The organism is Amnibacterium sp. (assembly GCF_051956055.1).
Classification (GTDB): Bacteria; Actinomycetota; Actinomycetes; order Actinomycetales; family Microbacteriaceae; genus Amnibacterium.
Genome location: NZ_JBQCGC010000117.1, coordinates 1 through 52,831, shown reverse-complemented (window position 1 = coordinate 52,831; position 52,831 = coordinate 1). Strand labels below are relative to the sequence as shown.

Below are 52,831 nucleotides of genomic sequence, written 5' to 3'. Positions count from 1 at the left end.
GCGTGCGCCCGGACCGCGCCGAAGCCGCGGGGGACGTCGCTCGCGAGGTCGCGGATCTCGTCCGTGACCTCGGCCGGCAGGGACACGAAGGTCCAGAACTCGCGTCGTGCCTCCCAGCGCCAGAGCGGCGCCGAGAACTCGAGCGTCAGGTCGTCGTGCAGGACCGTCACGTCGTCCCAGGGTAGTGACCGCGTCCGATCGCGCTTCCGAGCGGGAGGGCGCATGCTGGCGTCCATGCGAACCGAGGTGTCGATCGGGGTCCCGGGTGCGATCGGGCCGGAGGCGGTGCGCGTGCTCGCGCCCAGGGTGGAGGCGGCCGGGTTCACCGGCCTGTGGCTGAACGACACCCCGCAGGGCGACGCCGTGACCGGGCTCGCCGCGGCGTCGGCGGTCACGACCCACCTCCGCCTCGCGACGGGCGTCGTGCCGATCGACCGTCGACCGGCGCCCGCGCTGCTCGAGGACCTCCGCCGCAGCGGCGTGCCGGAGGAGCGGCTGACCCTCGGGATCGGCTCGGGGCAGCTGCGACGAGGGGCCGTGGAGGCGGTGGGCGAGGCGATCCGCGCGCTGCGGGACGGCACGGCGGCGGCACTCGTGGTGGGAGCGCTCGGCCCGCGGATGCGGCGGCTCGCGGCGGAGCATGCGGACGGTGCGCTCCTCAGCTGGCTGCCGCCCGAGGCCGCGTTCACGCAGGCGGCCGAGCTCCGGCGGATGGGCAGCGACACGCAGGGGGAGCTGCCGCGCGTCGCGCTGTACGCGCGGACCATCGTCGACGAGCGCGCCCGCCCCGTCCTCGAGCGCGAGGCGGCGCAGTACGCGTCCTACCCGGCCTACGCGGCGAACTTCGCCCGGCTCGGGATCGACGCGATGGACACCGTGCTGCCGCAGGACGGGGACCTGGCCGCCGGGATCGCCGCGTACGCGAGCGCCGTCGACGAGGTCGTGCTGCGGGCGATCACGCCCACCGGTTCCCTCGACGACCTGCTGGCCTTCGTCGACGCGGCGGCGGCCCAGCGCGCCTGAACACCTTCACGGATGAGGGCCGGGGCCCTCATCCGTGAAGGGGGTCAGGGGAGTGGTCAGGCGGCGACCGGGACCTGGGATCCCTCGAGCGACGCGGTCAGCGCGCCGGCCTCGGCTGCCACACGGACGGTGTCGCCCGCGGCCGGCTCGGCCGTCACGAGCAGGTCGGCGATGCGGTCCTCGACCTCGCGCTGGATCAGCCGGCGCAGCGGGCGTGCGCCGTACTCCGGCTCGTACCCGTGCTCGGCGATCCAGGCGACCGCCTCCTCCGTCACGTCCAGCACCACGCCGCGGGAGGCGAGCCGCGCCGCGGTGGCCGTCAGCAGCAGGCGGACGATCGCGTGGATCTGAACCGCCTCCAGCTTCCGGAACAGCACGATCTCGTCGATGCGGTTCAGGAACTCGGGACGCATCGCCTCGCGCAGCTTGCCCATCACCCTGGCGCGGAGCGCCTCGTCCGAGCCGAAGCCCGAGCCCTGCTCGGACTGCTGGATGAAGCCCAGCGCACCGCTCCGGGAGGCGAGGAACTCGCTGCCGATGTTCGACGTCATGATCAGCACCGTGTTGCGGAAGTCGACCGTGCGGCCCTGGCCGTCGGTCAGCCGTCCGTCGTCGAGTACCTGCAGCAGCAGGTTGAACACGTCCGGGTGGGCCTTCTCGATCTCGTCGAGCAGGATCACCGAGTACGGGTTCCTGCGCACGCGCTCGGTGAGCTGCCCGGCCTCGTCGTACCCGACGTAGCCCGGAGGGGCGCCGATCAGGCGCGACACGGTGTGCCGCTCGCCGAACTCGCTCATGTCGAAGCGCTGCATCGCCGTGTCGTCGCCGAAGAGGCTGGACGCGAGCGCCTTCGCCAGCTCGGTCTTGCCGACGCCGGTCGGGCCGAGGAACAGGAAGCTGCCGACGGGCCGGTTCGGGTCGCCCATCCCGGTGCGGCTGCGCCTGACCGCCTTCGCGATCGCGGCGACCGCCGACTCCTGGCCGACGACGCGCTCGTGCAGCTCGGACTCGAGCTTCGCGAGCCGGGACCGGTCCGCCTCCGTCAGCCGGGTGACCGGGATGCCGGTGAGCCGCGACACGACCCCGGCGATCTCGGTCTCGTCGACCACGGCGCGCTCGTCGGACGCGGTCGGGGAGTCCGCGGCGGCCGCGATGCGGGCGCCGATCGCCCCGATCTCGTCCCGGAGGCGGGAGGCCTCCTCGTAGTGCTCGGCGGCGACCGCGCGGGTCTTGTCCGCCTCCAGCTCGCCGATGCGCGCCTGCAGCGCTGCCACGTCGACCTGCACGCCGAGCGCCAGCCGACGCCGGGCGCCCGCCTGGTCGACGAGGTCGATCGCCTTGTCGGGCAGGAACCGGTCGGTCACGTAGCGGCGCGACAGCTCGACCGCGGCGCGGACCGCGTCCTCGGTGAAGCGCACCCCGTGGTGCTCCTCGTACCGGGACTTCAGTCCGTCGAGGATCCGGACGGCGTCCTCGACCGAGGGCTCGCCGACCGTGACGGGCTGGAACCGGCGCTCGAGCGCCGCGTCCTTCTCGATCCGGCGGTACTCCTTCAGCGTCGTCGCCCCGATCAGGTGCAGGTCACCGCGCGCGAGGCGCGGCTTCAGCACGTTGCCCGCGTCCATGCCGCCCTCACCGCCGGATCCGGCGCCGACGACGGTGTGCAGCTCGTCGAGGAAGACGAGCAGCTCGTCCTTGTGATCCGCGATCTCCTGCACGACCTTCGTGATGCGCTCCTCGAAGTCGCCGCGGAAGCGCGTGCCCGCGACCATGCCGGGCAGGTCCAGGGCGACGACGCGCTTGCCGTGCAGCGCCTCCGGCACCTCGCCGTCCACGATGCGCTGGGCGAGACCCTCGACGATCGCGGTCTTGCCGACGCCGGGCTCGCCGATCAGCACCGGGTTGTTCTTCGTGCGGCGCAGGAGGATCTCCACGGTCTGCTCGATCTCGAGCGCCCGCCCGATCACCGGGTCGAGCTCGCCCGCCTCGGCCTTCGCGGTCAGGTCGACGCCGTACTTGTCGAGCGTCGGGGTGCCCGTCTCGGACTCCTCCACCTCGCGCGCCTCGGCGGCGTGCTGGGCGATGGACTGCAGCGAGTCCGGCGTCACGCCGAACGCCGCCAGCAGCTGACCCGGCGTGCTCTGCTGGTTCGCGACGAAGGCGAAGAACAGGTGCTCCGGGTCGACGTAGGTGGAGCCGGAGGCGCGGGCGACCTGCGCCGCCTCGAGCAGCGACCGCTGTCCGGCGCCCGTGAGCGTCGGGGTGCCGTTCCCGGCCGTGCTCGCACCGGCGGGCAGGCGCTCCTCGATCGCGCGCACGAGCCCGTCCACGTCGATGCCGGCGGCGCGGAGCGTCCGCTCGCCCTCGGTGGTCGTGACGAGCTCGCGCAGGAGGTGCAGCGAGTCGACCTCCGTGTGGCCGTGCTCGACGGCGGAGCGCACCGCGCCCGCCATCAACTCGTGGGTCCGCTTGCTGAGCAGGCGGGAGATGTCGATGGGCCGGCCCTGCGCGCGCTGGCCGGCGAGCATGCGGCTCAGGAACTCGTCGAACGAGTCGCTGTCGCCGGAACCGAAGTACTGAGGCAAGGGATCCTCCCTGGTGGAACTTGAGTGCCTTCGGCTCAAGTCAACGCAGGAGCGCCCGTGGCATTCCCGGATCCTCCGGATCCCTCGCCCGGTCGGTTCAGTCGGCGAGCAGCTCCGCAGCCCGCGCGGCGCTCGGGCTCATGTGCGGCTCGAGCCTGCGCAGCAGCTCCGACCAGGCCGGATCGGCGGCGACCGCCTCGCGCAGCAGCGGGAGGCCGCGGGCGTCGTCGCCGGCGTCCATCAGGGTGAGGCCCGCCCAGAAGCGCATCTCGACGACCTCGGGAGCCGCCTCCATCGCCCGCACGTAGGCCCGGGCCGCTCCCGCGACGTCCCCGACGGTCAGGGCGGCGTCGGCCTCGTTGCCGAAGGCGTACGCGTCGTTCAGATCGAGCAGCCGGCGCAGCTCGACGAGCGGTTCGGGGGAGTCCTCGACCCGCAGATCCACGAGACGGTCCACCTCGGTGCCCTCGGCGGGCACCACGAGGATGGCGGCCGACTGCCTGCCGCGCAGGTCGCCGCCCGCCGCCTCCGCCGCGTCGAGTGCGGCCAGGAGGCGCCGCGCCAGGTCCTCGCCCCGCGTCGCCTCGAACGCCGCCGCCATCGCGGGCCACACGGCGTCGCTCCGCATGATGTTCGCCTGCACGCTGAACCCGTCGCCCACGAGCTGGCCGGCCTCCGCCATGCAGTGCTCGCCCGTGTGGGCCGCGGCGCGTCCCTGCGCGTCGACGACGGCGAACTGGCGATAGCCCGACTCGGGGTCGTCCGCCACGAGGCGGTGCACGACCTCCTCCGGGTGGACGCCCTCGGCGAGCATGGCGAGCGCCCGCGGCTTGACCTGCAGGTTCGGCATCGACTGGGTCGCGACGGCACCGACGCCCGGCAGTGCGGCGGGGACCATCGCGCCGACGTTGAAGAAGTGGGACTGCACGGCGACGCCGAGCCGGCCGGTCGCCTGATCGAGGGCGACGATCGAGTAGGTCATGCCGCCAGTCTCGTCGGCCCTGCATGAGTGACCAATGGCCTTCACAACATTCACGAATCGGTGAATACTGATGCCGTGAACACGGTGATCCAGGCGGCGGGCCTGGTCAAGACGTTCGGGCGGGTCCGCGCGCTCGACGGGCTGGACCTCGAGGTCCGCGCAGGCGAGGTGCACGGCTTCCTCGGCCCGAACGGCGCGGGGAAGTCGACGACCATCCGCGTCCTCCTCGGCATGCTCCGCGCGAAGGGCTCGGCCACCGTGCTCGGGAGGGATCCCTGGCGGGACGCGGTCGCGATCCACCGCGACGTGGCCACCGTCCCCGGCGACGTCGTGCTCTGGCCGAACCTGTCCGGCGGGGAGACGATCGACCTGCTCACCCGGCTCCGCGGCGGTGCGGATCCGGAGCTGCGGCGCCGGCTCCTCGACGACTTCCGGCTCGACCCGCGCGTCCGGGCGAGGGCCTACTCGAAGGGCAACCGGCAGAAGGTCGCACTGGTCGCGGCGTTCGCGCGCCGCGCCGACCTCTACGTGCTCGACGAGCCGACCAGCGGGCTCGACCCGGTCATGGAGGAGGTGTTCCAGCACGAGGTGCGCCGCGTGCGCGACGAGGGCGCCGCGGTCCTGCTCTCCAGCCACGTGCTGTCGGAGGTCGAGGAGCTCTGCGACCGGGTCACCATCATCCGGGCCGGGAGGTCGGTCGAGACCGGCAGCCTCGCCGATCTCCGCCGGCTCACGCGGACGCGCTTCCGCGTCACCGCCGATCCCGTGCCCTCGGGGCTCGAGCGCCAGCAGGGGGTGCACGACGTCACGCCCGACGGCGACCACCTCGTGTTCGACGTCGACGGCGAAGCGCTCCCCGCGGTGCTGCAGGCGCTCGCGGGGACGCGGGTGACGGCCCTCACCGCCGAGCCGCCCTCGCTCGAGCAGCTCTTCCTCCGCCAGTACGGGGCGGAGCGATGATCCGCCTGCTCGCGCTGCAGGCGCGCCGGGACCGCATCACGCTGACGGCGTGGGTGGTCGGCCTCGCCGTGCTGCTGCTCGTGACCGTGCAGGCCTCGCACGCGGAGTACGGGAACGCCGCGGACCGCCGGCAGGTGCTCGTGCTCGCGCTGGCGACCCCGGTGCTGCTCGCGTTCCGCGGGATCGTGGACGGCGACTCGTTCGGGTCCGCGGTGCACTTCCAGTCCTACACGTGGGTCGCGGCGGCGGTCGGGATGATGAACACGTTCCTCGCGGTCCGGCACGGGCGAGCGGACGAGGCCGCCGGACGGCGGGAGCTGATCGACGGGACACCGGTCCGCCGGCTCGCGGCGCCGTCGGCGACGCTCGTGCTGGCGCTGGTCGCGAACCTCCTGTTCGGCGCGCTCGCGGCCGTCTTCGAGATCGCCGGCGGTCTCGACGCGACCGGTGCCGTCCTGACCGGCGCCGGGCTCGCGCTCACCGGGCTCGCGTTCCTCGGGCTGGGGATGCTCGTCGGCGAGGCGATGCCGACCCCGCGCGGCGCGAACGGGGTCGCGGTCGTCCTCGTCCTGCTCGCCTACGCGCTGCGCGCGGCAGGCGACGCACTCGGCCGGCCGGACGTGCGCGCGCTCACCCTGCGGCCCGCCGTGGTCAGCGCCTTCTCGCCGATCGGCTGGGGTGAGCAGCTCAAGCCGTTCACCAACCCCACGACCTGGCCGCTCGCGGCGCTCGCCGGTCTCGCCGCGGTGCTCATCGGAGCGGCGTTCCTCGTCCACCTCCGGCGCGAGCCCGGGGCGAGCATCGTCCGCCAGCGTCCGGGGCCGGCGAGCGGCCGGATCCCGGGCCCGATCGGCCTGGCGCTCCGGCTCCAGCTGCCGGCCGCGGTCGGCTGGGCGATCGGCGCCGGCGCGCTGGCCGCGGTGACGCCGAATCTCGTCGATGCGGCCTCCCGCATCCCGGTGAACGACGTGGCCGTCACGAGGATCGTCCAGAGCCTGGGGCACGGTCGTGCCGACCTCGCGACCCAGTTCACCGCCGCGATCCTCCTGCTGGTCGGCGTGCTCGCCTCCGCGGCGGGTGTGCAGACGATGCTGCGGGCCAGGGAGGAGGAGGTCGCCGGCCGGGCGGAGGCGGTGCTCGCGGGCTCGGTGTCGCGCGTGCGGTGGCTGGCCTCGTGGACCATCGCCGCGATCGGCACGGTCGCGTTCGTGCTCGCCGCTGCGGCCGCGGCCATCGCGCTGGGCTCCCTCGCGCAGGGGCAGCCGGACCGGATCGGACGCGAGATCGCGCAGACGGTCGTCCAGGCGCCGTCGGCGCTCGCGCTGACGGGCGTCGCCGCACTGCTCGTGGCGGTGCTGCCGCGGGCCGCGATCCCCGCCGCCTGGGCGGTGTTCTCCGCCGCGGCGCTGGTCGGGCTGTTCGGCGGTGCGCTGGACCTGCCTGACGGCGTGGTCCGGTACAGCCCTGTCGGCGCCGTGCCCGCGCTGCCCACCCACGACTGGGCGTCGACCTGGGCGATGGCGGGCGCCGCGGTGCTGCTGATCGCGCTCGCCTCGGCCGCGATCCGACGGCGGGCCGCGGCGTGACGGCCGAGTCGCTGGCGCGGCTCGTCGCGACCGAGCTCGCCGCGGAGGGGTTCCCGCGCGTACCCGCCCAGCTCCTCATGCGGCTCATGGTCGAGCCGACGGGCAGCATGACCGCGGCCGAGCTGGCGGCCGCATCGGAGCTCAGCCCCGCGGCGGTGTCCGGCGGCATCCGCTACCTCGGCACGCTCGGCTTCGTCCGCACCGACGTCGTGCCCGGGAGCCGACGTCACGTCTACTCGCTGCCGCCCGTGCCGTGGTACGCGTCCACCCTGACGCAGGACCGGTACCGCGCGATCCGCGCGCTGATCGAAGGGGGGCTTGAGGGCGTCGAGGCGGGACCGCCGCGGGACCGGCTGACCGAGATGGCCGAGTTCTTCCGCTTCCTGCAGGCCGAGATGCCCGCGCTCTGGGAGCGTTGGCAGGCCTCCCGCGCCTGACCTCGCGCGCTGCGGATCACCACCGGATCGGAGGGTCGCGCGACCGATGTCCCCCGTCCGGGGCAGGATGGAGGTGGTCACGATCCGGATCGGAGCGTGGCGCGCCGAGCCGGTCGATGAGAGCGTGGGGACGTGGACAGCAGCCGATCGCACGACCCGCGCGGCCAGCGCGGCGCCCAGTGGGCCGCGTCGTACCCGTACGCGACGGACCAGCCGCCTCGTGAGCGCGGTCCGCGGCAGGTCGGCGTGCCGACGCCGACACCGGTGGGTCAGCGCGCGACGTACCCCTACGAGCAGCGCGCCCAGCAGCCCCGGCCCGTGCCGCCGCCGGCGCCCCGCGCGCCGGAGAAGTGCCGGACCGGCCGACGCCTGCTCGGCGTGCTCACCTTCGTGGTGCTCACCGGGCTGAGCCTGCCGCTGCACATCGCGGCGATCTTCTTCATCTACGTCGAGTTCGAGAGCCCCGGGGACGCGGGAACCGCGGCGCTCCTGGTCAGCGGCGCGTTCGTCGGGTCCTTCGCGGCGCTGCTCGTGACGGGCATCGTGTCGCAGATCGTGGGCGCGTTCCCCGGGCGCTGGCGCGCCCGGGTCTCCCTCGCGGCGCTGTCGGGGGTCATCGCCCTCGTCATCGCCTACGTCGCGGCGTCACACGTCTTCTAGCGCTCCGCGAGCAGGGCGGCGGGCACGGCTGCGCCGGCGGCGACCGCCGCGACGGACTGCCACGCGCCGAGGCGCTTCGCGAGCGGGTGCGAGCCGCCGAAGGCGCCCAGGTAGCTGAGCACGACGAGCGTGGCTCGAACCGGACCGCCGCGTCGCGCGACGAGCCCGAACACCCCAGCTCCCACGGCGCCGAGCACCGCGCCTCCTGCCCAGCGGACGCCCGTGGCGCGGGCGACGCCGTAGCCGCCGAACAGGCCGGCGGAGGTGAGCAGAGGGACGAGCACGCGGTTCACGTGCCCGATTGTCCCCGACCTCAGCCGGCGGACGTGCCCGAGATGTTGACCAGCCAGGAGATTCCGAACCGATCCTTCAGCATCCCGAAGCTGTCGCCCCACGGGGCCTTCTCGAGCGGCTGCGACACGGTCCCGCCCTCCGCCAGCGCGGCGAACCAGCCGGAGAGCGTGGACTCGTCATCGCCCGACAGCGATACCGAGAAGGCGTTCTCCCCGGTCGCGTAGCCCATGTGGCTCGGCACGTCCGAACCCATCAACCAGGGCGAGCCGTCGATGTCGAGCTGGGCGTGCATGACGAGGTCCTCCTCGCCGTCGCCGACGGGCATGCCGAACTCGCGGAACGAGCCGACGCGCAGCTCGCCGCCGAACACGGTCTGGTAGAAGGTCATCGCCGCGCGGGCGTCGCCGCGGAAGTTGAGGTACGGGTTGAGGTTCGCGGTCATGGTGGGCTCCTTCGTCTCCTCGGGGTGAGCACACCTTGGCACCGGCGGCGCCGCGCGTCGAGAGGTCTGGAGGACCGGGATGGGGGCTCGTCTCGAGCCTCAGCCGCCATCGGCCTTCGCTGAGGTCCGTCGTGCGACGCTGGCATCGTGCACCGCCGCACCGGATGCCCGGGATGCGGCCTCGTGCTGCCCGAACCGCGGCTCGCCGAGCCCCCTCGGCTGCACGCCTCCGCGGCGTGCGAGGCCGTGCTGCACGAGGTGCTCGGCTTCGAGTTCCAGCACCCCGTCATGCTCCGGTTCCACCAGCTGACCGTCGACGCCTACGGGGCCCAGCACGCGGCCGGCCCCGGCCCCGGCGTCGGGGTCGCGTACGGCCTCGCGGGGCTCTGGCTGGCGCTCGAGCACGGGTTCTCCGCCGAGGAGGTCCGCGCCGTCCACCGGCGGATGGGGCATCCGACGCCCGCCTGGCCCGTGTTCGCGCCTCCTGCCCCGCCGCAGCGCTGGCTCACCGTGCTCGACGTCGCGGAGGCGGGTGTGCGCCAGCACTCCGACGGCGGCCACGCCCGCGCGGCCGCGCAGTGGGCCGAGAGCGTCTGGAGCGTCTGGCTGGAGACGTCACCCGGGGTCGACGACGCCGTCGAAGCGCTGCTGCGCGGCATCTTCCTCGAGACCGGTCGTCACGAGGGCCTGCACGGCACCATCGGCCCGGCGGGCGCGGTCCACCGCCTCCTGGGCCTGCTGGAGGCGTGATGGCTCACAGCCGGTGCTGCACCGCCTTGTCGATGAACGCGATGTCGCTGATGTCCTCGAGCGACTGCCGCTCCGCGCGGACGCCGAAGACGAGGGCGACGATCCCGCCGACGAGCATCATGCCCGCGCCGAAGTAGTAGCCGCCCGCGAGCGGCCCACGGGAGTGGCCGGAGCCGATCAGCAGGCCGAACACGGACGGGGCGATCGCGCCCACGACCTGCCCGATCGAGAAGAAGTACGAGATCGCCTGGCCGCGCAGCTGGAGGGGGAAGGTCTCGCTGACCGTCAGGTACGCCGACGACGCGCCCGCCGAGGCGAAGAAGAAGCAGACGCACCAGAAGATCGTCTGCGTCACCGCCGTGAGCGAACCCGCGGCGAACAGCCAGCCAGAGATGGCGAGCACGACCGCCGCGATCCCGTAGGTGGCGAAGATCATCTGCCTGCGGCCGATGCTGTCGAACAGCGGACCGAGGACGAGCGGGCCGAGCAGGTTGCCGATCGCGAAGGGGATGAAGAACAGCGGGATCTGTCCCTCCGGCACCTTGTAGAAGGTCGTCAGCACGATCGCGTAGGTGAAGAAGATCGCGTTGTAGAGGAACGACTGGGTGACCATCATCGAGAACGCGACGAGGGTGCGCTTGGGGTAGCGCCGGAACAGCGTGTGGAGGATGACGCGGGCGGGCACGCGGTCGTGCACCGGGATCTCGATGGCCCGCTCCTCCGGGACCGGGGCCAGCTCCTCGCCGGCCTCCTCCGCGACCTCCCGCTCGATGCGGCTCACGTTCGCCTCGGCGTCCTGCTCGTGCCCGTGGGTGATCTGCCAGCGCGGGCTCTCCGGCACGTGGCGACGCAGGAAGATGATGATCAGGCCGAGCACCGGTCCGATGAAGAAGCCGATCCGCCAGCCCCAGCCGGAGTCGACGAGCGCGGGCTGGTTCAGCAGGAACAGGTACGCGAGCGAGCCGATCAGCGCACCGCCCCAGTAGGTGCCGTTGATCGCGATGTCGATCCGGCCCCGGTAGCGCGACGGGATGATCTCGTCGATCGCGGAGTTGATCGCGGTGTACTCCCCGCCGATGCCCATGCCGGCGATGAAGCGGAAGATCCAGAGGAACCAGGGGGCGAACGAGAACCCCGCGACTCCGGAGCCCACCAGGTAGATCGCGAGCGTGAGGATGAAGAACCGCTTGCGGCCGAGCCGGTCCGACAGTCGGCCGAAGACGAGCGCGCCCACCACCTGCCCGAAGAGGTAGATCGTGCCGGTGAGGGTCACCTCGAACGGCGACATGTGCAGCTGCTTCGCGAACGCGTTCGCGGAGACGATCTGGATCTCGAGCCCGTCGAGGATCCACGCCGTGCCGAGCCCGACGACGACCGTCCAGTGGAACCGGGTCCACGGCAGGCGATCCATGCGGGCGGGGATGAGGCTGCGGATGCTCCGTCGCTCCGCAGCAGCAGTCGTCGACATGGCGCGACCGTACGCCGCGGATCCTGAAGGATTCTTCAGACCGCACCCAGGGAACGGTCAGGTTCGACTACGCGGCGATGCGGGCCGTCATGCTGATCGGCAGGTGGTCCGACTTGCCCTGGGGGAGCACCTGCAGGTCGGTGATCTCGAAGCCGCTCGACGTCGCGAAGTCGAAGTAGCCGCTGAACCGCACGCCCACGTACGTCGGGGACGGCATCCGGGTGAGCTGGTACCCGGTCGCGGCGAGCCGACGCTCGAGGCCGCGGACGAACCACGGGTAGTTGAAGTCGCCGACCATCACCGAGGGCGCTCCCGGCCGCATCGCCCGCATCCCCTCGTGGGCGGCGGCGATCTGCTTGCGGCGCAGCGAGTTGGTCGCGCTCAGGGGAGCGGCGTGGAAGTCGCCGACGAGCACGTCCATGCCCGTCTCCCGATCGAGCAGGTAGGCCGCGAGCAGCCGCTCGTTCGCGGGCTTCAGCACGCGGTCGTGCATCGACTTCCGCAGCGCGAAGACGCGCCGGTCCTTCACCTCGAAGCGGTCGGCGCGGGCGTACATCGCGAGGCCGAGCCGGTTCGTCCGCGTCTGCTCGATCAGCTCGAGGTGCCCGATCGTCTGCGGCATGTCGGTGTGGTCGCACTCCTGGAGCGCCAGCACGTCGACGTCGTGGTCATCCGCCATCGCCTCCAGCTCGCCGCGAGCGGTGTGCTCCCGGAGGTTGTAGCTGATGATCCGCATCGCATCCGACCCTTCCCGCGGGCCCCCGCGGCCCCCGCTCAACCTAGCGCCGCGAGGTCGACGGGAGTTCGGAGCCCCTCCGTTTCCGGAGGGTCACGCGAGCACGTCCCGCGTCGTGAAGCGGCCGTAGGCGAGCGCGCCGAACACGACCACGTAGCCGAGCTGCAGCAGCGCGTTCGTACCGAAGGTCGACCAGACGGGCGGCTGCCGCAGCAGGTCGACGAGACCGAGCCAGGAGTCGGAGAGCAGGAAGGGATGCAGCGCGTCGAGCTGCGGCAGCTGATCGAGCACCTCGCTCGCGATCGCGAGGACCACGGTCGCCGCCATGGCGCCGACCGGCACGTCGGTCAGGGTGGAGACGAACAGGCCGACGGCGGTCAGTCCGAGCATCGCCACCCCGACGTAGGCGGCCATCGCCGCCAGCCGCAGCAGCCCCTCCGCGTAGGGCACCTGGTCGCCCGACAGGAGGGTGACGGGTCCGACTGGGAACAGCACCAGGCCGGTGAGCACGCCCGCGACCGCGACCGTGAACGGCGCCGCGAAGGCGAAGACGCCCGCGCCGATGAACTTCACGACGAGCAGCCGTGTCCGGCCGGCCGGGGCGACCAGGAGGTACCGCAGCGTGCCCTGCGACGCCTCGCCCGCGATCGTGTCGCCGGCGACCACGCCGATCGCGAGCGGGAGGAAGAGGGGGAGCGTGAGGACCAGCGCGGCGACGCCGAGGAAGAGCCCGTTCCCCGCGATCTGGCCGATGAACACCGGGCCTCCGCCTCCGCCGCGCGACGAGATGCGGATCGCGACGCCGACGAGCACCGGCACCGCGGCGAGGGCGGCGAGCATCGCCCACGTCCGGCGGCGCCGGAACAGCACGCCGATCTCGGTGCCGAGGAGCGACAGGCCCAAGCGCCCCCTGCTCGGCTCAGGACTCGACATCGAAGCCCTCTCCGGTCAGCGCGACGAAGCGGTCCTCGAGGCTCGCCTCGGTGGTGCGGACCCCGCGCACCCGGACGTCCGCCGCCACGAGCGCGGCGACCACCTGCTCGATCGGCCGGCCGTCGAGCGGCGCGACGACCTCCGGACCCGAGCGCACGCCGGTCAGCCCGGCCGCGGCGAGCGCCGTGAGCGCCTCCTCCTGGTCCGGCGTCAGCAGATGCAGGCGGTCATCGCCTGCCGAGCCGCGGAGCTCGGCGAGGGTGCCCTGCGCGACGAGGCGACCGCTGCGCATGACGGCCGCGTGGGTGCACATCTGCTCGATCTCCGCGAGCAGATGGCTCGACACGAACACGGTCGTCCCGCTGCTCGCGAGGCTCGCGACCAGGGCCCGCACCTCCCGTGTGCCCTGCGGGTCGAGGCCGTTCGTCGGCTCGTCGAGCACGAGGAGCTCCCGAGGGCGCAGCAGCGCGTTCGCGATCCCCAGCCGCTGCTTCATGCCGAGGGAGTAGGCCTTCACCCGCTTGCCGGACGCCGCGGCCAGCCCGACGCGGTCGAGGGCCTCGCCGATGCGGCGGCGCCGCGAGCGCGGATCGGCGTGCGGGTCGGCCGAATCGAGTCGCGCGAGGTTCGCCGCGCCGCTCAGGTAGCCGGCGAAACCGGGACCCTCCACGAGCGCACCGACGCGGGGGAGCACGCCGGCAGCGCCACGGGGCATCGGGGCGCCGAGAAGGCTCGCACTGCCGGCCGTCGGGTTCACGAGCCCCAGCAGCATCCGGATGGTGGTCGTCTTGCCCGAGCCGTTCGGGCCGAGGAACCCGAACACGCTCCCCGTCGGCACCGCGAGCGCGACGCCCTGTACGGCGTCGCGCCCCCGGAACCGCTTGCCCAGACCCTCGGTCTCGATCGCGAGCGGTGCGCTCACCCGGCTGCGGCCTCGAGGGCCGAAGCCGGCACGGCGCCCGCGAGCACCCGCCCGTCGTTCGTGATCAGCACGTTCACCAGGTCGGTGCTCAGGAGGTGCCCGGCGGCCACCTTCGTCGTGAGCCGCTTCACGGTCGCGTTCGACGTGAGGTTCGACGGCACGTCCGTCGCGGGCACCTGCACGATCGAGGCCCAGCCGGAGCCCGTCGTGGTCGGGCGCTTCGACTGCGGGACCGAGCCGCTGTGGTGGTCGGCGCCCGTGACGGTCTTCGTGGTGACCTTGGCGCCCGTCGGGGGCGTGAAGTCGAACCGGGACGCGGCCGGGGTGCTGAAGTCGATGCTCGTGAACCCGGTCTCGAAGGCGGGCGAGGAGGCGTTCCGCGCGAGCACCTGCACGTCGAGCGGCAGCCCCGTCTTCGCGTCGACCGCGATCCGGACGGAGCCGATGGTGGTGGCGCTCGTCTTCGGCGTGAGCACGAGCGTGTACGCGTCGCGGCCGGCGACCCGCTGCGTGCGGTCGACGGCGACCGACGTCGTGCCGCCGACCTTCGCGAGCAGCTCCGGCGCGAGCGCCGACGGTGTCGTGGTCGGGGCCTGCGTCTCCGGTGCGGTGGTGCCGGAGGCGACGACGTGGGTCGCCGTGTCCGCCTTCGAGTCCCACAGCCAGGTGCTGGTCCCGTTGCGGACGACGTCGCGCTCCGCGGACTGGTCGAGCAGCGCGATGCGCGCCCGGGTGGCACCCGCGACCTCGACCCGAGCCGTGTGATCGCCCGCGAGGAGGTTCAACGTCGTCGCGGTGCTCGATCCGCTGCCCGCACCCATCGACGGCACGGCGGGCAGCCCGAGGTTCGAGTGCTCGCTGACGGTGCCGGTGAAGCCGCTGATGTCCTTCGACTTCGCGACCAGCTCGAGCACCTGCTGCGCCGACTTCGTCGGCAGGGTCGGGGGCGCGGCGGCGGCGACGAGCGGGGCGGCGACCACCCCTGCGACCACCACGGGGGCGACGATGGCCGGGATCCAGCGGACGAGACGGTGCTGCATGCGCTGAGGGTACGTCCGCCCGGTGTCCCACGGCGTGCGTCGAGGGCGATCTCATCCCATCGGATGAGGTCACGTTCAGACGAGCGGTCGATCGGCCTGTCAGGCCGCGCGGTCCCTGGCGGACAGCCGCTTCGCGCGCTCCCGCACCGCGGGCCGGAACAGCTCGAGATCCGGGGACGGCATCGGGTCGACCAGCACCTCGAGCACCAGCCCGAGCGCCGCGTCCGGTCGGCCCTGCTCGTGGAGCGCCAGGGCGAGGAAGGTGCGGAGGGACCGGGACCCCGGGAACTCGTCGAGGCCCGCCTCGAGCACCTCGATCGCCTCCCCGATCCGCCCAGCGCGGCGCAGGACGTCGCCGAGCCGGAGGTAGCAGCGGCGCAGCGCCGTCCCCTGCAGGCCGTCGAGGGCGCCGCGGTAGCAGTCGATCGCGCGATCGACGTCGTCGACCTCGTCGTAGGCCTCGCCCGCGGCCTCCAACGCGCCGGGGTGGTCCGGCCAGCGGTCGAGCAGCGCGGCGAATCCGGCCTCGTCGGGGGAGCGGCCCTCGTCACGATCGGCCTGGCACGCCTCGAGCGCCGACATGAGCGCGGGTTCCGTGATCATGCATCCAGTCTGACGCGACCGAGGGCGTGCTCCGTGCGCCCGCGCGGTGCTGCGCGGGTTCCGGCGCATGCCTCCGGGGGATCGTCACGCCGCGTCGTCACTCGGGAACGCCGCTCTAGGCTTGCGCGCGGTCCCGATCTGTTCCCTGCACGGAAGGCAGTCATGGCTGGCACCTACTCATCGATCACCGAGGCGTTCGGGCGCACGCCCCTCGTCCGCCTCAACCGCGTCACCGCTGGCATCGACGCCACCGTCTACGCGAAGCTCGAGTTCTACAACCCGTCGTCCTCGGTCAAGGACCGCCTCGCCATCGCGATCGTCGAGGCGGCGGAGCGCTCAGGCGCCCTCCAGCCCGGCGGCACGATCGTCGAGGGCACGAGTGGCAACACCGGCATCGGGCTGGCCATGGTGGGCGCCGCCCGCGGCTACAAGGTCGTGCTGACGATGCCGGAGTCGATGTCGGTCGAGCGCCGCAAGCTCCTCCGGGCCTACGGCGCCGAGCTGATCCTCACGCCGCCGGCCGAGGGCATGAAGGGCGCCGTCGCCCGCGCCGAGCAGATCGCGGCGGAGCGCCCGGGCGCGATCCTCGCCAAGCAGTTCGAGAACGAGGCCAACCCGGCCATCCATTACGCGACCACTGGCCCGGAGGTGTGGGAGGACACCGACGGCGCGGTCGACGTGTTCGTCGCAGGGGTCGGCACGGGTGGCACCATCACCGGCACCGGCCGCTACCTCAAGGAGCGCAAGCCGGGCGTGCGGATCGTGGCGGTGGAGCCGAAGGAGTCGCCGATCCTGAACGGCGGTGCGCCCGGCCCGCACAAGATCCAGGGGCTCGGCGCGAACTTCGTGCCGCCGGTCCTGGACCGCACCGTCTACGACGAGGTCGTCGACGTCGACATCACCGAGTCCGTCGCGATGGCCCGCCGGCTCGCGACGGAGGAGGGCATCCTCGCGGGCATCTCCTCCGGCACGACGGTGCACGCGGCGCTCGAGGTCGCGAAGCGGCCCGAGAACGCCGGCAAGACCTTCGTCGTGGTCGTCGCGAGCTCGGGCGAGCGCTACCTGTCGACCGTGCTCTTCGAGAACCTGGACGTGTGAGCGCGCTCTCCAGGCTGCTCGAGGACGTCCGCGCCGCACGGCAGCGGGATCCCGCCGCGAAGTCGTCGTTGGAGGTGGTGCTCACCTACCCGGGGCTGCACGCGGTGTGGGCCTACCGGTTCCACCACCGGCTGTGGCTCGCGGGGCGCCGGCTGTCGGCTCGTATCGTCTCCCAGCTCGTCCGGTCCTGGACGGGCATCGAGATCCACCCCGGCGCGACGATCGGCCGCCGCTTCTTCATCGACCACGGCTCCGGGGTGGTGATCGGGGAGACCGCGGAGGTCGGCGACGACGTCACGCTCTTCCACGGCGTCACGCTCGGCGGCACCGTGTGGCGGCCGGAGAAGCGGCATCCGACCGTCGGCGACCGCGTGATCATCGGCGCGGGCGCCACGCTGCTCGGGGCCATCACGATCGGGGCCGACAGCGTCATCGGCGCGGGTGCGGTGGTGCTGCACGACGCACCTCCGCACTCCCTGCTGGTCGGGGTACCGGCCACCGCGCGCCCCCGATCGCCGCTCGACGCCACGGAGCACCACTGGGTCATCTGACCCGCGGGCGCGGATCCGGACACCTCCCGCCGATGCGGAGATCCTGAGCGACACCCCGCATGGATGGTCGTTCCCGCGGCGTGTCGTCGAGGATCTCCGGATCCGCGAGAGGCGCTACTCCTTGACGGCGCCGGAGGCCGTGTTCGTGATCCTGCGCTGGAAGACGACGAAGAGGACCGCGATGGGCACCGTCATGATCGCCGCGGCGCCGAGCTGCACCGGGTAGCGCTTGGCCGCGCCCAGCTGACCGGAGGACAGCGACGCGACGCCCTTCGTCAACGTGTACAGGTCGGGGCTCGACGACGAGACGATGAACTGCGCGAGCTCGTTCCAGGACCCCTGGAACGACAGGATGACGATCGTCACGAGCGCCGGCCGTGCCATCGGCAGCACGACGGACCAGAAGACCCGCAGCGTGCTCGCGCCGTCCACGCGTGCCGCCTCCTCGACCGCGCTCGGGATCGACTCGAAGAAGTTCTTCATGATGAAGACCCCCGCGGCATCCGCGAACAGCGGCACGATCATCCCCGGGTACGAGTCGAACATGCCCAGCTGGTTGATGACGAGGAACTTCGGGATCAGCAGCACGACGCCCGGGACCGCCATCACCGCGACGAGCCCGGCGTAGATCGCGTTCCTGCCGCGGAACCGCAGCCGTGCCAGCGCGTAGCCGGCGGCCGAGTCGAAGAGGGTCCTGGCGATCGTGACGATGACCGTGACGATCGCGGAGTTCGCGAACCACAGCGGGAAGTCCGACTGCGTGAACAGGTAGGAGTAGGCGGCCGTCGTCCAGGTCGGCGGGATGAGGGCGATCGGATCGTTGGAGGCGTCGACCTCCGTCTTGAACGAGGTCGCGATCTCGATGAGGAACGGGAGGATGTACACGAGCGCCAGCCCGGCCAGCACGAGGTAGAGCAGCGGCGCCGTCCGGCGGCTCCGCCGCCTGGGGCCCGCCGCGGGCGCAGGGCGTGCGTCGTCGGCGACGGTCTGCCCCGTCCGGGTCGCGGTGACGGTCACAGCGCACCTCCCTGGCCCGGGCGTGCCGCGATCGCGGCCGCGTCGAGCAGGTCCTCGCGGGCAGGTCGGTACCCGCCGCCGCCGTCGTCCCGGAAGCCCGCGCGGCGCATCCGCCTCGGGGAGACGCCGCGTTCGCGCAGCACCCAGCGCTGGAGCAGCGTGAAGGCGACGATGATCGCGAACAGGATGAACGCGATCGCGGCGGCCTGTCCCCAGTTCTGCTGCTGGAACCCGGCGACGTAGGACAGGTAGGCGGGCGTCAGCGTCGTCTTCTGGGGATCGCCCTGGCTGCCGACGAGGATCTGGTCGAAGACCTGCCAGGTCCCGATGAGCCCGAGCGTCAGGACCGTGAACAGGGTCGGGCGCAGCTGCGGCAGCGTGACCAGCCGGAACCGCTGCCAGGAGGAGGCGCCGTCGACCATCGCCGCCTCCTCCACCTCCTGAGACAGGTTCTGCAGCGCGGCGATGAACAGCAGCATGAACGTGCCGCTGGTCGTGAAGACCACCATCGTGATGATGATGAGCATCCCGACGGACGGACCGGACAGCCAGTCCCACCAGGACACCCCGAGGAACGAGCCGTTCACGAGGAACCCGGGACCGTTCCGGACCCCGATCAGGCCGAGGAGCAGGTGCAGCACGCCGTCCGCGTCCGCGGGCCAGTTCGGCCCGCGGAGGCCGATCGCCCCGAGCACCTGGTTCACCGCACCGGTCGGGTTGAAGAGGAAGAACCACAGGACCGTGATCGCGACGGAGCTGGTGACCGACGGGAAGTAGAACGCGGTGCGGAAGAAGCCCCTGCCCTTCAGCACCCGGTTGTTCACGAGCACCGCCAGTAGCAGCGCCAGCACCGTCTGGGACGGCACCACGAACACGACGAACCACAGGTTGTTCCGCAGCGACGTCCCGAAGTCCGACTCCGCCAGCCCGCCGCCGGAGGTGATCGCGGCGTAGTTGTGCAGGCCGATGAACCGCACGCCCGATGCGAACGGCGAACCGTTCCCGCCCCAGTCGCTGAAGCTGACCCACAGCGCCATCAGGATCGGGACCACGAGGAAGACGAGCAGTGCCAGCAGCGCCGGCGCGGTGAACAGGTAGCCGGCGGTGGCCTGGCCGCCGCGGATGCCGGCACGACGACGTCGCTGCGGCGCCTTCTGGGCGAGCGCGGTCATGAGCGCCTCCTCCTCGTGGTCCCGAGCGTCCGTCAGCCGGTGATGGTGGCGGCGAGGTTCTTCTGCTCGGTCGCGAGCAGGGTCGAGATGTCGAGCGTCTTCAGCCCGGCGAGCTTCGAGTCGAGGTCGCTGACCACGGCCGCGGAGCCGACGGACTTCGGCACGCCCTGGGCGTAGGAGGCGCCGTCGAGGAACGCCGCGAACTGCGGGAACTCCTGCTTCCACGCCGGGGCCGCGGACTGGATCGACGGCATGACGCCGAAGGCCTTCGCGAACGCCATCTGGTCCTGCTGGGTCGTGAGCTGCTCGACGAGCTTCAGCGCGGCCGCCTGGTTCTTGCTCGCGGCGGCGATGCCCCAGCAGTTGGTGAACTGGAGCGTGCCCTTACCTGCCGGCCCGGCGGGCAGCGGCACGACGGCGTACTTGACCGACGGGTAGGTGCTGGTCATCGCGCCCGCGATCCAGTTGCCCTCGATCGTCATCGCGGCCTTCTGCTTCCCGAACGCCTCGCCGCCCCAGCCGGCGCCGACGTCACCCGTGAACTTCCACCAGCCCGCCTTCAGCGCGTTCTGGACGAAGGTGAGGGCCTGCTTGTTGGCGCTGCTGTCGACGGTCGCCTTCGTCCCCGCCGGGTTCGTGAGGTTGCCGCCCGCCTGCACCATGAGCGCGCCGAGTCGCTCGTACTGCGGGCTGGTGACGAGGCCAGCGTGGCCGCCGGTGGTCAGCTTCTTCGCGTCCGCCTCCAGCTGCGCCCACGTCGTGGGGTAGTCGGCGGAGGTGAGACCCGCGGCCTTCCACATGTCCGTGTTGATCTCGAGCTGGAGCGTCGAGAAGTCCTTCGGGGCGCAGTAGAACTTCCCCTGGTAGGTGAAGTTCGTGACGAGCGACGGGTAGAAGTCGCTCTTGTTCTTCAGCTGGTCGCCGTACGCGAGCAGGTCGCCCTGCTTCGCGTAGGTGGCGAAGGTGTCGGAGCCCAGGTAGAACACGTCGGCTGGCTTGTGCGCCGCGAAGCCCTGGCTGAGCTGCTGGGCGAGGTTACTCGCGGCCTGCACGGTCGCCGGCGTGCCGGAGGTCTTCGACCAGTCGGCGACGGCGGACTTCACCGCGTTCGTCTCGGCGTCGCCGGACGAGCCGATCAGGACGGTGAGCGGGCTCTTGCTCGAGGTCAGGCCACCGCCGGACGCGGCGCCGGAGGAGCCGGACGACCCGTTGAAACCCGAGCCGCACGCGGTCAGGGCGAGGACGCCCGCCGCGGCGGCGAGGCCGGTGAGGAGTCGGGGGATGCGACGTTGCATGTGCGTGATGCCTCTCGTGACGGATGGTCAGCCCGCGGCGCGGGCGGACCGGTGTTCAGCGGGGATGCGCTCCCGCGGGGCGGGTCCACCGGTGACGGCGTCGCGCACGACGACCGCCGCTGCGGCGGACCAGGCCTGTGGCCGGCACGCGGCCGGGTAGGGCACGGGGGAGCCGGCGCTGGCCGGGTCACCGCCGTGCAGCTCGGGCATGCGGCCGTCGAAGGCGCGCGAGGCGATGAGCAGGCCCGACGCCAGCCGCGCCGCCTCCTCCGGGAACCCGGCGCGGAGCAGCCCGTGCACGGCGATGGCCGTGTCGTGCGTCCACACGCTGCCGCCGTGGTAGCTGAGCGGCCAGTAGCCGGCCGCGTCGGTGGCGAGGGTGCGCAGGCCGAGCCCCGAGTCGAGCCGCGGATCGAGGAGGAGGGCGGCGACGCGTCGCTCATCGTCGGCGTCGAGGATCCCGGTGCCGAGCAGGTGACCGATGTTGCTCGTCAGGGAGTCCACGGCATCGCCCGCGGCGTCGAGCGCGATGGCCGGATGGCCGCCGTCCGCGTCGTCGATCCAGAACGCGCCGCGGAACCGGGACCTGAGCGCAGCGGCCCAGTCCTCCCAGCGGTCCGCGTCGTCCTCCTCGCCGAACGCGCGCAGCAGGGCGGCGGCGGCGAGCGACGCCTCGTGGGCGTAGCCCTGCACCTCGCAGAGGGCGATCGGGCCCTCGGCGAGCCGGCCGTCGCGCCACTGGACGCTGTCGCCCGAGTCCTTCCAGCCCTGGTTCGCCAGGCCGTGGCCTGACGCGTCGTGGTACGCGAGGAAGCCGCCGTCCGGCACCGACGACGCGAGCCAGCCGAGCGCGCCGTGGAGGGCGGGCAGCAGCTCGCGGACGTCCGCGTCCGGCAGACCCGCGCGCCAGGCGTCGTGCAGGAGCAGGATCCAGAGCGGGGTCGCGTCGATCGTGCCGTAGTACCTGGGCGGCAGCACGGCGCCGTTCGCGAGCGGGTTCTCGCCGCGGCGCAGCTCGTGGAGGATCCCACCCGGGCGCTCGCCCGTCTCGTCGTCGGCGACGGTGCCCTGCAGCCGCGCGAGCACCCGGAGGGTGCCCCGGGCGAGCCGGGTGTCGATCGGCAGCAGCATCCGTGCTGCCCAGATCGAGTCGCGGCCGAACAGGGTGAGGAACCACGGCGCACCCGCGGCGAGGAACACGTCCTCCGGCGCGTCGGGCAGCACGAGCTCGAGCGCCTGCAGGTCGGCGAGCGCACGCGTCGTCCACTCGTCGAGCGCGGGGACCCCGGACGGCGCGATCGCGAGCGTCACCGGAACGGCGGGAGCGGCGACCACCGCGCCCGCGACCTCGGCCCGGACCCGCCAGGACGCGACGGCGCTGCCGTGCGGCGCGACCCTGACCCGGAGGTCGAGCCGCAGGCCGTCGGCGTCGGCGCCGACCGCGAACCCGTCGGCGGTGAGCGTGGCGGCCAGATCGCCCGAACACCACGCGGCCGTCCCCGACCCCACGGCGAAGCGGACGGAGGGCAGCGATGCACCGGACTTCACGACCGGCATCGGGGCGAGATCGGCGGCGAGCCGCACGACGAGATGGACGTCGACCGCGACGTCGCGGCCGGAGGTGACCGTGACGACCTCCGTCATCCCGGCGGGATCGACGGTGCGCACGCGGTCGAGGCGCATCCGCGGGTCGGCCCCGTGATCCGCGTCGAGGCCCCGGAGGAGGCCGGTGAAGGCGAGCTCGGCGGCCCCGCGCCGGTCGGTGCGGATGTGCTCGACTGCGCTGCCGTCGACCTCCACCGCGAGACCGCTGAGCACGCGCACGTCGGCCACGAACAGCCCGTCGATCGCAGCCGACATCGCGCCGTCCGCCCGGCTCCACGCCTGGGCCGGTGCTGCCAGCACGATCTCCGCGTCCTGCAGGAACGGTTGCCTCTTCGCCACGCGGGGGAGCGTAGGACAAATCATTTGATCGATCAAATCCCGAATCGGCGATTCGCAGCGCGCCCTAGGATTCGGGGCGGAACGAACCCGACGAGGAGGCCCGGTGCGTCGACTGCCCACCGTGTCGGACGTCGCCAGCGCGGCGAACGTCTCGAGGCAGACGGTGTCGAACGTGCTCAACACGCCGGACATCGTCCGCGAGGAGACCCGCGCGCGCGTCCTCGCGGCGATCGAGCGACTCGGGTACCGGCCGCACGCCTCCGCCCGTCGGCTCCGCACGCGGGTGAGCGCGACGATCGGGGTCCGGCTCGACCCGGGCGCGGACGGGATGGCCGGCGCGCTGCTCGACCGGTTCCTGCACGCCCTCGTCGAGCACGCCGACGCCCATGGCCTCCGGGTGCTGCTCTACACGGCCGCCGACGAGGACACCGAGATCGCGACGTTCCAGCGGCTGCTCGACGGGTCGGACGTCGACGCGTTCGTGCTCACCTCGACCCATCACGGCGACCGGCGCATCCCGTGGCTCATCGAGCACGAGGTGCGGTTCGTCACGTTCGGCCGGCCGTGGGGCGAGCACGACATGACGGACGCGTCGCACCGGTGGGTCGACGTCGACGGCCGCGCGGGCGTCGCTGCCGCGACCGCCTCGCTGCTCGCCGGTGGCGCGAGCCGCATCGCGTTCCTCGGGTGGCCGGCCGGTTCCGGCACCGGCGACGATCGACGGGCGGGATGGCGCTCGGTCCTGCAGGACGCGGGCGTGCCGGAGGACGAGCTCGTGGCGCTCGACCTCGCCGTCGAGGAGGATCCGCGCGACCTCGGGTTCGCCGCCCGCGCCGTCCGGGCGCTCGACCCGCAGCCGGACGCCGTCGTCTGCGCGAGCGATTCGCTGGCGCTCGGCGCGCGGCTCGCGCTCGGGCCGGGCGTGCCCGTCATCGGATACGACGACACCCCCGTCGCGAGAGCGCTCGGGTTCTCGAGCGTCGCGCAGCCCCTCGACGCCGTCGCCGGCGCGGTCATCGAGCTGCTGCAGCGCGACGACGGTGCCCACCACCGGCTGTTCGCCCCTGCGCTCGTCGAGCGCTGACGGGCGTCGCGTACCGTTGATCCGGTGACGATCCGGCACTCGCCCGCGGCGGAGGCGGATCGACGCCGGCGACGCATCCGGCTCGCGGTGGTGCTCGTGGTGCTGCTGCTCGTCCTCGCGGGTGCATCGCTGCTGTGGCCCCGACCCGCCTCCGGGCCCCTCGGCGTCGCGACGACGGCGCCGACCGCCCCGGCCGGTGTGCTCCAGGGGCAGGTGTCGGCCACGAGGTCCGGGCGGCTCGTCTGCTACACGGTCAGCCGCGACGGGGCGACCTCGGTGCTGCGGTTCGTGCCGGGCTGGAGCGCCGACGCCCGGCTGGGCCTCCACGAGCCAGGAGGCGCGCTGGCCGCCCGGCCGGGCGAGGCCGTCGCGCTCCTCGGGCGGCCCGGCCCTGTGGGTTCGGTCGAGGGCTGTACCGCCGAGGGCCGGGTCTGGACGATCACCGGCGTCCGCGGCCGCGTGTAGTCAGCGCTGCCGCGCCTCGCGCGTGGCCCGATCGTTCGCCTTGCGGATCGCGTCGACCAGCTCGTCCTTGTCCATCGTCGAGCGGCCGTGCACGTCGAGCTTCCTGGCGACCTCCATGAGGTGCTGCTTCGACGCGTTCGCGTCGACGCCGCCCTCGGTCGGATGACGACCGGGCCCGGACTGCGCGGCGCCGTCGTCCGACGGCCCGCGCTCCTCCTTGGCCTCCCAGTGGTCGCCGACCTTCTCGTACGAGTGCTTGAGCGCGGCGTACGCGGTCCGTTGCGCCCGCTGACCGTTCCCGTACTCGTCCTCCGCGGACGCGAGCGTCTCGCTGTAGATCGACTGCGCGTGCTCGTCCGAGCGCTGCAGGGTCGACGGCAGATCCTTCTTCGCCGGCATGATGCTCCCTTCGCCGCCGAAGCTAGGCCGCGAAGCTCCTCACGCGTCCAGCCAGGAGTGAGCGGGTTCCCAGCCGAGCTCGCGCCGGGCCTTGTCGATCGACAGCAGCGTGCCCCTGCCCTCCACCGGTGTCCGGAACGGGACCCCCGGGAAGACCTCGGCCGCGAGCTCGGCGCTCGGTCGACGCATGACCGTGTCGGCGTTCGCGATCACGTACCGCTCGAACCCCGGGCCGCGCACCTCGAGCGCCTTCGCGATCGCGGCCGACGCGTCGCGGGCGTCGATGTAGCCCCAGGCGTTCCACTTCCGCACCCAGGGGTCGTCCTGCCAGGCCTCGAACCCGGCGTAGTCCTCCGGCGCCATGACGTTGGAGAACCGCAGCGCCGTGATCGACAGCTCCGGATCCCACCGGCAGAACGTGAGCGCCATCTGCTCCTCGAGCAGCTTGACCATCGAGTAGGTCGAGTTCGGCAGCGTCACCTCCTCGTCGACGGGGAAGTACTCGGGCGGCACGTCCATCGGCAGACCGAGCAGGGTCTCGCTCGACGCGTACACGATGCGCCGCACCCCGGCCCGGCGCGCGGACTGGAAGACGTGGTGGGTCGCGAGGATGTTGTTCTGGAACGTCGCGACGTCCGGGAGGATGCCGGGCGCCGGGATCGCGGCGAGGTGCACGATCGCGTCGACGCCGTCGTGGTGCTCCTCGATCCCGGCGACCGCGTCGAGCACCTGCCCGGCGTCGGTGAGGTCGATCGGGATGCCCTCGCCGCGCGCCGCGGCCCGGTCGAGGACGATCAGCTCGTGCCCGGAGGTGCGGAGGACGGTCACGGCGGTGGAGCCCAGCTTGCCGCTGCCACCGGTCAGAAGGATGCGCATGGTCCGATGCTCCCGTGCGGCCCCTCGGAGGATCATGATCGCGTGTCCATCGACGCGGGCCGCGGGTACACGGCGGCCGAGGTGCGGGAGGCGGAGCGGCCGCTGCTGGAGGCCGGCGTGCCGCTGATGGCGCGCGCCGCGGCCGGTCTGGCGGGGGAGACGGCGCGGGTGCTGGCGGCGCGGGGCACCCCGCGCGGCTCGGTGCTCGTGCTGGCCGGCAGCGGCAGCAACGGCGGCGATGCGCTCTTCGCCGCCGCATCGCTCGCCGCCCGCGGTCACGTCGTCGTCGTGGCGAGGCTGGGCACGCGGGTCCACGAGCCGGGGCTCCGCGCCGCGCAGCGAGCCGGTGCGGTCCTGCTGCCGCCCGACGCGACCGCCGGCCGCGTCCTCGCCGCAGCGCGGCGATCGGACGTGGTGCTGGACGGCCTGCTCGGTACCGGAGCCGCGGGCGGCCTCCGCCCGCCGGCCCGTGAGGTCGTCGCGCGGCTCGCCGAAGCGCGGCTGCGCGCCGCGGTCGTCGCGGTGGATCTGCCGAGCGGCGTCGACCCGGACAGCGGTGCCGTGCGGCCGCCCGTGCTCGCGGCGACCAGGACGGTCACCTTCGGCGCGGTGAAGGCCGGGCTGCTGGCGCCGACCGCCCGGGCCGTTGCCGGCGACCTGGTGCTCGTCGACATCGGGCTGGAGCCCTTCCTGCCCGACCGTCAGCGCTGAACGGCGACCGTGTGCGGCGCCGCCCAGCAGGAGCTCGTGCGCGCGTGCACGACGCGCGCGTCCTGCGGCGAGAGCCCCGCCCACCGCGTCTCCGGCGCGGAGAGCCGACCGATGCCCTGCGCGTCGACGGAGCCGAGCGTCGACCATCGGACGTCGACCGAGCCGTCGCTGCGGGCCACGGCCTTCGCGACCTCGATCAGCACGCCGCCGTTCTGGTCGTTGCAGTTCACCCCGGTGGTCGACCCGGGCACCGAGGTGCCGATCGCGACCAGGAACGGGCCGCCGTCCTTGCCGAGCAGTCGCACGAGCCGCCCGTCCCGGTAGGAGTACACCGTCGCCCCGCGGCCGTCGTCGAGCACGACGGTGCGGCCGGTCGGGCCGTCCGTGGCGACCATCCAGGCCCGGTGGGTCCCCCCGGCCGGGAGCGGATCCGGGGTGGTGACGACGCCGCCGCCGCTCAGCCGGATGCCGTAGACGTAGGGGGCCGAGGCGGTCAGGAACTCGGTGTCGGGCGTGCCGTCGCCGTCGACGTCCCCGATGGACGCGGTGGAGGCGCCCGCCGGGATCCCGCCCGAGGAGCTGACCGCGGTCGCGGACGGCGACGGGGCGCTCGACGCGGTCGCCGCCGGCATGGTCGCGGGGGTCGACGGCGCGTCGGTCGACGTCGGCCGCGGAGACGCGCTGCTCCCGACCGGCCCTCCTGCCGCGGTGCAGCCGGCGAGCAGTGCCGTCGTCAGCAGGGCCGCCCCGAGCAGTGCCGGTCGGTTCATCAGGTGCCTCCTCAGTGACCGGCGCATCCGGTCCTGATCCGAGATGTCCGGAGGTCGCCGGGGTGTCACGCCGGTCAGTTCGCGTGGTCCTGACCCGTCTCGTGCACGGCGCGGCCCACGCAGCCGGCGGTGCGCCAGTCGTACGGCTTGCTCGTGCTCGGCCCGAACTCCGCGACGTCGTACGCGTGCTCCTGCGCGGGTGTCATCCCGCGATGACCGGAGCGCAGGTCCGCGGTCGCGTCGAAGATCGGGTCGAGCCGGAAGCCTGCCGCGGCCATGCACCCGGTCTCCAGCACCATCTGCTCGATCATCACGGCGGAGAGCCCGCGCGCCTTCCCCCAGGCGCGGATCTCCGCAGCGGTGCGTCGCTGCGCACCGGCGGGGCCGATGGGCTGAGCAGGGGAGGAGGACGGTGTCGCCGTGGTCGCAGGCGCGGCGGGCGCGGAGCCGCTGTGGTGAGCGGGAAGGTGCGCGGGCTGCACCCCGACCAGCACCGCGATCACGACCGCGATCACGGCGAAGGAGGCGAGGAGCTCGACGCGGAGGAGGCGGCTCCGTCGGGGCCGGCCCGAGCTGCTCGCTGCGGCGCCCCGGACGAGCTCCGCGCGTACGGCTGCGGCGAACACCGGGTCCGGATCGGTGCGGGTCATGCGGGTTCCCCTTCATCGGGAGCGGGCCGGGCGGGGTCGTGCTCGGCGAGCAGGTCGCGGAGTCGGCGGCGTGCACGGGAGAGGCGCATCCTGGCCGCGCCCGGCCGGAGTCCCACGGCGGCGGCGGCGTCCGCGTCGGACAGGCCGTCGAGCACGGTCAGCGCGATGAGCGCGGCGTCCTGCGCGGACACGCTGCGGAGCGCCAGGAGGAGCGCGCGCCGCCGCTCCTCCTGCTCGAGCCGATCGACGGCGAGCTCCGCGGCGTCCACGGCGACCTCTCGGGGCAGGCGCGCGATGACCCGGCCGTAGCGGAGGGCGCCCCGGACGCGGTTCCGGCCGAGGTTCGTCGCGGTCGCGAGCAGCCACGGCAGCACGGATCCGTCGACGAGCCGGACCCGGCTCCGGAGCCGCCAGAGCTCGAAGAACGCGGAGGCCATCACCTCGTCGGCCTCCGCCGGCACGGCGACGAGCCGCAGCGCATGCCGGAACACCCGGGCGTGATGCCGGTCGAAGAGCGTGCCGAACGCGCGCTCGTCGCCGGCGAGCGCCGCCGACCAGTCGGCGACGTCGCAGGCCTCGGCGGTCACGACGTCCACACTGAGCGATGTCCGGCCGTCCGCGGCATGTCACATGCCGTCCGGTTCGGCATTCGGCCAGGAACCGCACAGCCGCTGGTGGGACGGTCGAGGGGACGGTGGCGCCGGGCCGCCGACGAGGGGACGGGCATGCCGATTCCGCGGCAGAAGATCGTGATCCTGGGCGGCGGGTACGTCGGCCTCTACGTGGCGTGGACGCTCGAGAAGCACTCCGAGCTGCCGCTCGACGTGACGCTCATCGAGCCCAGGGCGTACATGACCTACCAGCCGCTGCTGCCCGAGGTCGCCGGCGGCCACGTCAGCCCCCGCGACGTCACCGTCGACCTCGTGCAGGCGCTGCCGCACACGAACGTCGTGCGGGGCAGCGTCACCGCGCTCGACTCGAAGGCGAAGACCGTGACGGTCGCGCCGATCGACGGCGGCGAGACCGTGTACGAGTACGACCACGTCGTCGTCGGGCTCGGAGCCGTCACGCGCACCTTCCCGACGCCGGGGCTCGCGGAGCACGGGGTCGGGTTCAAGACGATCGAGGAGGCGGCGCACACCCGCAACACCGTCCTCCTGAACGTCGCGAAGGCCGCCGCGACGACGGATCCGGCGGAGCGGAGGAAGCTCCTCACCTTCGTCTTCATCGGCGGCGGGTACACCGGGGTCGAGGCGCTCGGCGAGCTGTCCGACCTGTCCAAGAAGGCGATCGCCGCCCAGCCGGCCCTGAAGGGCGAGCAGCCGAACTGGATCCTCATCGAGGCGCTCGACCGCGTCGCGCCCGAGGTCGGGCCGGAGCTGTCGGTCTGGACCCTCGGCGAGCTGCGGAAGCGCGGCATCGACGTGCGCCTGAAGACCACGATGAAGTCCTGCGAGAACGCGGTCGCCGTGTTCAGCGACGGGGACGAGGTGCCGTTCGGGATGCTCGTCTGGACCGCGGGCGTCAAGCCGAACCCGGTGCTCGACGCGACGGACCTGCCTCGCGGACCCCGCGGCCACGTCAACACGAGCGCGCGCCTCCAGGTCGTCCGCGAGGACGGCGGCTGGGTGCGCGGCGTGTGGGCCGCGGGCGACAACGCGCAGATCCCGGACCTGACGAAGCCGCAGCCCGCCTGGTACCCGCCCAACGCGCAGAACGCGCTGCGGCAGGCCGTGCTGCTGGGGGAGAACATCACGCGGGCGGTGCGCCACCGGCGCCCCCGCCGCTACATCCACTACAGCCTGGGCACCGTCGCCTCGTACGGCCTGTTCCACGGCGCCGCGAACATCTTCGGCGTCCAGCTGAAGGAGCTGCCGGCGTGGCTCGTGCACCGCGGCTACCACCTGCTCGCGATGCCCACGACCGACCGCAAGGTGCGGATCTTCGCGGGCTGGGTCGCCGATTTCGTGGGTCGGATCGACCTCACGCCGACCGACGACCTCGAGGACCCGACGCACGACTTCCGGGTCGCGGCCGGCGGGAAGTAGCGGCGGCTCGACGCCGCGGAAGGGAGTGCCGATGTCCGACGCACCGAGCGAGTACGACCCGGATCACCCCTCGCAGGCCGAGGGGGAGGATCCGGCCGCGGCGGAGCCCCTGATCGCGCTCGGATCCGAGGGGAGACCCTCGCAGGCCGAGGGCGACGATCCCGACCACCCGGACGAGCACGAGGTGATCGACCCGACCGAGGCCGGCTGACCCGGCCTAGTACCCGCGGAGGCGGGTGATGTCCCTGCGGTCCTTCTTCGTCGGGCGCCCCTTGGCGAGGTCCCGCAGCACCTGCGCGGGCGTCTCGACCTTGGGTGGAGGGGGAGGGGTGCGGTCGTCGACGGCGAGCGCCGCCTCCGGTGCCCCGCCGCGCTTCAGCGGCAGCGCCTTCACGCCGAGGATCTTCTCGTGGGCGAGCGTCGCCCGCACCTCGTCGCCCACCCGCACGAGGTGCGATGGCTTCACCTTCTGCCCGTTGATCGCCACGTGGCCGGCCTTGCACGCCGCGGTCGCGAGCGACCGCGTCCGGTAGACGCGCACGGCCCACAGCCACACGTCGATCCGAGCCGAGTCCGCCATCCACTCCAGTGTCGCCCACCCGGAGACCGGAGGTGGTCGCGATCAGGGCCCGATGGGCGCCCCCGCCGAACGCGTCAGCGGACGCGATCCCGGTGCGCGTCGGCCTCCGCGGCGACGGCCGACCCGGGTCCTGGGGCCTGCGTCTCGGCCACCACGGCCCGCATCACGTCCGCGAGATCGCCGCGCCGGGCGAACGCGGCCCGCTGCCGGTCGGCGGAGCCGCCGCGGGCGAGGGCGGCCTCCGCGAGCGCGCGGACCTCCGACCAGTCGCCGAGCTCCTCCAGCGCATCCCGCAGGTCCGCCACCAGGCGCCGCACCGCGTCCTCAGCCGCGAGCGGCCTCGGGTGGTCGGTGTCGTCGAGGAGCGGACCGCGCAGCCCGGCGCGCGCCGCCTGCCACATCGCCGCGCGGTGCAGCGGGAGCAGCCGCAGGTCGCGGCGCTCGCCGCGCTCGATCGACCGCTCCGCGTCGCGCACCATCGCCCGGAACAACCCGGCGATCAGCACGGCGTCGTCCACGAGCGGGCACGCGTCGCACACCCGCAGCTCGAGCGTCGGCGCGTGCTCGGAGGGGCGGACGTCGAAGTACGCCATCTTCGTGTCCGCGATCACCCCGGAGGCGATGAGGTCGCGCAGCAGCTCGTCGTACGCCGCGGCGTCCGGCAGCGGACCGGTGGACCCCGCACTGGGCCACCGCTGCCAGATCATCGTCCGGATCGAGGCGTACCCGGTGTCGAAGCCGTTCCAGTACGGCGAGCTCGCGGACAGCGCGAGGAGGACGGGCAGGCGCCGGGCGATCCGCTGCGCGATCTCGACCGCGAGGTCGCGGTCCGCGACGCCGACGTGGATCTGGAGGCCGCAGATGAGCTGCTCGTCGACGAGCAGCCGGTACTGCTCCTGCATCCGTCCGTAGCGCCCCGTCGCGGTGAGCTCGACGTCGCGGGAGCCGCTGCGCGGGGCGGTGCCGACCGCGGCGATGCCGAGTCCCTCGCGCGCGGCGACGGCCACGAGGCCGCGGCGCAGGCGCAGCAGCTCCTGCCGCAGCCCGTCGAGCGTGGCGACCACGGCGGCGTTCGTCTCGACGGTCGTGCGCTGGAGCTCCGCCGAGTAGTGGTCGCCCGGCAGCGCCGCGAGCACCTGCGGGGCGCGGGCGGCGAGCTGCCAGCGTTCCAGGTCGACGAGGTGCAGCTCCTCCTCGGCGCCGAGCGTCAGTGCGGCGGACATCGCCGCACAGTAGCCATCGGGGCCGGGACCCACCCGGGTCCATCGGCCCACGTCGGGCCGTTCCTGGGTGGGGTCAGGCGATCCCGGTCGTGCCGAGCAGCAGCCCGATGGACCAGGTCGCCGCGAGGGCGAGGCCGCCGCCCACCAGGGTGCGGATCGTCGGCCGCAGCGCGGGCGCGCCACCGAGCCTGGCCCCGGCCGCGCCGGTCAGCGCGAGCGCCACGAGCACGACCGCGACGGTGACGGGCACCCGCGCGGCGCCCTGCGCGACGAGCACCGCGATGAGCGGCAGCACCCCGCCCGTGAGGAACGCGCCCGCGGAGGCGAGCGCCGCCGCCCACGGGTTCGAGCCGCTCTCGATCTGCGCCGCGCGCTCGCCGTCCCGCTGGCTCGAGACGGAGACGTACTCGCCGAGTGCCATCGACACGGCACCGCCGATGAGGGCCGCGAGCCCGGCGACCAGCACCGCACCGTGGGCCGCGGAGGCGCCCGCCACACCGACGACGATGGCCGCGACCGACACGATGCCGTCGTTCGCCCCGAGCACCCCGGCGCGGAGCGTGTTGGCGCGTCCGGAGACGGCGCTCCCGTCGGCGGGAGCGCCGTGCGTGAGGACAGCGAGCAGGGAGGTCATGGCGTCATCGTGCCGGGTCCGCCCCGCCGCCCGCCAGCAAGGCGAGGCAAGCCTCACCCGCTGATCAGAGGCGGGTTCTCCGGGAGCCCAGGCGCCCCCGGGTAACGTCGGTCGCCGTGGCCCCGCACCATCCGTATCCCGTCCTCCACCCCCCGCAGCTGGTCCTCCTCCGGCACGGTGAGACCGAGTGGAGCCGGACGGGCAAGCACACGGGGAGCACGGACATCCCGCTGACCGATGAGGGGGAGCGGCGCGCGAGCGCGCTGCGTCCCGTGCTCGCGGACCGCCGCTTCGGGCTCGTACTGTCGAGCCCGCTGCAGCGCGCCGTCCGCACCGCGGAGCTCGCCGGGTTCGCGGGCCGCATCGAGCTCACGGACGACCTCGTCGAGTTCGACTACGGCGCGTACGAGGGCCTCACGTCCGCGGAGATCGCGGAGATCCGGCCCGGGTGGGATCTGTGGCGCGACGGTGCGCCGGAGGGGGAGACCGCCGCGGCGGTCCGCGTGCGGGTCGAGCGGGTGATCGCCAGGGCGCAGACGGTGCTCGACGACGGGCACGACGTGCTGCTCGTCGCGCACGGTCACGTGCTCCGCGCGCTCGCCGCCGCCTGGATCGATCTGCCGCCCGAGGGCGGTGCGCGCCTCGTGCTGTCGACCGCGGGCCTGGCGGAGCTCGGCTACGAGCATGAGAATCGCGTCATCGACCTCTGGAACGCCGCATGAGCGAGCGGGAGGAGGCGCTCGCCGGGCGCCGGTTCGGCGCCGCCGCCGACGCCTACGTCGCCGGGCGGCCCGACTATCCGGCGGCGATCGTCTCCTGGCTCGTCGGCGACGCGACGGCGGTGGCCGACGTCGGGGCCGGAACCGGCAAGCTCACCGCGGCGCTGGTGCGAGCCGGTCGGTCGGTGACCGCGGTCGAGCCCGACGCGGCGATGCTCGCGGCGCTCATCCGCGAGGTGCCGGAGGCGCGGCCGCTGCGCGGTTCGGGAGAGGCGCTCCCGCTCGCCGACGGGTCCGTGGACGCGGTCGTGTACGGCCAGGCCTGGCACTGGGTCGACGTGCCGCGCGCCTCCGCTGAGGCCGCCAGGGTGCTGAAGCCCGGTGGGACGCTGGGACTCGTCTGGAACGTCCGGGACACGGCCGTCGGCTGGGTGGAGGAGCTCGGGACGGTCATCCGCGGCAGCGCGGCCGAGCGCATGATCGAGACCGACTCGGTCGCGGTAGCGCCGCCGTTCGGGCCGCTCGATCGGATGGATCTGCGCTGGCACCGCAGCATGACCGTGGAGGAGCTCGTCGCGATGGCGGCGTCGCGGTCCTACGTCATCGCGCTGCCGCCTCCCGAGCGCGAGGGCGTGCTCGCCGGCGTGCGGGAGCTGATCGCGTCCCACCCCGACACGGCCGGCCGCGACATCATCGAGCTGCCGTACGTGACGAGCGCGTTCCGCGCCCGCCGCCCCTGAAGGCGGCTCGGGACGGCGGCGCTCGGGGTGGTCTCGAGGCGCGGGGATGCCGGCGGCGGTCAGGGGGTCGGTGTGCCGCCGTTGACGGCGAGCGTCGCGCCGACGACGAAGCTCGACTCCGGTGAGCTGAAGAAGACGTACGCCGGTGCGAGCTCCGCCGGCTGCGCGGCGCGTCCGAGCGGCGTGTCCGAGCCGTAGCCGGCGATCTCCTCCGCGGGGATGCCCTTCGAGACCTGCAGCGCCGTCCACGTCGGCCCGGGCGCGACGACGTTCACGCGGATGCCCTGCGCGGCGAGCTGCTGCGCCATGCCCTTGCCGAGGTTGTTGATCGCGGCCTTCGTGCTGGCGTAGTCGATGCGCTCCGGGGACGCCTGGTAGGTCTCGAGCGAGGCCGTGAGCACGATCGTGGAGCCCGGCGGCAGCAGCGGCACCGCGGCCTGCACGATGCGGAACGCGGCGAAGACGTTCACCTCGTAGGTCTCCACGAACTGCTCGTCGGGCAGCTCCGTCAGGTCCTTCGACGTGATCTGCTTGCCCGCCACGAGCGCGAGCGCGTCGAGGCCCCCGAGGGCCTCGTGCGCCCGGGTGACCAGATCGCGGCAGAACGCCGGGTCGCGGAGATCGCCCGCGATGCCGACGCCGGTGCGGCCGGCGGCGCGGATCTGCTCGAGCACGTGGTCCGCGTCGGCCTGCTCCGATGGCAGGTGGACGATCGCGACGTCGGCACCCTCCCGCGCGAACGCGATCGCCGTCGCACCGCCGATGCCCGAGTCGCCGCCCGTGACGAGCGCCTTCCTCCCGGTCAGCCGTCCCGTGCCACGGTAGGAGCGCTCGCCGAGGTCGGGGACCGGGGTCATGGCGGACTGGACACCCGGTTCCTCCTGCAGCTGATCGGTCGGCGGGTCGATCACGGGGAAGCGCGTGCGCGGGTCGTCGAAGGTCAGCTGGTCGCTCATGGGCCGAACCTGCCAGCCGGGTCTGGGCACGCTGTCCGCGCGTGCTGTGCACGGGGTGGGCGTGCGCCGTGCGGGGACCGGCAGGATCGTCGGGGGAGGAGGACGGGATGTCGATCGTGCTCGCGCTGCTCGGCGCGCTGATCTACGGCGGCGCCGACTTCTCCGGCGGTCTCGCGAGCCGCAGGGCACCGGCGCTCGCGGTCGTCTTCGGCGGTCAGCTCGCCGGCACGGCGGTCCTCGGGGTGCTCATCCTCGCCGTGCCCGGCCGGTTCGACGCCGCGTCCGTGCTGTGGGGCGCGGCCGCGGGGCTCAGCGGCGGCGTCGCCCTGCTGCTCTTCTACCGGAGCCTCGCCACCGGGGCCATGACCGTCGTCGCACCGCTCACCGCCGTCATGTCCGCGATCGTGCCCGTCGTGGGCGGGATCGCCTTCGGCGAGCGCCCGTCGGTGCTCGCGCTGGCGGGTGTGGCGCTCGCCGTCGTCGCGGTCGTCCTGGTGAGCGCCGAGCACGGGCGCCTCCCGACCCCCGCGATGCTCCGCGGGCGCGCGATCGCGGGTCCGCTGCTCGCCGGGGCCGGGTTCGGTCTGCTGTTCGTGCTGCTCTCCCGCGCCGCGCCGGACACCGGGTTCTGGCCGCTCCTCGGCGCCCGTGCCGCGTCGCTCACCCTGTTCGCCGTGGTGGCGCTGGTCGCGCGCCGGTCGCTCGTGCCGCGGGCCGCTCCGCCTGCGCTGGTGGTCGCCTCCGGGGTGGGCGACATGACCGCGAACCTGCTCTTCGTGGTCGCGTCCCGGCTCGGGCTGCTGTCGATCGTCGGCGTGCTGCTCGCGCTCTATCCCGCGGCGACCGTGCTGCTCGCGATGCTGCTGCTCCGGGAGCGGCTGCATCCGGTGCAGGTCGCCGGTCTGGCGGTGGCGGGCAGCGGCGTCGTGCTCATCGCGCTCGGCTGATCGCGCCCCCGCCGCCTGAGCGCTCGGCGCGCTCGAGCGGGGCCCCGCTACGGTCGCGGCGTGCAACGGATCCTGTTCGGCGAGCAGCTGGGACCGGTCTTCGACGACGGCGACGAACCGGTGCTACTCGTCGAGTCGCTCGCGGCGTTCCGCGCCCGCCCCACGCACCGGCAGAAGGCCCACCTGTACCTCTCCGCGCTGCGTCATCGGGCGCAGGAGCTCGGCGACCGGGTCGAGCTCGTGCGTGCCCCGACGTTCCGGGAGGCGCTGCGCGGCCGCGACCTCGTCGCGGTCGATCCGCCGTCGTTCGCCGCCAGGCGGTTGGTCCGCGAGCTCGGTGCGACGATCCTGCCGAGCCGCGGGTTCGTCACGAGCGAGGAGGACTTCGCGTCCTGGGTCCGCGGTCGGGACGAGCGGGGGCTCGTCATGGACACCTTCTACCGGTGGGTGCGCCAGCGCGAGGGCATCCTCATGACGAAGGCGGGCAAGCCCGTCGGCGGCCGGTTCAGCTACGACGCCGACAACCGGCAGCCGCCGCCGAAGCGCGAGCGCCTCGAGCTCCCGGAGCCGTGGTGGCCGCGTGAGGACGACATCGACCGGCAGGTGCGGGACGACCTCGACCGGTGGGAGCAGGACGGCACGGTGCGGTTCATCGGCGCGGACGGCCCCCGTCGATTCGCGGTGACGCATCGGGAGGGCCGGCGCGCGCTGCAGCACTTCGTGCGGCACCGCCTCCCGTCGTTCGGCCCGGTCGAGGACGCCACGCTCGCCGCGGACTGGACGATGGCGCACTCGCTGCTGAGCGTCCCGATGAACCTCGGGGTGCTCGACCCGCGGGAGGTCGTCGACGCGGCGCTCGCGGCCTACGCGGACGGTGCGGCGCCGCTCAACTCGGTGGAGGGGTTCGTGCGCCAGATCGTGGGCTGGCGGGACTGGATGTGGCATCTCCACTGGCACCTCGGCGAGCGGTACGTGCATCGCAACGCGCTCCAGGCGCGCCGCCGGGTGCCGGACGCGATCTGGGAGCTCGACGCGGCCGCCATCGAGGCGAACTGCCTGTCGTCGGTCGTCGCCGGGGTGCACGAGCACGGCTGGGCGCACCACATCCAGCGGTTGATGGTGCTCGGCAACTTCGCGCTCGAGCACGGCTGGTCGCCGGCGGAGACCACTGCGTGGTTCACGGGCGCGTTCGTGGACGGCACCTCGTGGGTGATGCCCACGAACGTCGTCGGGATGAGCCTCCACGCCGACGGCGGCGTCGTCGCGACCAAGCCGTACGCCTCCGGCGGCGCGTACATCGACCGGATGACCGACTACTGCGGAGGCTGCCGATTCGACCCGAAGGTGCGGGTGGGGGAGGACGCCTGCCCGTTCACCGCCGGATACTGGGCGTTCCTCCACCGGCACCGGGAGCGGTTCGCGGGCAACCCGCGGATGGCGCAGCCGCTCGCCGGCCTCGGGCGGCTGAAGGACCTCGACGCGGTCCTCGAGCAGGAGGCGCACCGCACCCTCTGGTGAGTCTTCGTCGTTCAGGAGAAACGCCGGCGAAGCCGCCGTTCCTCCTGAACAACGAGACCTCAGAGGTCGATGAGGACCTTCCCGACGGTGCCGGCCGCGACCGCGGCGTGCGCCTCGGCGGTGCGCTCGAGCGGGAAGCGGGTGATCGGCAGCCCCGCGTCCGCACCGACGCGCAGCGCGCCCGCCTCGACCGCTGCCCGGACCCCGGCGACCGCCGCGTCCTTCTCCGCGGGCGGCGTCGTGTAGGTGAGCAGGAACCGCCAGCGCAGGTTCTTCGCCATGAACGGCCGGATCTGGAACGCGAGCGGGTCCGGATCGTCGGTCGCGTACACGGCGATCGTGCCGCCCGGCGCGAGCACCGCGGCGTCGAGCTCGGCGTTCGCATTCGGGTTCACCTCGACCACCAGGTCGACCCCGGAGGGAGCCAGTCGAGTGATCGCGGCCTCCGCGTCCTCGGCCCGGTAGTCGACGACGTCGTGGGCGCCCGCGGCGCGGGCGAGCGCCGCCTTCTCGGGCGAGGACACGGTCGTGATCACCCGGGCGCCCGCCCAGACCGCGAGCTCGATCGCGGCGTGCCCGACCGCGCCCGCGCCGCCCGCGACGAGCACGGTCCTGCCCTCGAGCTCGCCGGGCGCGAGCGGCAGCGGCACCGGCTGGTCGGCCCGCAGCGCCAGGTGCGCGGTGAGCGCCGGGATGCCGAGGGAGGCGCCGAGGTCGAACGACGCCGAGTCGGGCAGCAGCACGGCCTGGCGCTCCGGCACCACCGTCAGCTCCTGCGCGGTGCCGTCCGGGCGGCGGTACGCGGCGTCCCAGACCCAGACCCGGTCGCCCACCTCGAACGCGCTGCCCGCGCCGACGGCGTCCACGGTCCCCGCCCCGTCCTGGTTCGGCACCTGCTCGCCGCCGCCGTGCGAGTCGCGCGACTTCCAGTCGGTCGGGTTCACCCCGGACACCGCGATGCGGACCCGTACCTCGCCCGGGCCGGGCTCACGGGCCTGCCGGTCGACGAGGCGCAGGACCTCGGGGCCACCCGCGTCGGAGTAGACGATCGCTCGCATGCCTCCAGTGTCCCGGGTGGCCCCGGGGAATCGCCCGACCCGTCAGCCGAGGCGGGTGGCGGCGTAGTGGGTCATCGCGTCCCGGTAGTAGGCGGCGAGTCCCGGTGCGACGCGCTCGTAGACGACGCGGAACCGGTCGTCGTCGACGTACGTCGCGCCGAGCCCCGCGAACGCCTGGGCGGTCGGGGTCCACATCGTCGCGACCCTGGCGTGCAGCGCGCCGATCTCCCGCTGCACGGCGTCGGCCTCGACCGGTTCGCCCGCGGCCATCAGCGCGGCCATGCGGTGCATCTCCGCGACGTACTCGTCCTTCAGCGCGGCCTTGTCGTCCTCCGACATCGCCGCGACCCGCGCCGCGCTGCTCGCGGCCTGCTCGGGCCAGCGCTGACGCGCCTCCTCCGCGTAGGCCTGCTCGTCGAAGCCGTCGAACAGCTCGGCCGCATCGGTCTCGCTCATGGGTTCGTTCCTCTCCAGTCGGGTGATGGTGCGACCGACGGTCGCCGCCATCCGGGTGAGCCGGTCCCGCTCCGCGAGCAGCCGGCCGTGGTGCTCGCGCAGCGTCGCGAGCTCGTCCTGCTCGGCGTCGAGCACGGCGCCGATCTCCTTCAACGGCAGGCCGAGCGCCCTGAGCAGCAGCACCCGCTGCAGTCGCAGCAGCGCGTGCTCGTCGTAGCGGCGGTACCCGTCGCTGCCGAACGCGGTGGGCCGCAGGAGGCCGATCGCGTCGAAGTGCCGCAGCGTCCTCGCCGTCACGCCGGCCGAGCGGGCGACGTCGACGATCGACCACAGCACGGGCGGCGCTCCGCCCTCGTCCCTGTCCATGCTCCGACCGTAGGGACTGCCGTCGCGGCAACCGCAAGCGTCGCCCGGCTGCGGAATGCGACACTTCCCGCATGGCGCGGCTGCTGGTGATGGTGAACGCCGTGTCCGGCGGCGGTCGCGGCGGATCCGCGGGCGCGCGCGCGGTCGCGGCGCTGCAGGAGGCGGGCCACGACGTCCGGCGCGTGGAGGCGGCGGACGGCGCCGAGGCCGAGCGGATCCTCCGGGACGCGGTGCGCACCGCCGCTCCGGACGCGGTGGTCTCGGTCGGCGGCGACGGCACGCTCCACGCGGCGGTCAACGCGCTCGCCCGCACGGGCGTGCCGGTCGGCATCGTGGCGACCGGCACCGGCAACGACGTGGCGCGCTGCCTCGGCCTGCCGCACGACGACCCGGAGGCGGCCGTCGCGCACCTCGTCCGCGTGCTCGCCGAACCCGAGCCGGCCGTCCGGGAGATCGACGCGGTGCGCGTGAGCACCGGCCGCTGGTTCGTCGGGATGCTCTCCGCCGGGTTCGATGCGGCCGTCAACGAGCGCGCGAACCGGATGACCCGGCTCTCGGGCACGCCGCGCTACGTGCTCGCCGTCCTGCTCGAGGTGGTGCGGCTGCACGCCCGCCGCTACCGGGTGACGATCGACCGGGACACCCGGCACCTGGACGCCGTGCTCGTCACCGTCGGCAACACGGCCAGCATCGGCGGGGGGATGCGCCTCGCGCCGGACGCGGTCGTGGACGACGGCCTCCTCGACGTGCTGGTCGCGACGCCGCTGTCCCGCGTCGAGCTGCTCCGGCTGTTCCCGCGGGTGTTCCGCGGCACGCACGTGGGCGACGAGCACGTGAGCATCGAGCGCGGCCGGGTCATCACGATCGACGTCGACGACCGGGGGCCCGCGCCGATGACCTACGCCGACGGCGAGCGGTTCGGGCCGCTCCCCGTGACGCTCGAGGTCGTGCAGCGCGCCCTCCGGATCCTCGGATGAGTACCGTCGACCGGGTGCAGGAGGAGGTGCGCTGGGTCGCCGCGGACGATCCGGTGCTGCGTCCGCTGATCGAGGACCTCGCCCGGGACTACGACGCCCGCTACGAGCCGACCCGCGGCGTCCCCTCGTCCGCCGAGCTGACGCGGTACCCGCCCGAGGCGTTCGCCCCGGCGCAGGGCGGTGCATTCCTCGCGATCGTGCAGGACGGGCAGATCGTCGCCGGGGGCGCGCTGAAGCGCGGGGGCACGGATGCCGACGGCCGCCCGCTCGCGGAGTTGAAGCGCATGTGGACCCGTGGGGACCGCCGCAGGCAGGGGCTCGCCGGTCGGGTCCTCGCGCTGCTCGAGGCCCGCGCGGCGGAACTCGGCTACACCGCGATGGAGCTCACGACGGGCGCCAGGCAGCCGGAGGCGGTGGCGCTCTACCTCCGGCACGGCTGGATCCCCGACTTCGACCCGACCGTGCCGCAGGACGCCGCCGCGTATCTCCGCTTCACGAAGCCGGTGGCGTGACCGGCCGCGCGACCACCGGGCTGGAGTAGGCGACGCTGGTCGTCAGTCGCCGGCGAGGACCTCGGACGCGCCGCGCACGAGCTCCCCGGCGCCGCCGCCCCGCTCGAGGACGCCGCCGAGCGCGGCCACGAGGGGCGCGGTGCCGTCCCCGAGCCGCACGTCCGCGGCGCGGAGCAGCGATACCGCGTGCAGCGCCTCGATGGCGAGCAGGTCGGACGCGGCGTCGATCGCGTCGTGGGTGCTCCGTGCCGCGGTCCAGCCCCAGGTGGCGTAGTCCTCGACCTCGGACAGCACGACGTCGTCGAGGCTGACCGGCGCCGCGAGCCGACGGAGGTCGTTCAGCCGCTCGGCGCCGGTGTAGGCGAGCAGGCCCGGGATCCCGGCACGGCCCTCCGCTCGCAGCGGTCGCGCGAGCGCCGAGAGCACGGCCGTGCGCCGGGTGGCGAGCCGCCCCACGTGGGCCAGGGCGAGCCGGACCGATTCGAGCCCGAGCACCAGGTCGGGGGAGGCGAAGTTGCCGTTCGGCACGACCGACCGGGTCTCGACGTCCACGAGGGGGTTCTCCGCGCGCACCACGAGCGCGTCGTCGACCGCCACCGCGAGGTCCTCCGTGCGCTCCGCGAGCGCGCCGTGCACCTGCGGGGCGCAGCGGAACGACAGCTCGTCCTGGGTGCGCCGATCCGCGTCGTCGTGGAGGAACGAGCCCTGCAGCAGCTCCCGGACCGTGAGCGCCGAACGCCACGCGCCGCCGCCCTCGACGTCGTCGAACACCGTGCTCGAGTACGGGCCGAGGTCGCCGGAGGGACGGTGCGCGCCCGCCGCCTCGAGCGACAGCGCGAACGCGCGATCCGCGACCGCGCCGAGCTCGTCGAGGCGGGGCTCCGCGAGCACCGCCGACCCGAGCGTGAACGTGTTCGTGTTGAGGAGGGAGAGGGCCTCGTGCGTCTCGAGCTCAAGGGGCACGAGTCCGGCGTCGGCCAGCGCCTCCGCACCGGAGCGCACCTCGCCGTCGCCGTCGATCACCGCGCCCTCGCCGATGAGGACCTGGGCGACCGCGGCGTTCAGGGCGAGGTCCGCCATCCCGACCGATCCGCGGTCGGGTACGAACGGCACGACGCCTGCGGTCAGCAGCCCGATGAGCGCGTCGGCGACCTCCGGCCGGACGCCGCTGCCGCCGAGCGCGAACTGCGCGACCCGGACCGCGATCGCCGCGCGGACGATCAGCGGCTCCACCGGATCGCCGATGGCGCCGGCGTGGTTCCTGATCACCTGCAGCTGGAAGCGGGCCTGGTCGTCGACCTCGTCGTCCGCACCGGCCCCGAGCCGCCGGGTCGCGCCGTAGACGGCCGCTCCCTTCTCCACCGCCTCGAGCAGCACCGCGCGGGAGACCGCGAGCCGTGCCCTGGCCGCCGCGCCGAGGCGGACCGTCGCGCCGGCGGCGATCGCGAGCACGTCCTCCGCGCTGAGCGGTTCCGTGGCGATCGTGAGCTGGAACGGCGAGCCCGGCGCGGCCATCAGCGTGCGCCGAGGTTGCCGCGGAGCGTGGTCGCGGGCAGCTCCCGCCGCAGCAGCCCGGCGTCGCGCAGCGCGGGCACGAGCGGGTCGAGCGTGCGGTGCACGTGGGCGGGGTGGACCTGGCCGGTGAACAGGAAGCCGTCGGCGCCGCTGCCCTCCGCGAGCTCCCCGAGGCGGTCGGTGATCTGCGTCGGTGTGCCGACGATCGCGAGCCCGTCCGCCTTCGCCCGCGTCGCGAGCACCTCGCGCAGGGTCGAGCCGGCAGGCGCGCTGCGGACGAAGTTCTCGAGCGTGCCCCGGTTGCTGTTCGTCTCGAACGACGGCAGCGGCGCGTCGAGCTCGAACTCGGCGAAGTCGACGCCCGTCAGGTAGGAGATGGACTGCAGCTGCTCGTCGATCGCCGCCTGCGTCAGCGCCGCCCGGTCCGCGCGGACGCGCTCCGTCTCCTCCGCGTTCGCGGTGGGGATCGGGTTCACCACGAACAGCACGGTGATCGCGTCCGGGTCCCTGCCCGCGTCCACCGCAGCCTGGCGCACCTGGTCCCGGTGCGCCTTCATGCGCTCGGGGGTGGAGGCGAGCGCGAGCACGACGTCGGAGTGCTTGCCGGCGAACGCCTGACCCCGGCCGGAGGCGCCCGCCTGGATCATCACCGGCTCCTCCTCGGGCGGCAGCGCGTTCAGCGGTCCGCGCACCCGGAAGAAGCGGCCCTCGTGGTCGATCGTGTGGACCTTGGTGAAGTCGGCGTAGACGCCTCCTGCCACGTCCTCGACGACGGCGCCCGGTTCCCAACTGCGCCAGAGCGCCCGGACGACGTCGACCCACTCGTCCGCCCGGTCGTACCGCAGGTCGTGCTCGGTCTGCTTGTCGAGCCCGTAGTTCTGCGCCGCGAGGTCGGAACCGGAGGTGACCACGTTGAAGCCGAGCCGTCCGTGCGCGAAGTGCTGCAGCGTCGCGAGCAGCCGGGCGGCGGTGTACGGCTCCCAGAAGCTCGCGGAGATGGTCGGGACGATCCCGATCCGTTCGGTCACGCCGAGCAGGTACGGGACGAGCGGGAAGGGGTCGTGCTTCGGCACGAACCGCGCCGCCGCGAGGTTCACCTCCGCGGTGCCGCGGTAGGTGTCCGGCACCGCGACGCCGTCCTCGATGATCAGCAGGTCGAGCGCCGCGCCCTCGAACGCGCGGACCGCGTCCTGGTAGACGGCCGGCTGCTTCCAGTCGTAGCCGATCCCGTACGTCGGGTCGCCCCAGCCCTGCACGCCGAACCCGGCGCCGAGGAACCAGCCGAAATGGATGCTCATCGAGACAGCTCCGTGAGGTAGTTGGTGGCGGAATCGGGGGAGACGGCGACGATCACGTCGTGCGGACCGAGCCCTGCGGCGAGCTCGAGCGCCGCCGCGACCGCGAGGCCGGACGAGGGACCGAGCAGCAGCGCCTCCTCCTCGGCGAGGCGTCGCAGGGCCGCGAACGCGGCCTCGTCCGGGATCGTGCGGATCTCGTGGGGGACCGCGGTGTCGAGGTTCCTCGGCCAGTGGCTGCTCGGCCAGGTGGTGCCGACCCCCTCCACGCGGATCGTGCCCGACGGTCCACCGGCGTAGGTCGAGCCCGCGGGGTTCGCGCCGACGACGCGCACCCGGTCGTGCGAGACCTCGCGGAGGTAGCGGCCGGTGCCCGAGATGGTGCCGCCGGTGCCGATGCCCGCGACGAGATGGGTGATCGCCCCGCCGGTCTGGCGCCAGATCTCCGGGCCGGTGAAGCGGTAGTGCGCGCCCGGGTTCGCCGGGTTGTCGTACTGGTGGCTGCGCCAGCCGCCGCGCTCCGCGGCGATCCGGTCGGCGACCGCCCGCGGGTTGCCCGGGTCGTCCGGGCCGGCCAGCCAGTCCGCCTCGACCAGCTCCGCGCCGTAGAGGCGGAGCAGGGTGAGCTTCTCCGGCGACATCGCGCCGCCGTGCACGATCACGACGGGATGACCCGTCAGCCGGCCGACGAGCGCCAGGCCGATCCCGGTGTTGCCCGAGGTCGACTCCACGATGGGCGCATCCGGAGCGAGCGCGCCGGACGCCTCGGCGTCCTGGACGAGCGAGAGCGCCGGCCGGTCCTTCGCGCTGCCGCCGGGGTTCCTGCCCTCGAGCTTCACGAGCACCTGCGGGCCGCCTGCGGGGGAGAGCCGCCGGAGCCGCACGATCGGGGTCTCGCCGATGAGGTCGAGGACCGAGTCGGCGACCCCCGGCAGCGCGGGCGGAGCGGGGGCGGACGTGGAGGCCATCCCCGCCACGGTACGTCCGTCGCCGGGTCGCGCTCCCGAGTGTGACGTCCCGTTGCAGGGGAGCGCGGTCAGCCCTCGCGGAGCCGCTCGAGCAGCGCGGCCTTGGGCAGGTTCGAGGTCCCGGTGAGCCCGCGGCGCTTCGCCTCGGCGCGCAGCCGGAGGAGCGTCCAGGTCTCGTTCGGCCCGTCGTCGGCCGGCTCCTCCGGCAGCGGGGGAGTCAGGTCGGGCGCCTCCGTGGAGGGCTGGTCGGCGGCGCCGACGGCCTCCACCTCGGCCTCGGTCTCGGCGACGATCTCGTCGAGCTCCTCCGCGACCGCCTCCGCCTCCGCCGCCTCGCTGGCGGCCTGCGCGAGCTCCGCGTCCACCACGGCCTCCTCGACCGTCGCGACCACGGCCGCGTCGACGATCGCCTCCTCGAGCGACTCCTCGATCACCTGCTCGTCACGACGGTGGAAGTCCGCGATCTGCTGCTCGAGGGCCTCGACCCGCCGCTCCGCGTCGGTCAGCTTCGCCTCGGCGCTGCGCAGCGCGAGCCGCAGCAGGTCGGCCTCGCTCGGGCCGGCCTTCGGGGCAGGTGCTCCGGCGGCGACGGCGGCGGTCTCCGCCTTCTCCGCCGACTTCACGGCTTTGTCGGCCGACTTCCGCGCCCGCTTCGCCTCGTCGATCAGGGCGGCGAGCTTGGCGGTCGCTCTCGCCCTCGCCTTCGCGGCCGCCTTCCTCTCGGCGTCCTTCTTCGACTTCTTGGAGGTCTTCGACTTGGCCATCTGTGCTCCTGCGGGGGAAACGGAGGGGTCGGCGTGTCGCCGGTCCCCACGCTACCGAGGCGGGAGCCGGCTCAGAAGACGAATCCGTCCGGGAAGGGATCGGTGGGGTCGAGCACGTACTCGGCCCGTCCGGTGATCCACGCCCGTCCCGTGATCGTGGGGACGACGGCGCGCCGGCCCGCCACGGACGTCTGCGCGACGAGCCTCCCCACGAAGCGGCTGCCGATGAAGGACTCGTTCACGAAGGCGTCGCCGATGGCGAGCTCGCCCCTGGCGTGCAGCTCGGCCATCCGCGCCGACGTGCCCGTGCCGCAGGGCGAGCGGTCGAACCATCCGGGGAAGATCGCCATCGCGTGCCGCGAGAGCCGCGCGTCCGACCCGGGGGCGATGAACTCCACGTGGTGGCAGTGGTCGATCCCCTCGATCTCCGGGTGGTGCGGAGGCGCCTGCTCGTTGATCGCGGCCATGATCGCCAGCCCGGCCTCGACGATCTCCCGCTGGCGGCCGCGATCGAACGGCAGGCCCACCGCATCGAGGTCCACGAGCGCGTAGAAGTTGCCGCCGAACGCGACGGAGTACGGCACGCGACCGAGCCCGGGCACGTCGATCTCCGCGTCCAGCCGGTCCACCCAGCTCGGCACGTTCTCGATGGTCACGGCGTCGGCGTGCCCGTCCGACACCGCGACGGACGCGACGACGAGGCCGGCGGGGGTGTCCAGCCGGATGGTGGTCACCGGCTCGACGACCTCGACGAGCCGCTGCTCCACGAGCACGGTCGCGACACCGATGGTGCCGTGCCCGCACATGGGCAGGCAGCCGGAGACCTCGATGTACACGACCCCCCAGTCGCAGTCGTCGCGGGTCGGCGGCTGGAGGATCGCCCCGCTCATCGCCTGGTGGCCGCGGGGCTCGTCCATGAGGAAGTGCCGCAGGTGATCCAGGTGGGCCATGAAGTGCAGGCGCTTCTCGTTCATCGTCGCGCCGGGGATCTCGCCGACCCCGTCGACGACCACCCGGGTCGGCATGCCCTCCGTGTGCGAGTCGATCGCGACGATCGACCGGCTCGGTCTCATCGGGACGGCCGGAGCGCCGCACCCGCGGCGAGTGCGCGTTCGGTGTCCCGACGGACGATCGCCTGCTGCGCCTCGCTGAGCGGGCCGCGCGGGGGCCGCGTCGGGCCGCCGACGCTCTCGCCGACGACGTCCACCGAGAACTTGATGGCCTGCACGAACTCGGTCCTCGAGTCCCAGGCGAACACGGGCGCCATCTCCGTGAACAGCGCTCGCGCCTCGGCGACCCGGTCGGCGTGCAGCAGCTCGTACAGGCGCACCGCCTCGCGCGGGAACGCGTTGGGGTAGCCCGCGAACCATCCCGTCGCGCCGGCGACGAGCGCCTCGAACAGCAGATCGTCGGCGCCCGCGATCACGTCGATGTCGCAGCGGTCCAGGATCTCCCTGACCCGGCGCGCGTCGAGCGAGAACTCCTTCACGGCCACGACGTTCGGCAGCTCGGCGAGCTCCGCGATCAGGTCCGGCGTGAGGTCGACCTTCGTGTCGATCGGGTTGTTGTACATCATGATCGGGAGCCCGACCTCGTCCACCTTCCGGTAGTGGGTGAGCACCTCCTCCCGGTTCGCGCGGTAGAGGGTGGGCGGGAGGAGCAGCACCCCGTCGGCCCCGTCCTCGGCGGCGGCCTCCGCCCACGCCCGCGCCTGGTGCCAGCCGACGCCGTGCACCCCCGCGACGACCAGCCCGCGGTCGCCGACGGCCTCGCGCGCCGTGCGCACGACCTGCCTGCGCTCCTCGTCCGTGAGCGAGGAGTACTCGCCGAGCGAGCCGTTCGGCCCGACGCCCCTGCAGCCGTTCGCCATGAGCCAGTCGCAGTGCCGCGCGTAGGCGTCGTAGTCGACCGCGAGCCCGGCGGGGGCCCGGTCGTCGGGACGGAAGGGGAGGGTCGTCGCGACGATGACGCCGCCGAGGTCGAGGGACATGGCTCTCCGATCGCAGGCGCCGGTGCGCCCTGGCTCCCTGTTCTACCGAACCCCGAGGACATCGGCCGCCCGGAGGAGTGCCTGGACGGTCACCCGGACTCGGCTGATGCTCACAAACCTCTCAGTGTCCGAGGCGTAGGTTCCCAGCCGGTCGTCCGCGGCGCCCCAGGCCGACGGTCGTCCTTCGCAGAGAGGAGACCATCGGATGCCCCTCGTCCGTGCCGCCAGTCCGATCGCCCTGAACCTCGGTCCGGTCGACTGGTTGATGATCGTCGTCTACTTCGCGGTCGTGATCGGGATCGGGTTCATCGCCCGTACCCGCGTGCGCAGCAGCATGGACTTCTTCCTGTCCGGACGCTCGCTGCCCGCGTGGATCACCGGCCTCGCGTTCATCTCGGCGAACCTCGGCGCGACCGAGATCCTCGGCATGGCGGCGAACGGCGCGCAGATCGGCATCTCGACGCTGCACTACTACCTGATCGGCGCCGTGCCCGCGATGGTCTTCCTCGGGCTCGTGATGATGCCCTTCTACTACGCGTCCAAGGTGCGCAGCGTGCCGGAGTTCATGCTCCGCCGCTTCGGCGTCGCGCCCCACGTGGTGAACGCGCTCGCGTTCGCGGTGTCGAACGTGCTGATCGCGGGCATCAACCTCTTCGCGATGGCGATCGTCATCGAGGCGATGCTCGGCTGGCCGCAGTGGCTCGCGATCGTCGTCTCGGCGGCGTTCGTGCTCGTCTACATCACGCTCGGGGGCCTCTCCTCCGCCATCTACAACGAGGTCATGCAGTTCTTCGTCATCGTGGCGGCGCTCGTGCCGCTCACGATCGTGGGTCTGCACAACGTCGGCGGGTGGAGCGGACTGGTCGACCGGATCAGCCACACGGAGAGCGCCGGCCTGCTGCACGCGTGGGCGGGCACGGGGATCGGCGACGTCACCAACCCGATCGGTGCGGACTGGCTCGCGATCGTGCTCGGCCTCGGGTTCGTGCTCTCGTTCGGCTACTGGACCACCAACTTCACCGAGGTGCAGCGGGCGTTCAGCGCGAAGAACATGTCGGCGGCGCGCAGGACCCCGCTGATCGGCGCCTTCCCGAAGCTCCTGATCCCGTTCATCGTGGTGATCCCGGGCCTCATCGGCGCCGCGGTGCTCGGCAAGTCGCTGTCCGGCGCCGGCGGGAGCGGGCTCACCTACAACGACGTGATCCCGAAGCTCATCCAGATGTACCTCCCGAGCGGTGTGCTCGGCATCGCGGTCACGGGACTGCTGGCCTCGTTCATGGCGGGCATGGCGGCGAACGTGTCGAGCTTCAACACGGTCTTCACCTACGACCTCTGGCAGCGCTACGTGCAGAAGGACCGACCGGACGAGTACTACCTGCGGGTCGGCAGGTGGATCACCGTGGTCGGTGTGCTGATCGGGATCGCGACGGCCTTCATCGCGGCCGGGGCGCAGAACATCATGACCTACCTGCAGACCCTGTTCTCGTTCTTCAACGCGCCGCTGTTCGGCGTCTTCATCCTCGGCCTCCTCTGGAAGCGGATGACGAGCGCGGCGGCGCTCTGGGCCTACGTGCTCGGGATCCTGTCGCCGACGGCGGTGTTCATCGCCTACCAGCTGAACAACCACCTGTTCGGATCCGCGACCGCCGAGACCATGTACGGGGCGATGGTCTCGTTCGGCACGGTGCTGCTCGTGGGCACCGTGCTCAGCTTCCTGACGAGACCGAAGCCGGACTCGGAGCTGCAGGGGCTCGTGTACGGCGTCGGCAAGATCGACGTGAAGTCGGACGCGGTCGTCGGCGACACGGCCTGGTACCGCTCGCCCGCCCTGCTCGGCACCGTCGCGCTCATCGGCTGCGTCGTCCTCTACCTGCCGTTCCTCTGAAGACGAGAAGGAGCATCACCATGGCTGAGCTGTCCGACAGCGACAAGCGCCGGATCATCGCCTCCACCCGCCGGTTCGACCTGCGACGCATCCTGGGCGCCCTCTTCGTCTTCTACGGCGTGATCGTGACGATCGTGGGGATCGTGCAGAACGCCGCCGACGTGGCGAAGACGCACGGCATCGCGATCAACCTCTGGACCGGCATCGCGATGCTCGTCCTCGGCGTCCTGTTCTTCGTGTGGGACCGGCTCTCGCCGGTGCCGGAGGAGGACATCATCCGCAGCGAGGAGAACGAGCCGTCCGCGAACGAAGCGGCCAGCCAGGCCGAGGGAGACTGACGGGATGCCACTCGACATCCTCTTCCTCGGCGGTACCGGCGTCATCAGCACGGCGAGCGTGCGGCTCGCGGCCCGTCGGGGCCACCGGGTCACCGTGCTCAACCGCGGACGCAGCGGGAAGGAGCTGCCGGACGGCGTGGAGTCGCTCGTCGGCGACGTCTCGGACCCGGCGAGCGTCGACGCCGCCGTCGCGGGTCGCTCGTTCGACGTCGTCGCGCAGTTCCGGGCGTTCACGACGGACACGGTCCAGGGCGACATCGACCGGTTCCGGGGCCGGGTCGGGCAGTACGTGTTCATCTCCAGCGCCTCCGCCTACCAGAAGCCGCCGGCCTCGATCCCGGTGACGGAGTCGACGCCGCTGAAGAACCCGTTCTGGCAGTACTCGCGCGACAAGATCGCCTGCGAGGACCTGCTCGTCGCCGCCGACCGGGACGGCGACCTCCCGATGACCATCGTGCGGCCGAGCCACACCTACGACGACTCGCTCCTGCCGACCATGGGCGGCTGGACGGACATCGCACGGATGTGCGCCGGGAAGCCGGTCGTGGTCCACGGCGACGGCACCACCCCCTGGACGCTGACGCACAGCGACGACTTCGCCGTCGGCTTCGTGGGGCTGCTCGGGCGTCCGGAGGCGCTCGGGAACGCGTACACGATCACCGGCGAGTCCGCGCCGACCTGGAACCAGGTCTACACCTGGCTCGGGCGCGCTGCGGGCGTCGACGAGCCGCAGCTCGTCCACGTCGCCAGCGACCGGATCGCCAGGGAGGTGCCGGAGCTCGGCCCCGGACTCGTCGGCGACAAGGCGCACGCGATGCTGTTCGACACGACCAAGCTGCGCCGGCTGGTGCCGGAGTTCACGACGACCGTCCCGTACGCGGAGGGCGCCCGACGCCAGCTCGCCTGGTACGACGCGCACCCCGAGGCGCAGGTCGTCGACGAGCAGCTCGACGCCGCGTTCGATCGGCTGGCCGCCCTGGCCTGATCGACGACACCCGGAGCCCGGCCCCGCCCGACCGTCAGGTCGCGCGGGGCCGGGCTTCGTCGTGTGCATCTCGTCCGTGTCGGATCTGTACATCTGTGGGAATCGCCGCTAATCTCACCGAAACACAGATCTCAAGGACGGGTCCATGTACGCGACGGAGCGGCACGCACGCATCATCGACGAGCTCGATGCGGCGGGACGGGTGTCCGTCACGTCCCTCTCCCGCGACCTGGACGTCACCGCGGAGACCATCCGCCGCGACCTCGACGCGCTGGAGGCCGCGGGTGCGCTGCGCCGGGTGCACGGCGGCGCGGTGCGCCGCTCGAGCCTGGTCGAGCTGGACCTCGGCGAGCGCGAGCGGCGCAACACCCCCGCGAAGCGGGCGATCGCGCAGCTCGCGCTCGATCTGGTCGTCCAGACCGCCCCCGCGGCCATCACCGTCGACGCCGGCACCACCACGCGGGCCTTCGCGGACCTCCTCGCCGAACACGTGCCGGCGGAGGGCGTGCTCGACGTGGTGACGAACGCGGTCCCGATCGTGCTGCGCCTGCAGGACAACCGCGCGCTCACGGTGCACGCCGTCGGCGGCGTGGTGCGGCCGGAGACCTCCGCCGCCGTCGGGCTGCCCGCCATCGACGCGTTCGGCGCGCACCGCTGCGACCTCGCGTTCATGGGCGCCAACGGCCTCTCCGCCGGGTTCGGGCTCTCGACGCCCGACGAGCGGGAGGCGGCCGTCAAGACCGCCATGGTGCGCGCGGCCCGCCGTGCCGTCGCGCTCGTCGACTCCTCGAAGTTCGGCGAGGAGTCCTTCGTGCGCTTCGCGGAGCTCGCCGACCTCGACGTGCTCATCACCGACCGTGCTCCCGACCCCGTCCTCGCCGCGGCGCTCCGTGCCGCCGGGGTCGAGGTCCTCACCCCCTGACCCCCCCCTCCAACCCCCGACACGAAGGAGTGCCCCCATGCCGGCCCTGATCACGCGTGACCTCGTCACGTTGGACGCCGACCTCGGCCCAGACCGCAGCGACGTCATCCGAGCGCTCGCGACCCTCGTCGTCGACGCCGGGCGCGCGACCGCCGTCGACGCCCACTACGCCGACGCGTGGGCGCGAGAGCAGAAGACCGACACGGGTCTCGGCGGCGGCATCGCGATCCCGCACTGCCGCTCCGACGCCGTGACCGCGCCCAGCCTCGCGTTCGCGCGCATCTCGCCGAAGGTCGACTTCGGCGGCTTCGACGGCCCGGCGGACATCGTGTTCCTCATCGCCGCGCCGACCGGAGGCGGTGAGCTGCACCTGCAGCTGCTCGCGAAGCTCGCCCGCAACCTCATCAACGAGGAGTTCGTGGCGGCGCTCCGCTCCGCGAGCACGCCGGACGAGATCGTCGCGCTCGTCGAGCGGGCGACGGCGGACGAGCCGGAGTCGGCACCCGCCGCAGCGCCGGCGGCCGCCTCCGATGGGCCCCTGCTCGTCGGTGTCACCTCCTGCGCGACCGGCATCGCGCACACCTACATGGCCGCCGACGCGCTCACCAACGCGGCGAAGCAGCTCGGCGTCGAGCTCCACATCGAGACGCAGGGCTCGGCGGGGATGACCCCGCTCGACCCGGCCCTCATCGAGCGGGCGGACGCGGTGATCTTCGCGAACGACGTCGACGTCCGCGACCGCGGGCGCTTCGCCGGCAAGCCGGTGATCCAGGGCCCGGTCAAGCGCGGCATCGACCACCCGGCGGACATGGTCCGGGAGGCGCTCGCGGCGGCGAAGGACCCGAACGCGACCCGCGTGCAGGGCGGCGGCGCCGCGGCGCCCGGCGCCACCCGTGCCGCGAGCCCCGGCGCCGAGATCAAGCGGATCCTGCTCACCGGCGTCAGCTACATGATCCCGTTCGTCGCGGGCGGCGGTCTGCTCATCGCGATCGGGTTCCTGCTGGCCGGGATCGGCTCGGGCATCGAGGGCTACAAGATCGTGCTCCCCGGACCGGGGAGCAGCACCGGGGGCCTCGCCTACAACGACTGGGCGATCCAGAACTTCACCCTGTTCCACCTGCCGCCGGAGGGCCTCTTCTTCTACCTCGGCGCCGCCGCGTCGAAGATCGGCCAGCTGAGCCTCGGGTTCCTCGTCCCGGCCCTGTCCGGCTACATCGCCTACGCGATCGCGGACCGACCCGGCATCGCCCCGGGCTTCGTCGTCGGCGCGGTCTCCGGGTACCTCGGCGCCGGCTTCATCGGCGGCATCGTGGGCGGCCTGCTCGCGGGCTACTCGGCGAAGCTGATCGGTCGTCCCGCGGTGCCCCGCTGGCTCCGGGGCCTGATGCCGGTCGTGATCATCCCGCTGCTCGCATCCGCCATCGCCTCCGGGCTCATGATCCTGATCCTCGGCGGCCCGATCGCGGCGCTGACGAAGGGGCTGAACCAGGCCCTCACCGGGTTGTCCGGCGGAGGCGCGATCATCCTCGGGATCATCCTCGGCCTGATGATGTGCTTCGACCTCGGCGGCCCGATCAACAAGGTCGCCTACGCGTTCGCGGTCGCGGGCCTGGCGTCCGGGACCCCCGCGAGCCTGCACATCATGGCGACGGTCATGGCCGCGGGCATGGTGCCGCCGATCGGCATGGCGTTCGCCTCGACGGTGCTCTACCGCAAGGGCTTCAGCGAGGTCGAGCGCGAGAACGGGGCCGCCGCGTGGCTGCTCGGCGCCTCGTTCATCTCGGAGGGCGCGATCCCGTTCGCCGCGGCCGACCCGCTGCGCGTCATCCCGTCGAACCTCATCGGCGGGGCGATCACCGGGGCGCTGGTGATGGCCTTCGGGGTGACGAGCCGCGCGCCGCACGGCGGGATCTTCGTGTTCTTCGCGATCGACAGCTTCCCGCTGTGGGCGCTCTCGATCCTCATCGGCGCAGCGGTCACCG

Annotated in this window: 56 protein-coding genes; 24 read left to right on the top strand and 32 right to left on the bottom strand. The window is 73.3% G+C overall.

All coding sequences use genetic code 11. The annotated features are described in order from the left end of the window. Positions 1-224: DUF1905 domain-containing protein (locus tag ACTHLI_RS16245; protein WP_440185868.1), on the bottom strand; the 224-nt coding region annotated here is incomplete at its 3' end. Between the two features lie 10 nt (positions 225-234). On the opposite strand from ACTHLI_RS16245, the gene ACTHLI_RS16240 reads away from it, so the two are divergent. Further along, positions 235-1,023 carry an LLM class flavin-dependent oxidoreductase gene (locus ACTHLI_RS16240; protein WP_440185866.1) on the top strand — a complete coding sequence of 263 codons (789 nt, stop codon included), beginning with the start codon at positions 235-237 and terminating at the stop codon, positions 1,021-1,023. Positions 1,024-1,079: 56 nt separating this feature from the next. On the opposite strand, the gene ACTHLI_RS16235 is transcribed toward ACTHLI_RS16240, so the two are convergent. Beyond that, complete coding sequence (locus tag ACTHLI_RS16235; protein ID WP_440185864.1) at positions 1,080-3,608, bottom strand: ATP-dependent Clp protease ATP-binding subunit; 2,529 nt, start codon at positions 3,606-3,608, stop codon at positions 1,080-1,082. Positions 3,609-3,705: 97 nt separating this feature from the next. Next, positions 3,706-4,590, bottom strand: a complete 885-nt coding sequence (locus ACTHLI_RS16230) for a DUF1028 domain-containing protein (protein WP_440185862.1) — start codon at positions 4,588-4,590, stop codon at positions 3,706-3,708. 84 nt (positions 4,591-4,674) lie between these two features. Here ACTHLI_RS16230 and ACTHLI_RS16225 point away from each other — a divergent pair, with 84 nt between their 5' ends. From ACTHLI_RS16225 to ACTHLI_RS16210, 4 genes are all read left to right on the top strand, one after another. After that, positions 4,675-5,550: an ABC transporter ATP-binding protein gene (locus ACTHLI_RS16225; protein WP_440185870.1), complete on the top strand. Its 876-nt coding sequence runs from the start codon at positions 4,675-4,677 to the stop codon at positions 5,548-5,550. Beyond that, a complete protein-coding gene (locus ACTHLI_RS16220; RefSeq protein WP_440185860.1) occupies positions 5,547-7,136 on the top strand; it encodes an ABC transporter permease in 1,590 nt (529 codons plus the stop codon). The genes ACTHLI_RS16225 and ACTHLI_RS16220 overlap by 4 nt, the downstream gene beginning before the upstream one ends. Beyond that, a complete protein-coding gene (locus tag ACTHLI_RS16215; protein WP_440185858.1) occupies positions 7,133-7,573 on the top strand; it encodes a GbsR/MarR family transcriptional regulator in 441 nt (146 codons plus the stop codon). The genes ACTHLI_RS16220 and ACTHLI_RS16215 overlap by 4 nt, the downstream gene beginning before the upstream one ends. A 132-nt stretch (positions 7,574-7,705) precedes the next feature. Next, on the top strand, positions 7,706-8,233 hold the full coding sequence (locus ACTHLI_RS16210) for a hypothetical protein (protein ID WP_440185856.1): 528 nt from the start codon (positions 7,706-7,708) through the stop codon (positions 8,231-8,233). Here the strand turns inward: ACTHLI_RS16210 and ACTHLI_RS16205 are convergent. Beyond that, positions 8,230-8,526, bottom strand: a complete 297-nt coding sequence (locus ACTHLI_RS16205; protein WP_440185854.1) for a hypothetical protein — start codon at positions 8,524-8,526, stop codon at positions 8,230-8,232. The two genes, ACTHLI_RS16210 and ACTHLI_RS16205, sit on opposite strands and share 4 nt — an antisense overlap. Before the next feature lie 20 nt (positions 8,527-8,546). Then, the gene (locus ACTHLI_RS16200; protein WP_440185852.1) at positions 8,547-8,969 is read right to left on the bottom strand and encodes a VOC family protein; all 423 of its coding nucleotides are present in this window, start codon (positions 8,967-8,969) and stop codon (positions 8,547-8,549) included. 147 nt (positions 8,970-9,116) lie between these two features. Between ACTHLI_RS16200 and ACTHLI_RS16195 the strand changes: the two genes are divergently transcribed. Next, positions 9,117-9,719: a DUF5946 family protein gene (locus ACTHLI_RS16195; protein ID WP_440185850.1), complete on the top strand. Its 603-nt coding sequence runs from the start codon at positions 9,117-9,119 to the stop codon at positions 9,717-9,719. Between the two features lie 4 nt (positions 9,720-9,723). Here ACTHLI_RS16195 and ACTHLI_RS16190 read toward each other — a convergent pair whose 3' ends face one another. The 6 genes from ACTHLI_RS16190 to ACTHLI_RS16165 form a co-directional block, all read right to left on the bottom strand. Further along, positions 9,724-11,187, bottom strand: coding sequence for an MFS transporter (locus tag ACTHLI_RS16190; RefSeq protein WP_440185848.1), 1,464 nt, complete (start codon positions 11,185-11,187; stop codon positions 9,724-9,726). A 67-nt stretch (positions 11,188-11,254) separates the two neighbouring features. Continuing rightward, complete coding sequence (locus ACTHLI_RS16185; RefSeq protein ID WP_440185846.1) at positions 11,255-11,923, bottom strand: endonuclease/exonuclease/phosphatase family protein; 669 nt, start codon at positions 11,921-11,923, stop codon at positions 11,255-11,257. Between the two features lie 93 nt (positions 11,924-12,016). Continuing rightward, complete coding sequence (locus tag ACTHLI_RS16180) at positions 12,017-12,856, bottom strand: ABC transporter permease (RefSeq protein ID WP_440185844.1); 840 nt, start codon at positions 12,854-12,856, stop codon at positions 12,017-12,019. Then, positions 12,843-13,778: an ABC transporter ATP-binding protein gene (locus ACTHLI_RS16175; protein ID WP_440185842.1), complete on the bottom strand. Its 936-nt coding sequence runs from the start codon at positions 13,776-13,778 to the stop codon at positions 12,843-12,845. Before ACTHLI_RS16175 ends, ACTHLI_RS16180 begins: the two co-directional genes overlap by 14 nt. Next, on the bottom strand, positions 13,775-14,818 hold the full coding sequence (locus ACTHLI_RS16170; RefSeq protein WP_440185840.1) for a LolA family protein: 1,044 nt from the start codon (positions 14,816-14,818) through the stop codon (positions 13,775-13,777). Before ACTHLI_RS16170 ends, ACTHLI_RS16175 begins: the two co-directional genes overlap by 4 nt. Positions 14,819-14,917: 99 nt before the next feature. After that, complete coding sequence (locus ACTHLI_RS16165; protein ID WP_440185838.1) at positions 14,918-15,421, bottom strand: tetratricopeptide repeat protein; 504 nt, start codon at positions 15,419-15,421, stop codon at positions 14,918-14,920. A 162-nt stretch (positions 15,422-15,583) separates the two neighbouring features. Between ACTHLI_RS16165 and cysK the strand changes: the two genes are divergently transcribed. Beyond that, complete coding sequence (gene cysK, locus ACTHLI_RS16160) at positions 15,584-16,519, top strand: cysteine synthase A (protein WP_440185836.1); 936 nt, start codon at positions 15,584-15,586, stop codon at positions 16,517-16,519. After that, on the top strand, positions 16,516-17,070 hold the full coding sequence (gene epsC / locus ACTHLI_RS16155; RefSeq protein ID WP_440185834.1) for a serine O-acetyltransferase EpsC: 555 nt from the start codon (positions 16,516-16,518) through the stop codon (positions 17,068-17,070). The genes cysK and epsC overlap by 4 nt, the downstream gene beginning before the upstream one ends. Positions 17,071-17,184: 114 nt before the next feature. On the opposite strand, the gene ACTHLI_RS16150 is transcribed toward epsC, so the two are convergent. Genes ACTHLI_RS16150 through ACTHLI_RS16135 form a run of 4 tightly spaced genes read right to left on the bottom strand, consistent with a single transcriptional unit; the run spans position 17,185 to position 22,498 of the window. After that, a complete protein-coding gene (locus tag ACTHLI_RS16150) occupies positions 17,185-18,087 on the bottom strand; it encodes a carbohydrate ABC transporter permease (RefSeq protein WP_440185832.1) in 903 nt (300 codons plus the stop codon). Then, complete coding sequence (locus ACTHLI_RS16145; protein WP_440185830.1) at positions 18,084-19,259, bottom strand: carbohydrate ABC transporter permease; 1,176 nt, start codon at positions 19,257-19,259, stop codon at positions 18,084-18,086. The genes ACTHLI_RS16150 and ACTHLI_RS16145 overlap by 4 nt, the downstream gene beginning before the upstream one ends. A gap of 32 nt (positions 19,260-19,291) precedes the next feature. Beyond that, the gene (locus ACTHLI_RS16140; protein ID WP_440185828.1) at positions 19,292-20,554 is read right to left on the bottom strand and encodes an extracellular solute-binding protein; all 1,263 of its coding nucleotides are present in this window, start codon (positions 20,552-20,554) and stop codon (positions 19,292-19,294) included. 27 nt (positions 20,555-20,581) lie between these two features. Beyond that, positions 20,582-22,498 carry a glycogen debranching N-terminal domain-containing protein gene (locus ACTHLI_RS16135; protein WP_440185826.1) on the bottom strand — a complete coding sequence of 639 codons (1,917 nt, stop codon included), beginning with the start codon at positions 22,496-22,498 and terminating at the stop codon, positions 20,582-20,584. Between the two features lie 103 nt (positions 22,499-22,601). On the opposite strand from ACTHLI_RS16135, the gene ACTHLI_RS16130 reads away from it, so the two are divergent. Continuing rightward, the gene (locus ACTHLI_RS16130) at positions 22,602-23,582 is read left to right on the top strand and encodes a LacI family DNA-binding transcriptional regulator (RefSeq protein WP_440185824.1); all 981 of its coding nucleotides are present in this window, start codon (positions 22,602-22,604) and stop codon (positions 23,580-23,582) included. A 24-nt stretch (positions 23,583-23,606) separates the two neighbouring features. Then, positions 23,607-24,047, top strand: a complete 441-nt coding sequence (locus ACTHLI_RS16125; RefSeq protein ID WP_440185823.1) for a hypothetical protein — start codon at positions 23,607-23,609, stop codon at positions 24,045-24,047. Here ACTHLI_RS16125 and ACTHLI_RS16120 read toward each other — a convergent pair whose 3' ends face one another. Both ACTHLI_RS16120 and ACTHLI_RS16115 read right to left on the bottom strand, forming a co-directional pair. Next, positions 24,048-24,446 (bottom strand): ChaB family protein, encoded by a 399-nt coding sequence (locus ACTHLI_RS16120; protein ID WP_440185821.1) that lies wholly within the window; start codon positions 24,444-24,446, stop codon positions 24,048-24,050. It abuts the gene before it with no gap. A gap of 39 nt (positions 24,447-24,485) precedes the next feature. Next, positions 24,486-25,322: an NAD-dependent epimerase/dehydratase family protein gene (locus ACTHLI_RS16115; protein ID WP_440185819.1), complete on the bottom strand. Its 837-nt coding sequence runs from the start codon at positions 25,320-25,322 to the stop codon at positions 24,486-24,488. A gap of 42 nt (positions 25,323-25,364) precedes the next feature. Between ACTHLI_RS16115 and ACTHLI_RS16110 the strand changes: the two genes are divergently transcribed. Further along, on the top strand, positions 25,365-26,033 hold the full coding sequence (locus ACTHLI_RS16110) for an NAD(P)H-hydrate epimerase (protein ID WP_440185817.1): 669 nt from the start codon (positions 25,365-25,367) through the stop codon (positions 26,031-26,033). On the opposite strand, the gene ACTHLI_RS16105 is transcribed toward ACTHLI_RS16110, so the two are convergent. From ACTHLI_RS16105 to ACTHLI_RS16095, 3 genes are all read right to left on the bottom strand, one after another. Next, the gene (locus ACTHLI_RS16105) at positions 26,024-26,803 is read right to left on the bottom strand and encodes a hypothetical protein (protein WP_440185815.1); all 780 of its coding nucleotides are present in this window, start codon (positions 26,801-26,803) and stop codon (positions 26,024-26,026) included. The genes ACTHLI_RS16110 and ACTHLI_RS16105 overlap by 10 nt on opposite strands. A 74-nt stretch (positions 26,804-26,877) precedes the next feature. Then, positions 26,878-27,453, bottom strand: coding sequence for a hypothetical protein (locus tag ACTHLI_RS16100; protein ID WP_440185813.1), 576 nt, complete (start codon positions 27,451-27,453; stop codon positions 26,878-26,880). After that, positions 27,450-28,040 (bottom strand): RNA polymerase sigma factor, encoded by a 591-nt coding sequence (locus ACTHLI_RS16095; RefSeq protein WP_440185811.1) that lies wholly within the window; start codon positions 28,038-28,040, stop codon positions 27,450-27,452. The genes ACTHLI_RS16100 and ACTHLI_RS16095 overlap by 4 nt, the downstream gene beginning before the upstream one ends. Positions 28,041-28,178: 138 nt before the next feature. Between ACTHLI_RS16095 and ACTHLI_RS16090 the strand changes: the two genes are divergently transcribed. Both ACTHLI_RS16090 and ACTHLI_RS16085 read left to right on the top strand, forming a co-directional pair. Further along, positions 28,179-29,501 (top strand): NAD(P)/FAD-dependent oxidoreductase, encoded by a 1,323-nt coding sequence (locus ACTHLI_RS16090; protein WP_440185809.1) that lies wholly within the window; start codon positions 28,179-28,181, stop codon positions 29,499-29,501. A gap of 31 nt (positions 29,502-29,532) precedes the next feature. Beyond that, the gene (locus ACTHLI_RS16085) at positions 29,533-29,712 is read left to right on the top strand and encodes a hypothetical protein (protein WP_440185807.1); all 180 of its coding nucleotides are present in this window, start codon (positions 29,533-29,535) and stop codon (positions 29,710-29,712) included. 6 nt (positions 29,713-29,718) lie between these two features. On the opposite strand, the gene ACTHLI_RS16080 is transcribed toward ACTHLI_RS16085, so the two are convergent. The 3 genes from ACTHLI_RS16080 to ACTHLI_RS16070 all read right to left on the bottom strand — a co-directional run bounded on the left by ACTHLI_RS16080 (position 29,719) and on the right by ACTHLI_RS16070 (position 31,938). Further along, the gene (locus tag ACTHLI_RS16080; protein WP_440185805.1) at positions 29,719-30,081 is read right to left on the bottom strand and encodes an RNA-binding S4 domain-containing protein; all 363 of its coding nucleotides are present in this window, start codon (positions 30,079-30,081) and stop codon (positions 29,719-29,721) included. 74 nt (positions 30,082-30,155) lie between these two features. After that, complete coding sequence (locus ACTHLI_RS16075; RefSeq protein ID WP_440185803.1) at positions 30,156-31,304, bottom strand: carboxylate-amine ligase; 1,149 nt, start codon at positions 31,302-31,304, stop codon at positions 30,156-30,158. Positions 31,305-31,377: 73 nt separating this feature from the next. Continuing rightward, on the bottom strand, positions 31,378-31,938 hold the full coding sequence (locus ACTHLI_RS16070) for a VIT1/CCC1 transporter family protein (RefSeq protein WP_440185801.1): 561 nt from the start codon (positions 31,936-31,938) through the stop codon (positions 31,378-31,380). A gap of 116 nt (positions 31,939-32,054) precedes the next feature. Between ACTHLI_RS16070 and ACTHLI_RS16065 the strand changes: the two genes are divergently transcribed. Both ACTHLI_RS16065 and ACTHLI_RS16060 read left to right on the top strand, forming a co-directional pair. Further along, positions 32,055-32,660, top strand: a complete 606-nt coding sequence (locus tag ACTHLI_RS16065) for a histidine phosphatase family protein (protein WP_440185799.1) — start codon at positions 32,055-32,057, stop codon at positions 32,658-32,660. Continuing rightward, the gene (locus ACTHLI_RS16060) at positions 32,657-33,397 is read left to right on the top strand and encodes a class I SAM-dependent methyltransferase (protein WP_440185797.1); all 741 of its coding nucleotides are present in this window, start codon (positions 32,657-32,659) and stop codon (positions 33,395-33,397) included. Before ACTHLI_RS16065 ends, ACTHLI_RS16060 begins: the two co-directional genes overlap by 4 nt. A 59-nt stretch (positions 33,398-33,456) precedes the next feature. Here ACTHLI_RS16060 and ACTHLI_RS16055 read toward each other — a convergent pair whose 3' ends face one another. Further along, positions 33,457-34,353, bottom strand: a complete 897-nt coding sequence (locus tag ACTHLI_RS16055; protein ID WP_440185795.1) for an SDR family oxidoreductase — start codon at positions 34,351-34,353, stop codon at positions 33,457-33,459. Between the two features lie 107 nt (positions 34,354-34,460). Here ACTHLI_RS16055 and ACTHLI_RS16050 point away from each other — a divergent pair, with 107 nt between their 5' ends. Beyond that, the gene (locus ACTHLI_RS16050; RefSeq protein WP_440185793.1) at positions 34,461-35,300 is read left to right on the top strand and encodes an EamA family transporter; all 840 of its coding nucleotides are present in this window, start codon (positions 34,461-34,463) and stop codon (positions 35,298-35,300) included. A gap of 60 nt (positions 35,301-35,360) precedes the next feature. Continuing rightward, complete coding sequence (locus ACTHLI_RS16045) at positions 35,361-36,818, top strand: cryptochrome/photolyase family protein (protein ID WP_440185791.1); 1,458 nt, start codon at positions 35,361-35,363, stop codon at positions 36,816-36,818. Between the two features lie 59 nt (positions 36,819-36,877). Here ACTHLI_RS16045 and ACTHLI_RS16040 read toward each other — a convergent pair whose 3' ends face one another. Together ACTHLI_RS16040 and ACTHLI_RS16035 are read right to left on the bottom strand one after the other, a co-directional pair. Then, positions 36,878-37,876: an NADPH:quinone reductase gene (locus ACTHLI_RS16040; RefSeq protein ID WP_440185789.1), complete on the bottom strand. Its 999-nt coding sequence runs from the start codon at positions 37,874-37,876 to the stop codon at positions 36,878-36,880. A gap of 42 nt (positions 37,877-37,918) precedes the next feature. Continuing rightward, positions 37,919-38,698, bottom strand: a complete 780-nt coding sequence (locus ACTHLI_RS16035) for a MerR family transcriptional regulator (RefSeq protein ID WP_440185787.1) — start codon at positions 38,696-38,698, stop codon at positions 37,919-37,921. 71 nt (positions 38,699-38,769) lie between these two features. Here ACTHLI_RS16035 and ACTHLI_RS16030 point away from each other — a divergent pair, with 71 nt between their 5' ends. Together ACTHLI_RS16030 and ACTHLI_RS16025 are read left to right on the top strand one after the other, a co-directional pair. Continuing rightward, entirely contained in the window at positions 38,770-39,675 is a 906-nt protein-coding gene (locus ACTHLI_RS16030; protein WP_440185785.1) for a diacylglycerol/lipid kinase family protein, read from the top strand. Then, positions 39,672-40,187 (top strand): GNAT family N-acetyltransferase, encoded by a 516-nt coding sequence (locus ACTHLI_RS16025; RefSeq protein ID WP_440185784.1) that lies wholly within the window; start codon positions 39,672-39,674, stop codon positions 40,185-40,187. The genes ACTHLI_RS16030 and ACTHLI_RS16025 overlap by 4 nt, the downstream gene beginning before the upstream one ends. Before the next feature lie 42 nt (positions 40,188-40,229). On the opposite strand, the gene ACTHLI_RS16020 is transcribed toward ACTHLI_RS16025, so the two are convergent. From ACTHLI_RS16020 to ACTHLI_RS15995, 6 genes are all read right to left on the bottom strand, one after another. Next, complete coding sequence (locus ACTHLI_RS16020; RefSeq protein WP_440185782.1) at positions 40,230-41,702, bottom strand: aromatic amino acid lyase; 1,473 nt, start codon at positions 41,700-41,702, stop codon at positions 40,230-40,232. Next, complete coding sequence (locus tag ACTHLI_RS16015; RefSeq protein WP_440185780.1) at positions 41,702-43,000, bottom strand: NtaA/DmoA family FMN-dependent monooxygenase; 1,299 nt, start codon at positions 42,998-43,000, stop codon at positions 41,702-41,704. Before ACTHLI_RS16015 ends, ACTHLI_RS16020 begins: the two co-directional genes overlap by 1 nt. Then, a complete protein-coding gene (locus tag ACTHLI_RS16010) occupies positions 42,997-43,965 on the bottom strand; it encodes a PLP-dependent cysteine synthase family protein (protein WP_440185778.1) in 969 nt (322 codons plus the stop codon). Before ACTHLI_RS16010 ends, ACTHLI_RS16015 begins: the two co-directional genes overlap by 4 nt. Positions 43,966-44,033: 68 nt before the next feature. After that, positions 44,034-44,729 carry a hypothetical protein gene (locus tag ACTHLI_RS16005; RefSeq protein WP_440185776.1) on the bottom strand — a complete coding sequence of 232 codons (696 nt, stop codon included), beginning with the start codon at positions 44,727-44,729 and terminating at the stop codon, positions 44,034-44,036. Between the two features lie 71 nt (positions 44,730-44,800). Continuing rightward, positions 44,801-45,802, bottom strand: a complete 1,002-nt coding sequence (locus tag ACTHLI_RS16000; protein WP_440185774.1) for a proline racemase family protein — start codon at positions 45,800-45,802, stop codon at positions 44,801-44,803. Then, entirely contained in the window at positions 45,799-46,719 is a 921-nt protein-coding gene (locus ACTHLI_RS15995) for a dihydrodipicolinate synthase family protein (RefSeq protein ID WP_440185772.1), read from the bottom strand. The genes ACTHLI_RS16000 and ACTHLI_RS15995 overlap by 4 nt, the downstream gene beginning before the upstream one ends. Positions 46,720-46,924: 205 nt before the next feature. On the opposite strand from ACTHLI_RS15995, the gene ACTHLI_RS15990 reads away from it, so the two are divergent. The 5 genes from ACTHLI_RS15990 to ACTHLI_RS15970 form a co-directional block, all read left to right on the top strand. Continuing rightward, the gene (locus ACTHLI_RS15990) at positions 46,925-48,604 is read left to right on the top strand and encodes a sodium:solute symporter family protein (RefSeq protein ID WP_440185770.1); all 1,680 of its coding nucleotides are present in this window, start codon (positions 46,925-46,927) and stop codon (positions 48,602-48,604) included. A gap of 20 nt (positions 48,605-48,624) precedes the next feature. Continuing rightward, the gene (locus tag ACTHLI_RS15985; RefSeq protein WP_440185768.1) at positions 48,625-48,942 is read left to right on the top strand and encodes a hypothetical protein; all 318 of its coding nucleotides are present in this window, start codon (positions 48,625-48,627) and stop codon (positions 48,940-48,942) included. Positions 48,943-48,946: 4 nt separating this feature from the next. Next, the gene (locus ACTHLI_RS15980; protein WP_440185766.1) at positions 48,947-49,927 is read left to right on the top strand and encodes an NAD-dependent epimerase/dehydratase family protein; all 981 of its coding nucleotides are present in this window, start codon (positions 48,947-48,949) and stop codon (positions 49,925-49,927) included. Positions 49,928-50,072: 145 nt separating this feature from the next. After that, positions 50,073-50,849: a DeoR/GlpR family DNA-binding transcription regulator gene (locus ACTHLI_RS15975; protein WP_440185764.1), complete on the top strand. Its 777-nt coding sequence runs from the start codon at positions 50,073-50,075 to the stop codon at positions 50,847-50,849. Between the two features lie 37 nt (positions 50,850-50,886). After that, the coding region (locus ACTHLI_RS15970) for a PTS fructose transporter subunit IIABC (RefSeq protein WP_440185762.1) at positions 50,887-52,831 on the top strand (1,945 nt) is incomplete at its 3' end.

Excerpts from the sequence above, each read along its gene's own strand:
- ACTHLI_RS16240 (WP_440185866.1), top strand. The coding sequence starts at position 235 with ATGCGAACCGAGGTGTCGATCGGGGTCCCGGGTGCGATCGGGCCGGAG.
- ACTHLI_RS16230 (WP_440185862.1), bottom strand. The coding sequence starts at position 4,590 with ATGACCTACTCGATCGTCGCCCTCGATCAGGCGACCGGCCGGCTCGGC.
- ACTHLI_RS16220 (WP_440185860.1), top strand. The coding sequence starts at position 5,547 with ATGATCCGCCTGCTCGCGCTGCAGGCGCGCCGGGACCGCATCACGCTG.
- ACTHLI_RS16200 (WP_440185852.1), bottom strand. The coding sequence starts at position 8,969 with ATGACCGCGAACCTCAACCCGTACCTCAACTTCCGCGGCGACGCCCGC.
- ACTHLI_RS16190 (WP_440185848.1), bottom strand. The coding sequence starts at position 11,187 with ATGTCGACGACTGCTGCTGCGGAGCGACGGAGCATCCGCAGCCTCATC.
- ACTHLI_RS16185 (WP_440185846.1), bottom strand. The coding sequence starts at position 11,923 with ATGCGGATCATCAGCTACAACCTCCGGGAGCACACCGCTCGCGGCGAG.
- ACTHLI_RS16180 (WP_440185844.1), bottom strand. The coding sequence starts at position 12,856 with ATGTCGAGTCCTGAGCCGAGCAGGGGGCGCTTGGGCCTGTCGCTCCTC.
- ACTHLI_RS16170 (WP_440185840.1), bottom strand. The coding sequence starts at position 14,818 with ATGCAGCACCGTCTCGTCCGCTGGATCCCGGCCATCGTCGCCCCCGTG.
- ACTHLI_RS16165 (WP_440185838.1), bottom strand. The coding sequence starts at position 15,421 with ATGATCACGGAACCCGCGCTCATGTCGGCGCTCGAGGCGTGCCAGGCC.
- cysK (WP_440185836.1), top strand. The coding sequence starts at position 15,584 with ATGGCTGGCACCTACTCATCGATCACCGAGGCGTTCGGGCGCACGCCC.
- ACTHLI_RS16145 (WP_440185830.1), bottom strand. The coding sequence starts at position 19,259 with ATGACCGCGCTCGCCCAGAAGGCGCCGCAGCGACGTCGTCGTGCCGGC.
- ACTHLI_RS16140 (WP_440185828.1), bottom strand. The coding sequence starts at position 20,554 with ATGCAACGTCGCATCCCCCGACTCCTCACCGGCCTCGCCGCCGCGGCG.
- ACTHLI_RS16120 (WP_440185821.1), bottom strand. The coding sequence starts at position 24,446 with ATGCCGGCGAAGAAGGATCTGCCGTCGACCCTGCAGCGCTCGGACGAG.
- ACTHLI_RS16115 (WP_440185819.1), bottom strand. The coding sequence starts at position 25,322 with ATGCGCATCCTTCTGACCGGTGGCAGCGGCAAGCTGGGCTCCACCGCC.
- ACTHLI_RS16105 (WP_440185815.1), bottom strand. The coding sequence starts at position 26,803 with ATGAACCGACCGGCACTGCTCGGGGCGGCCCTGCTGACGACGGCACTG.
- ACTHLI_RS16100 (WP_440185813.1), bottom strand. The coding sequence starts at position 27,453 with ATGACCCGCACCGATCCGGACCCGGTGTTCGCCGCAGCCGTACGCGCG.
- ACTHLI_RS16090 (WP_440185809.1), top strand. The coding sequence starts at position 28,179 with ATGCCGATTCCGCGGCAGAAGATCGTGATCCTGGGCGGCGGGTACGTC.
- ACTHLI_RS16085 (WP_440185807.1), top strand. The coding sequence starts at position 29,533 with ATGTCCGACGCACCGAGCGAGTACGACCCGGATCACCCCTCGCAGGCC.
- ACTHLI_RS16080 (WP_440185805.1), bottom strand. The coding sequence starts at position 30,081 with ATGGCGGACTCGGCTCGGATCGACGTGTGGCTGTGGGCCGTGCGCGTC.
- ACTHLI_RS16075 (WP_440185803.1), bottom strand. The coding sequence starts at position 31,304 with ATGTCCGCCGCACTGACGCTCGGCGCCGAGGAGGAGCTGCACCTCGTC.
- ACTHLI_RS16070 (WP_440185801.1), bottom strand. The coding sequence starts at position 31,938 with ATGACCTCCCTGCTCGCTGTCCTCACGCACGGCGCTCCCGCCGACGGG.
- ACTHLI_RS16060 (WP_440185797.1), top strand. The coding sequence starts at position 32,657 with ATGAGCGAGCGGGAGGAGGCGCTCGCCGGGCGCCGGTTCGGCGCCGCC.
- ACTHLI_RS16055 (WP_440185795.1), bottom strand. The coding sequence starts at position 34,353 with ATGAGCGACCAGCTGACCTTCGACGACCCGCGCACGCGCTTCCCCGTG.
- ACTHLI_RS16050 (WP_440185793.1), top strand. The coding sequence starts at position 34,461 with ATGTCGATCGTGCTCGCGCTGCTCGGCGCGCTGATCTACGGCGGCGCC.
- ACTHLI_RS16040 (WP_440185789.1), bottom strand. The coding sequence starts at position 37,876 with ATGCGAGCGATCGTCTACTCCGACGCGGGTGGCCCCGAGGTCCTGCGC.
- ACTHLI_RS16035 (WP_440185787.1), bottom strand. The coding sequence starts at position 38,698 with ATGGACAGGGACGAGGGCGGAGCGCCGCCCGTGCTGTGGTCGATCGTC.
- ACTHLI_RS16030 (WP_440185785.1), top strand. The coding sequence starts at position 38,770 with ATGGCGCGGCTGCTGGTGATGGTGAACGCCGTGTCCGGCGGCGGTCGC.
- ACTHLI_RS16025 (WP_440185784.1), top strand. The coding sequence starts at position 39,672 with ATGAGTACCGTCGACCGGGTGCAGGAGGAGGTGCGCTGGGTCGCCGCG.
- ACTHLI_RS16020 (WP_440185782.1), bottom strand. The coding sequence starts at position 41,702 with ATGGCCGCGCCGGGCTCGCCGTTCCAGCTCACGATCGCCACGGAACCG.
- ACTHLI_RS16015 (WP_440185780.1), bottom strand. The coding sequence starts at position 43,000 with ATGAGCATCCATTTCGGCTGGTTCCTCGGCGCCGGGTTCGGCGTGCAG.
- ACTHLI_RS16010 (WP_440185778.1), bottom strand. The coding sequence starts at position 43,965 with ATGGCCTCCACGTCCGCCCCCGCTCCGCCCGCGCTGCCGGGGGTCGCC.
- ACTHLI_RS16005 (WP_440185776.1), bottom strand. The coding sequence starts at position 44,729 with ATGGCCAAGTCGAAGACCTCCAAGAAGTCGAAGAAGGACGCCGAGAGG.
- ACTHLI_RS16000 (WP_440185774.1), bottom strand. The coding sequence starts at position 45,802 with ATGAGACCGAGCCGGTCGATCGTCGCGATCGACTCGCACACGGAGGGC.
- ACTHLI_RS15995 (WP_440185772.1), bottom strand. The coding sequence starts at position 46,719 with ATGTCCCTCGACCTCGGCGGCGTCATCGTCGCGACGACCCTCCCCTTC.
- ACTHLI_RS15990 (WP_440185770.1), top strand. The coding sequence starts at position 46,925 with ATGCCCCTCGTCCGTGCCGCCAGTCCGATCGCCCTGAACCTCGGTCCG.
- ACTHLI_RS15985 (WP_440185768.1), top strand. The coding sequence starts at position 48,625 with ATGGCTGAGCTGTCCGACAGCGACAAGCGCCGGATCATCGCCTCCACC.
- ACTHLI_RS15980 (WP_440185766.1), top strand. The coding sequence starts at position 48,947 with ATGCCACTCGACATCCTCTTCCTCGGCGGTACCGGCGTCATCAGCACG.
- ACTHLI_RS15975 (WP_440185764.1), top strand. The coding sequence starts at position 50,073 with ATGTACGCGACGGAGCGGCACGCACGCATCATCGACGAGCTCGATGCG.